The 49,024-nt window shown below is 61.5% G+C and carries 43 protein-coding genes and 2 pseudogenes; 18 read left to right on the top strand and 27 right to left on the bottom strand.

Features of this window, described 5'->3' with window-relative positions:
- Positions 1 to 234: 234 nt before the first annotated feature.
- The 11 genes and pseudogenes from Q8X48_RS29090 to Q8X48_RS29040 all read right to left on the bottom strand — a co-directional run bounded on the left by Q8X48_RS29090 (position 235) and on the right by Q8X48_RS29040 (position 11,171).
- Entirely contained in the window at positions 235 to 1,713 is a 1,479-nt protein-coding gene (locus Q8X48_RS29090) for an aldehyde dehydrogenase family protein (protein ID WP_407802592.1), read from the bottom strand.
- 294 nt (positions 1,714 to 2,007) lie between these two features.
- Positions 2,008 to 2,475: pseudogene (locus tag Q8X48_RS29085) on the bottom strand (NTP transferase domain-containing protein); the annotation flags it as partial.
- A 39-nt stretch (positions 2,476 to 2,514) separates the two neighbouring features.
- Positions 2,515 to 4,023 (bottom strand): aldehyde dehydrogenase family protein, encoded by a 1,509-nt coding sequence (locus tag Q8X48_RS29080; protein WP_407802591.1) that lies wholly within the window; start codon positions 4,021 to 4,023, stop codon positions 2,515 to 2,517.
- Complete coding sequence (locus Q8X48_RS29075; protein WP_407802590.1) at positions 4,010 to 5,077, bottom strand: aminoglycoside phosphotransferase family protein; 1,068 nt, start codon at positions 5,075 to 5,077, stop codon at positions 4,010 to 4,012. Before Q8X48_RS29075 ends, Q8X48_RS29080 begins: the two co-directional genes overlap by 14 nt.
- 5 nt (positions 5,078 to 5,082) lie before the next feature.
- The gene (locus Q8X48_RS29070; RefSeq protein WP_015095618.1) at positions 5,083 to 5,427 is read right to left on the bottom strand and encodes a cupin domain-containing protein; all 345 of its coding nucleotides are present in this window, start codon (positions 5,425 to 5,427) and stop codon (positions 5,083 to 5,085) included.
- A 193-nt stretch (positions 5,428 to 5,620) separates the two neighbouring features.
- Positions 5,621 to 5,989 (bottom strand): cupin domain-containing protein, encoded by a 369-nt coding sequence (locus Q8X48_RS29065; protein WP_015095619.1) that lies wholly within the window; start codon positions 5,987 to 5,989, stop codon positions 5,621 to 5,623.
- The gene (locus Q8X48_RS29060) at positions 5,982 to 7,265 is read right to left on the bottom strand and encodes a nucleotide disphospho-sugar-binding domain-containing protein (RefSeq protein WP_407802589.1); all 1,284 of its coding nucleotides are present in this window, start codon (positions 7,263 to 7,265) and stop codon (positions 5,982 to 5,984) included. Before Q8X48_RS29060 ends, Q8X48_RS29065 begins: the two co-directional genes overlap by 8 nt.
- Positions 7,266 to 7,297: 32 nt before the next feature.
- Positions 7,298 to 8,377 (bottom strand): ABC transporter ATP-binding protein, encoded by a 1,080-nt coding sequence (locus tag Q8X48_RS29055; protein WP_407802588.1) that lies wholly within the window; start codon positions 8,375 to 8,377, stop codon positions 7,298 to 7,300.
- Positions 8,370 to 9,176 (bottom strand): ABC transporter permease, encoded by an 807-nt coding sequence (locus Q8X48_RS29050; RefSeq protein ID WP_007976115.1) that lies wholly within the window; start codon positions 9,174 to 9,176, stop codon positions 8,370 to 8,372. The genes Q8X48_RS29055 and Q8X48_RS29050 overlap by 8 nt, the downstream gene beginning before the upstream one ends.
- Positions 9,173 to 10,033 carry an ABC transporter permease gene (locus tag Q8X48_RS29045; protein ID WP_007987087.1) on the bottom strand — a complete coding sequence of 287 codons (861 nt, stop codon included), beginning with the start codon at positions 10,031 to 10,033 and terminating at the stop codon, positions 9,173 to 9,175. Before Q8X48_RS29045 ends, Q8X48_RS29050 begins: the two co-directional genes overlap by 4 nt.
- Positions 10,034 to 10,115: 82 nt before the next feature.
- Positions 10,116 to 11,171: a polyamine ABC transporter substrate-binding protein gene (locus tag Q8X48_RS29040; RefSeq protein WP_217835557.1), complete on the bottom strand. Its 1,056-nt coding sequence runs from the start codon at positions 11,169 to 11,171 to the stop codon at positions 10,116 to 10,118.
- A gap of 198 nt (positions 11,172 to 11,369) precedes the next feature.
- On the opposite strand from Q8X48_RS29040, the gene Q8X48_RS29035 reads away from it, so the two are divergent.
- The 4 genes from Q8X48_RS29035 to Q8X48_RS29020 all read left to right on the top strand — a co-directional run bounded on the left by Q8X48_RS29035 (position 11,370) and on the right by Q8X48_RS29020 (position 15,525).
- Positions 11,370 to 12,302 (top strand): GntR family transcriptional regulator, encoded by a 933-nt coding sequence (locus Q8X48_RS29035; RefSeq protein ID WP_407802587.1) that lies wholly within the window; start codon positions 11,370 to 11,372, stop codon positions 12,300 to 12,302.
- A 99-nt stretch (positions 12,303 to 12,401) separates the two neighbouring features.
- Positions 12,402 to 13,685, top strand: a complete 1,284-nt coding sequence (locus tag Q8X48_RS29030; RefSeq protein ID WP_407802586.1) for a nucleotide disphospho-sugar-binding domain-containing protein — start codon at positions 12,402 to 12,404, stop codon at positions 13,683 to 13,685.
- 69 nt (positions 13,686 to 13,754) lie between these two features.
- On the top strand, positions 13,755 to 15,152 hold the full coding sequence (locus tag Q8X48_RS29025; RefSeq protein ID WP_407802585.1) for an NAD(P)/FAD-dependent oxidoreductase: 1,398 nt from the start codon (positions 13,755 to 13,757) through the stop codon (positions 15,150 to 15,152).
- Between the two features lie 13 nt (positions 15,153 to 15,165).
- Positions 15,166 to 15,525, top strand: a complete 360-nt coding sequence (locus Q8X48_RS29020; protein WP_015095627.1) for a cupin domain-containing protein — start codon at positions 15,166 to 15,168, stop codon at positions 15,523 to 15,525.
- Here the strand turns inward: Q8X48_RS29020 and Q8X48_RS29015 are convergent.
- Both Q8X48_RS29015 and Q8X48_RS29010 read right to left on the bottom strand, forming a co-directional pair.
- Positions 15,522 to 16,589: a GGDEF domain-containing protein gene (locus Q8X48_RS29015; RefSeq protein WP_407802584.1), complete on the bottom strand. Its 1,068-nt coding sequence runs from the start codon at positions 16,587 to 16,589 to the stop codon at positions 15,522 to 15,524. The genes Q8X48_RS29020 and Q8X48_RS29015 overlap by 4 nt on opposite strands.
- A gap of 734 nt (positions 16,590 to 17,323) precedes the next feature.
- On the bottom strand, positions 17,324 to 18,364 hold the full coding sequence (locus Q8X48_RS29010; protein ID WP_102675832.1) for an ABC transporter substrate-binding protein: 1,041 nt from the start codon (positions 18,362 to 18,364) through the stop codon (positions 17,324 to 17,326).
- On the opposite strand from Q8X48_RS29010, the gene Q8X48_RS29005 reads away from it, so the two are divergent.
- Entirely contained in the window at positions 18,363 to 18,518 is a 156-nt protein-coding gene (locus Q8X48_RS29005) for a hypothetical protein (RefSeq protein WP_157222277.1), read from the top strand. The genes Q8X48_RS29010 and Q8X48_RS29005 overlap by 2 nt on opposite strands.
- 29 nt (positions 18,519 to 18,547) lie before the next feature.
- Here the strand turns inward: Q8X48_RS29005 and argE are convergent, their stop codons facing one another.
- Genes argE through Q8X48_RS28985 form a run of 4 tightly spaced genes read right to left on the bottom strand, consistent with a single transcriptional unit; the run spans position 18,548 to position 22,157 of the window.
- Positions 18,548 to 19,708 (bottom strand): acetylornithine deacetylase, encoded by a 1,161-nt coding sequence (gene argE, locus Q8X48_RS29000; protein ID WP_407802583.1) that lies wholly within the window; start codon positions 19,706 to 19,708, stop codon positions 18,548 to 18,550.
- A complete protein-coding gene (locus Q8X48_RS28995; RefSeq protein ID WP_007976091.1) occupies positions 19,701 to 20,375 on the bottom strand; it encodes a DUF1028 domain-containing protein in 675 nt (224 codons plus the stop codon). The genes argE and Q8X48_RS28995 overlap by 8 nt, the downstream gene beginning before the upstream one ends.
- A gap of 10 nt (positions 20,376 to 20,385) precedes the next feature.
- A complete protein-coding gene (locus Q8X48_RS28990) occupies positions 20,386 to 20,796 on the bottom strand; it encodes a RidA family protein (protein ID WP_003201555.1) in 411 nt (136 codons plus the stop codon).
- Complete coding sequence (locus Q8X48_RS28985) at positions 20,796 to 22,157, bottom strand: flavin-containing monooxygenase (RefSeq protein ID WP_407802582.1); 1,362 nt, start codon at positions 22,155 to 22,157, stop codon at positions 20,796 to 20,798. The genes Q8X48_RS28990 and Q8X48_RS28985 overlap by 1 nt, the downstream gene beginning before the upstream one ends.
- Positions 22,158 to 22,431: 274 nt before the next feature.
- On the opposite strand from Q8X48_RS28985, the gene Q8X48_RS28980 reads away from it, so the two are divergent.
- From Q8X48_RS28980 to Q8X48_RS28950, 7 genes are all read left to right on the top strand, one after another.
- Entirely contained in the window at positions 22,432 to 23,808 is a 1,377-nt protein-coding gene (locus Q8X48_RS28980; RefSeq protein ID WP_407802581.1) for a pyridoxal-phosphate dependent enzyme, read from the top strand.
- A complete protein-coding gene (locus tag Q8X48_RS28975) occupies positions 23,805 to 24,983 on the top strand; it encodes a trans-sulfuration enzyme family protein (RefSeq protein ID WP_126046210.1) in 1,179 nt (392 codons plus the stop codon). Before Q8X48_RS28980 ends, Q8X48_RS28975 begins: the two co-directional genes overlap by 4 nt.
- Positions 24,984 to 25,220: 237 nt before the next feature.
- The gene (locus Q8X48_RS28970; protein WP_102702713.1) at positions 25,221 to 26,072 is read left to right on the top strand and encodes a putative selenate ABC transporter substrate-binding protein; all 852 of its coding nucleotides are present in this window, start codon (positions 25,221 to 25,223) and stop codon (positions 26,070 to 26,072) included.
- A complete protein-coding gene (locus Q8X48_RS28965) occupies positions 26,069 to 26,866 on the top strand; it encodes a phosphonate ABC transporter ATP-binding protein (protein ID WP_407802580.1) in 798 nt (265 codons plus the stop codon). The genes Q8X48_RS28970 and Q8X48_RS28965 overlap by 4 nt, the downstream gene beginning before the upstream one ends.
- On the top strand, positions 26,860 to 27,687 hold the full coding sequence (locus tag Q8X48_RS28960) for a PhnE/PtxC family ABC transporter permease (RefSeq protein ID WP_407802579.1): 828 nt from the start codon (positions 26,860 to 26,862) through the stop codon (positions 27,685 to 27,687). The genes Q8X48_RS28965 and Q8X48_RS28960 overlap by 7 nt, the downstream gene beginning before the upstream one ends.
- Positions 27,684 to 28,451 (top strand): phosphonate ABC transporter, permease protein PhnE, encoded by a 768-nt coding sequence (gene phnE / locus Q8X48_RS28955; RefSeq protein ID WP_407802802.1) that lies wholly within the window; start codon positions 27,684 to 27,686, stop codon positions 28,449 to 28,451. Before Q8X48_RS28960 ends, phnE begins: the two co-directional genes overlap by 4 nt.
- 366 nt (positions 28,452 to 28,817) lie before the next feature.
- Positions 28,818 to 32,534: a YobI family P-loop NTPase gene (locus Q8X48_RS28950; RefSeq protein ID WP_407802634.1), complete on the top strand. Its 3,717-nt coding sequence runs from the start codon at positions 28,818 to 28,820 to the stop codon at positions 32,532 to 32,534.
- Positions 32,535 to 32,919: 385 nt separating this feature from the next.
- Here the strand turns inward: Q8X48_RS28950 and Q8X48_RS28945 are convergent, their stop codons facing one another.
- A complete protein-coding gene (locus Q8X48_RS28945; RefSeq protein ID WP_407802633.1) occupies positions 32,920 to 33,396 on the bottom strand; it encodes an HvfA family oxazolone/thioamide-modified RiPP metallophore in 477 nt (158 codons plus the stop codon).
- 607 nt (positions 33,397 to 34,003) lie between these two features.
- Here Q8X48_RS28945 and Q8X48_RS28940 point away from each other — a divergent pair.
- Positions 34,004 to 34,357 carry a DUF6124 family protein gene (locus Q8X48_RS28940; RefSeq protein WP_407802632.1) on the top strand — a complete coding sequence of 118 codons (354 nt, stop codon included), beginning with the start codon at positions 34,004 to 34,006 and terminating at the stop codon, positions 34,355 to 34,357.
- 104 nt (positions 34,358 to 34,461) lie between these two features.
- Here the strand turns inward: Q8X48_RS28940 and Q8X48_RS28935 are convergent, their stop codons facing one another.
- Positions 34,462 to 35,478 carry a succinylglutamate desuccinylase/aspartoacylase domain-containing protein gene (locus Q8X48_RS28935; protein ID WP_407802631.1) on the bottom strand — a complete coding sequence of 339 codons (1,017 nt, stop codon included), beginning with the start codon at positions 35,476 to 35,478 and terminating at the stop codon, positions 34,462 to 34,464.
- A 170-nt stretch (positions 35,479 to 35,648) separates the two neighbouring features.
- Here Q8X48_RS28935 and Q8X48_RS28930 point away from each other — a divergent pair.
- A pseudogene (locus Q8X48_RS28930) lies at positions 35,649 to 36,134 on the top strand (TetR family transcriptional regulator C-terminal domain-containing protein); the annotation flags it as partial.
- On the opposite strand, the gene Q8X48_RS28925 reads toward Q8X48_RS28930, so the two are convergent.
- From Q8X48_RS28925 to Q8X48_RS28900, 6 genes are all read right to left on the bottom strand, one after another.
- Positions 36,090 to 37,094, bottom strand: coding sequence for a DMT family transporter (locus tag Q8X48_RS28925; RefSeq protein ID WP_407802630.1), 1,005 nt, complete (start codon positions 37,092 to 37,094; stop codon positions 36,090 to 36,092). The pseudogene Q8X48_RS28930 and the gene Q8X48_RS28925 sit on opposite strands and share 45 nt — an antisense overlap.
- A complete protein-coding gene (locus Q8X48_RS28920) occupies positions 37,094 to 37,792 on the bottom strand; it encodes an ABC transporter permease subunit (protein WP_015095644.1) in 699 nt (232 codons plus the stop codon). Before Q8X48_RS28920 ends, Q8X48_RS28925 begins: the two co-directional genes overlap by 1 nt.
- 18 nt (positions 37,793 to 37,810) lie before the next feature.
- Positions 37,811 to 38,524 carry an ABC transporter permease gene (locus Q8X48_RS28915; protein ID WP_008053091.1) on the bottom strand — a complete coding sequence of 238 codons (714 nt, stop codon included), beginning with the start codon at positions 38,522 to 38,524 and terminating at the stop codon, positions 37,811 to 37,813.
- 170 nt (positions 38,525 to 38,694) lie between these two features.
- On the bottom strand, positions 38,695 to 39,477 hold the full coding sequence (locus tag Q8X48_RS28910) for a transporter substrate-binding domain-containing protein (RefSeq protein ID WP_407802629.1): 783 nt from the start codon (positions 39,475 to 39,477) through the stop codon (positions 38,695 to 38,697).
- 27 nt (positions 39,478 to 39,504) lie between these two features.
- Positions 39,505 to 41,508: an aminotransferase class I/II-fold pyridoxal phosphate-dependent enzyme gene (locus Q8X48_RS28905; protein ID WP_407802628.1), complete on the bottom strand. Its 2,004-nt coding sequence runs from the start codon at positions 41,506 to 41,508 to the stop codon at positions 39,505 to 39,507.
- A 157-nt stretch (positions 41,509 to 41,665) separates the two neighbouring features.
- A complete protein-coding gene (locus Q8X48_RS28900; protein WP_407802627.1) occupies positions 41,666 to 43,066 on the bottom strand; it encodes an MFS transporter in 1,401 nt (466 codons plus the stop codon).
- Positions 43,067 to 43,408: 342 nt separating this feature from the next.
- Between Q8X48_RS28900 and Q8X48_RS28895 the strand changes: the two genes are divergently transcribed.
- On the top strand, positions 43,409 to 44,293 hold the full coding sequence (locus Q8X48_RS28895) for a LysR family transcriptional regulator (protein WP_407802626.1): 885 nt from the start codon (positions 43,409 to 43,411) through the stop codon (positions 44,291 to 44,293).
- Positions 44,294 to 44,478: 185 nt separating this feature from the next.
- Entirely contained in the window at positions 44,479 to 44,898 is a 420-nt protein-coding gene (locus Q8X48_RS28890; RefSeq protein ID WP_007977775.1) for an organic hydroperoxide resistance protein, read from the top strand.
- Between the two features lie 181 nt (positions 44,899 to 45,079).
- Here Q8X48_RS28890 and Q8X48_RS28885 read toward each other — a convergent pair whose 3' ends face one another.
- Both Q8X48_RS28885 and Q8X48_RS28880 read right to left on the bottom strand, forming a co-directional pair.
- Entirely contained in the window at positions 45,080 to 45,532 is a 453-nt protein-coding gene (locus Q8X48_RS28885; protein WP_407802625.1) for a cupin domain-containing protein, read from the bottom strand.
- 163 nt (positions 45,533 to 45,695) lie between these two features.
- Positions 45,696 to 46,190: a winged helix-turn-helix transcriptional regulator gene (locus tag Q8X48_RS28880; RefSeq protein ID WP_407802624.1), complete on the bottom strand. Its 495-nt coding sequence runs from the start codon at positions 46,188 to 46,190 to the stop codon at positions 45,696 to 45,698.
- Between the two features lie 99 nt (positions 46,191 to 46,289).
- Here Q8X48_RS28880 and Q8X48_RS28875 point away from each other — a divergent pair, with 99 nt between their 5' ends.
- Complete coding sequence (locus Q8X48_RS28875) at positions 46,290 to 46,922, top strand: isochorismatase family cysteine hydrolase (protein ID WP_407802623.1); 633 nt, start codon at positions 46,290 to 46,292, stop codon at positions 46,920 to 46,922.
- A complete protein-coding gene (locus Q8X48_RS28870; protein WP_407802622.1) occupies positions 46,922 to 48,487 on the top strand; it encodes an aldehyde dehydrogenase (NADP(+)) in 1,566 nt (521 codons plus the stop codon). Before Q8X48_RS28875 ends, Q8X48_RS28870 begins: the two co-directional genes overlap by 1 nt.
- Positions 48,488 to 49,024: the final 537 nt, after the last annotated feature.

The raw sequence follows: 49,024 nt of genomic DNA, 5'->3' as shown, positions 1-49,024 counted from the left end.
ACCTGCCAACCCCGCGTTATCGTTGACGACCATCGCGAGCGAGCTCGCTCCTACAGGGTTTGTGTTTTCGCCGGCGGCCAATGCCATCTGTAGGAGCGAGCTTGCTCGCGATAAACCCGAGAGCGCCACGGGATACCTGGCAACCCGCGTTATCGTTGACGACCATCGCGTTCAGGCTCGCTCCTACAGGGTTTTGTGGCCGATACCCCCTGCGGGGCACCTGCCAACCGGCGTTCACTTCAGGTACCACCCCCAGGGTTCGCCGTTGTAGCGGGTGATCTGCTTGGTTTCCAGGTAGTTGTTGTAGCCCCACTCACCCAGTTCGCGACCGATGCCGCTCTGCTTGTAGCCGCCCCACGGCGCTTCGACGAAGGTCGGCTGCGAGCAGTTGACCCAGACAATGCCGGCGCGAAATCCGCGAGCGACCCGTTCGCAACGCTGGATATCCCGGGACATCACCGCTGCCGCCAGGCCAAACGGCGAGTCATTGGCCAATCGAATCGCTTCGGCTTCCGTGTCGAAGGCGCGCAGGCACACCACCGGTCCGAAGATCTCCTCACGCCATACCGAGCTGTCCTCGGGGACATCAGCGAAAATCGCCGGCGTCAGGTAGTAACCCTTTTCCAGATTGCCCGGCCGCCCACCGCCCGACACCAGCCGCGCACCCTCTTGCTGACCGGCTGCAATGGCCGCCAGCACCTTGTCCAGTTGCCCCTGACTGACCAGCGGTCCGAGTTTCACCCCCTCCTCGAAACCCTGGCCGATCTGAATCTGCTCGGTTGCGGCAATCAGGCGTTCGAGCAACGCCGGGTACAACCCGCGCTCCACCAGCACCCGCGAAGTGGCTGAACAGACCTGGCCCTGATTCCAGAAGATCCCGAACAGAATCCACTCCACGGCGGCTTCAATGTCGCTGTCGGCGAAGATCACGAAAGGTGATTTGCCGCCCAGTTCCAGGCTGATGTTTTTGATATCGTTGGCAGCCGCCTGCATGATCTTGCGCCCGGTCGGTACGCTGCCGGTGAAGGCGACTTTGTCGACATACGGGTGTTTGGCCAGCGGCGCGCCCGCCTCGCGTCCCAGGCCCGTGATCACGTTCAGTACCCCGGCCGGCAACCCTGCCTTGTCGGCGATGCCCGCCAGCTCGAGTGCGGTCAATGGAGTCAGCTCCGATGGCTTGAGCACCACGGTGCAACCTGCCGCCAGCGCCGGGGCCACTTTCCACGAAGCCATCAGCATCGGGAAATTCCACGGAATGATCGCCGCGACCACACCGACCGGTTCCTTGATCACCGATGACGTGAAGCGCGCATCCGGCACATCGATCGACTGTTCACCCTGTTGATCCGACTGCTCGGCCAACCCGGCATAGAAATCGAAGCAACCGGCGGTGTCGGCGATGTCCCATAACGCTTCCGGCAATGGCTTGCCGTTGTCGCGCACTTCGATGGCGGCCAGTTCGTCCTGACGGATGCGAATGCCCTCGGCGATAAGGTGCAGTACCTCGGCCCGTTGCGCGCCCGACCAGCGTGGCCAGTCCCCCTCATCAAACGCCGAACGCGCGGCCGCCACCGCCCGGTCGACGTCCTCGAACGTGGCAGAGGCAACCCGCGCCAGCACCGATTCGTCACTCGGATCGAGCGTATCGAAAACACCGCGTTGAACCGGGGCAACCCACTCACCGCCGATGTACAACCGTTGATAGTCACCCATGGCACACTCCTTGATCCTGCGTTGCCGACGCTGCTGGTACAGCTGTTCGACGACCTGCAATTGCTCGCGGTCATTGACCCCGAGCACGTCGGTTTCCTCCACTTCCACGGCAGTCACCATCAGCCCCGCCTCGTTGGCCACCGCCACCGCATCGGTGAGGTAGTACTCGCCCTGGGCGTTGCGGTTGCCGATACGCTCCAGCAACCACAGGCAGGTATCTGCCCGCAGGCCCATGACGCCGCCATTGCAGAAGTTGATGTCCAGCTCCTGCGGGCTGGCATCCCTGGCTTCGCGGATCGCCCGCAAACGCCCCTGCTCCACCAGCAGCCGCCCATAGGGTCCCGGCCGCTGGGTGTGGAACCCCGCCACCGCCACCGCTGCGCCGTCCATCAACGCCCTGCGCAAGCGATTCAGGGTCTGCGGGGTGATCAGGGGGGAGTCGCCAAACAGCACCAACACATAGCCCTGCTGCTGGACCTGCAAGGCCGGTCGGGCGGCGAGTACCGCGTGGGCCGTGCCCCGTTGTTCGTGCTGGGTAAACACCTGTGCCGTCGGTGCGACCTGCCGCAGATATTCAGCCACCTGCTCGCCGCCCGCGCCCACCACCACCGCCCGTTGCTCGATACCGGCCGCCTCCACCGCCGCCAGCACATGGCCGAGCAGCGGCCGGTTGCCCACCGGGTGCAGCACCTTGGGCAGCGGCGACTGCATCCGCTTGCCCTGCCCGGCCGCGAGAATCACCGCCAGCGTCGACCCGCCCATGTTGTCGCTCATCACGATCCTCCTGTGTGCATCCGGGCTTCAGGCCGGATCGCGATAGAACACATCGTCGGCGTAGGGATACCACCAGTCCTGAATCTTCGGCTGGTGATCGATGATGACCATTTTCGAGCGGCGGAACGCTTCCAGCCCCTGACGCCCGAGCTCGCGCCCAAGGCCAGACATCTTCCAGCCACCGAACGGCAGCGCATCGTTGTCGATCAGCGGGTTGTTGACCCAGACCATCCCCGCTTCCAGGCGCTCGGCGGCCTCCATGGCTTCGGCCAGGTCCGTGGAAAACAGCGAGGCCCCGAGGCCGAACGGCGAGTCGTTGGCCAGCCGCACCGCCTCATCGAAATCGCTGACCCGGCAGATCGCCGCCACCGGGCCAAAGCACTCTTCCTGAAGAATCGCCATGTCACCGGTTACGCCGGTGAGGATGGTCGGCTCATAGAACCAGCCGACCGTGTGCTGGGGTGGAATCCGCCCGCCACACACCACTTTCGCGCCCTTGGCCACGGCGTCATCGACCAGGCGCATGACTTTGTTGCGGGCCGCTTCGCTGACCATCGGCCCGATCTCCGAGCGCTCCAGGCCATGGCCGATGCGCAGGGCGCGGGTGCGCTCGGCGAATTTCGCGACAAATTCGTCATGCACCTCGTCCACGACATAGAGGCGCTCGGCCGAGGTGCAGATCTGCCCGCTGAGATGGAACGCAGCCGTCACTGCACCCGCCGCCGCGACATCCAGCGGCGCATGCCTGGAGATGATCAACGGATCGCTGCCACCGGCTTCGATCACGCAAGGCTTCATCCGTTCGGCACAGGCCACCGCCACCGCCTTGCCCGCAGCCACACTACCGGTGAAGGCCACCGCGTGGGTCTGCGCCGACTGCACCAGCAGTTGCGCGGTCACCGCATCGCCCGGCACACAGGACACCAGCCCCGGCAACAACGCGCTGAAATGTTCCATGAACTTGAGGGTGCACAGGGTTGTGGCTTCCGCCGGCTTGATGAGGCAGGCATTGCCCGCCGCCAGCGACGCGGCGACCGTCCAGCACATCAGCAGGATCGGAAAATTGAACGGCATGATGTGCACGCTGACGCCATAGGGCTCGTAGCGCACATGCTGGAAGGAGCCGATCTGCGTGGTGCCGGCGACCTTGCCGGCATCGTCCCGGGCCATTTCCGCGTAGTAGCGAAAGATCGGCGCGCAATTGGCCAGCTCGCCCATGGCCTCGGGAAACGGCTTGCCCATCTCCAGGGTCATCAGGCGTGCGACTTCGCGGTTGCATGCCAGGTTCTGCTCTATGGCATTGGCCAGTTGATGCAGGCGCGCGGCGCGGCTTTTCGCGTCCACCAGGCGCCAATGTTTTTGCGCGGCGGTGGCGGCATCGATGGCGGCTTGCACATCGGCATCGCCACACACGCCGACTTGCCCGACCGGTTGCAGGGTCGCCGGATCGAGCACCTGGCGCACGCGGCCATCGCTCAGCGGCAGGAACTCGGGGTTGATGAAACGCAAGGCAGAATCGCAGTTAAACGTGGCCATGGGATGATCCTTGAACCAATCGATAAGGGGTTTGACGCAATGTCGCCAGGGTCGTGGCGGGCAGCTCTTCTCGCCAGCCCGGCACGTGCCGGTCGAGCCACTGGCGCAGGGGCGCAAAGGCCTCGGCGTCCAGCGCGCGGACAAGCAGACCCAGGGTGCGCGGCAGGTGCGCCAGGTAACCGTGCTTGCCGTCGCGGCCGGCCAGGCGCACGAAAATCCCCAGCACCTTGGCGTGACGCTGGGCGGCCAGGCGCCGGTAGTCTTCGAGAAAACGCAGCGCGTCCAGCTCCGGACGCTGCAACAGGTAATGGCTGATCAGTGCCTCCCGCAACGCCTCGGGCACATCGCGCCGGGCGTCTTCGAGCAGCGACATCAGGTCATAGGCCGCCGCCCCGGCCAGGGCGTCCTGGAAATCCAGCAAGCCGCAGGCGGCGACACCTTCGCGGCCTTGCAGCAGCATCAGGTTGTCGACGTGAAAGTCGCGCAGCACCAGGGCTTCGCGGCGCTGGGCGACGTCACCACAAGCCTCGGCGAACAGCGCCAGATACTCTTCGCGCAGCCCCTGTGCCGCCTCTTTGCCGATCAACAGCGGCACGTACCAGTCGATAAACAGCGCGCACTCGTCCGCCAGTCGCTGCGCGTCGTAAGGTGCCAGTTCCGCCGCTGGCGCTGCGCGATGCAAGGCCACCAGCGTATCGACCGCCAGGTGATACAACGCCGACTCCGAATGCCCGGCCAGCAGCAGCCGGGTGTAGGTGTCGTGACCGAAATCCTCGATCAGCGCCAGCCCCGCCTCTTCATCTACTTCCAGCAAGGCCGGCGCAGACAGGCCCAGCCCTTGCAACTGCCGAGCGATCCGAACAAACGGGCCGATGGGTTCGCTATGGGGCGGCGAATCCATCAGCAACAGGCCGGCACCGTCCAGGCGGAAATAACGCCGGGTCGAAGCATCCGCCGGCAAGGCCACCAGCGGGGCCCCGGCGAAACCGGCGCCTGCCAGAAAGGCAGCGCGCTGGTCTTCACGGGTTGGCAATGACGCCAGTGCATCTGTCATGGCAGTCACCGGATCATGTAGACCTTTTTGATGGTCTCGTGGACGGTGCACACACCCTTCCAGTCCTTGCCGAAGAAGGCGGCGGTGTCGGGCTTGATCTCGATCACTTCGCCGGACTCGTGGACATACGTGCAGCGGCCTTCGAGGAAGTGGCAGAACTCGTCGCTGGTGACATGGCAAAACCATTTGCCCGGGGTGCAGATCCAGATGCCGCATTCGGACTGACCTTCGGGGCCTTTGTGCAGCACCACGCCGGAAACGCGGGATTCACCTTCGAGCATGGTCGGGATCACGCCCCAATCCTTGACGTCGGTAATTTCCAGCGGGTTGTACAGAAACGGGGTAGTCATTCATCTTCTCCAAAAAATTCCGTTGGCCCAATGCCGATCAGATAAGGGTTGGAACACCGCGATCCTTGTGGGAGCGAGCTTGCTCGCGATGGCGGCGGGTCAGTCAACATTGATGTTGAATGTTATTGCGCCATCGCGAGCAAGCTCGCTCCCACAGATTTCGCCTTTTAACCGTTGAGGTTCAGGTTCAGGTTCAGGCCAGCATGTACACATTGCGCAGGGTTTCCCGGACGTCGCATTCACCGGTCCAGCCGGCCGGGAACAGCACCAGGGTGTTGGGTCGTACTTCGATCACTTCGCCGTTGTCGTTGCGGTAGGTCGCGTGCCCGGCGATGAAATGGCACAGCTCGTCCCGGGGAATCGACAACCGCCAGCGCCCGGGGGTGCACACCCACAACCCGGTTTCCGGGCTGTTGTTCGGGCCTTTGAACAGCAAGCGCCCGCTGGAATGCGAGACGCCTTCGATGGCGTCGCTCTGCACGCCCCAGTCCACCAGGTCGGTGCGGCTGCTGACGGCTTCGAGGTACGGCGTGATACCCGCCGTGGTGGATGAATCAGGCATCGTTGAGCACCTTGTCGAGAATCGCGGCCGCGTCTTGCGGTCCTTTGCGAGATTGCATCTGCGCGCTGGTGCGCTGCAGGCGTTGGCGCATGGCCTCGTCGTTGAGGCAGGCGTGGAGTTTTTCTGCGAGCTGCTCTTCGCTCCATTTGTAGCGGTCGAGCTTGAAACCGTGACCGCTTTCTTCAGCGCGCATGGCGTTGTCGTGGCCGTCCCAGACGTAGGACATGACGATCGCCGGTTTGCCGAAGAACAGGCACTCGGTGAAGCTGTTGTTGCCGCCGTGGTGGATCACCGCGTCGACCTGGGCGATCACCGACGGCTGCGGGAACCAGTTGGAAATCTGCACGTTGTCCGGCAGGTCGGTGTATTCGTCCAGGTGCTCGCCGACGTTGAACAACGCCCGGTAAGGCAGCTTGCCCACCGCCTCGATCAGGCGCTTGAGCAACTCGACATCGCCGGAACCGAGGCTGCCGAAGCTGGCGTACAGCAGCGGCTTGTCGTTGTGGGCACGGAACGGTGGAATCTCGTACGGCGTGTCGTGACGCACGCAGCCTTGCAGGTAATGGAAACGCTCGGCCGGCAGCGGATGGCGGCGGTCGAACTTGACCGCATCCGGGTACAGCAGCAGGTTCATGAAGGGCGAGGTTTCAAAGAAGGTCCCCAGCGGATAAGGCGCTTCACCGTGGGCCTGGAGGAACTGGTTGAAGTCCTCGTGGATCGGCCCCACCACTTCCTCGAAGCGCTGGCGAAATTGCGCGTGGCCGGCCTTGTCATCGATGCTCATGCCCGACAGGTGCGGCGGGATATCCGGGTCTTCGATCTCGTTTTCCGAGCAGGAAATGATCCGCACCCACGGCTTGCCGTATTGCTTGATCGCCGGGAACAGGATCACGTTGTCGACGCAGATCAGGTCGGGCTTGACCTTGTCCAGCACCGCCGGCAGATCCTTTTGCGCCCACTTGGCGGTTTCGACGATGGCCGCCCAGCACTCCTTGACGTAGTTGTCGATCTGCTCCAGCGGCGACTTGCGGAAATTCGGAATGTGCCCGTTGATGAAGTCGACCCAGTAGCGGGCCATCTCTTCGGCCGGCATCGGTGCCGACATGTTGACCATGTGCTCCTCGAAACCATAACCGGCGTAGACACCGCTCATGCCCGGATCGGTGAGGAACACCGCTTTATGGCCCAGGGCTTCACAGGCCTGGGCGATACCCACTGAGTTCAGCGCCGGGCCGTAGGCGGCTTCGGGGAAGAATGCGATCACTTTCTGTTTCATCGAGTGCTGCTCCTGCCTGGTCTTTTTATTGTTCAGCGTGTCAATACGCGGGCATGCCGGGCTTGCCAGCCCAGCCGGATGGTCGTGTCGATTGCAAAATGGGCGAATTCAAACTGTGAAGACGGCACGCGCACGATCAGCGGTTTGTCGCTGAGGGCTGTCTGCACATGCAGGTTGGTGTCGAGGCCGTGGTAGGCGACTTCGACGATTTTTCCGCTGACCTGATTCGGGCAATCGCTGCCCTGCTCTGTCAGCACTTGCAGGCGCTCGGGGCGTACCACCACGGCGACGGACTGACCGGAAACCAGCGGTGCGTCGGTTTCCACGCTCAACTCCAGGCCATTCACGCGCACCGAGTGCTGGCCCGAGCGCACGCCTTCGAACAGGTTGCTGACGCCGATGAAGTTGGCGACAAACCGGCTGTTGGGGTTCTCGTACAGCTCCGACGGACTGCCGCACTGGCACACCTTGCCGCCGTCGAGCACCGCCATGCGGTCGGACATCACCAGCGCTTCTTCCTGATCGTGGGTGACGATGATGAAGGTGATGCCGCTCTCGTGTTGCAGGCGCTTGAGTTCCAGCTGCATCTTTTCCCGCAGCTTTTTGTCGAGGGCGCCCAAGGGCTCGTCGAGCAGCAGCACCCGTGGACGCTTGACGAGCGCCCGGGCCAATGCCACGCGCTGACGCTGGCCGCCGGACAGCTGATCGGGCTTGCGCTCGGCCAGCTCGCCCAGTTGCGCAGTGCTCAGCACTTCATCGACCCGCCGGCGGATTTCGCTTTCCGGCAGACGCTCCATTTCCAGGCCGTAGGCGATGTTCTTGCGCACGGTCATGTTGGGAAACAGCGCATAGGACTGGAACATCAGGTTCAGCGGACGCTTGTTGGCCGGCAGCGGCGAGATGTCATTGCCGTCCAGGTAGATGCAACCACCGCTGGGGGTTTCGAAACCGGCGAGCATGCGCAGCAGCGTGGTCTTGCCGCAGCCGGACGGCCCGAGCAACGCGAAGAACTCGTTCTCGCGGATGCTCAGCGACACCTCGTTGACCGCCAGACCGTTGCCATAAGACTTGCTGACCTTGTCCAGGATCAGTACCGCAGATGAATTATTCATGGGTGCGAGGAGCCTTGTTGAGACGCTGCGAAGCCAGCAGCGCGGTGATGCTGACCAGCATCACCAGCGTCGCCAGAGCGTTGATTTCCGGGGTGACGCCGAAGCGGATCATGGCGTAGATCTGCATGGGCAACGTGGTCGAAGCCTGGCCGGAGCCGGAGTTGAAAAAGGCGATGATGAATTCGTCCACCGACAGGGTGAACGAGAGCAATCCACCGGCCAGCACGCCGGGGAAGATCACCGGCAACAGCACCCGGCGGAAGGTGGTGAACCAGCTGGCACCGAGGTCGATCGAGGCTTCGAGAATCGAATAGTCGAAGTGCTTGAGCCGCGTGCGCACCACCGCGCAGACGAAGGCGATGTTGAACACCGCATGGCTGATGATGATCGAGTGCAGGCCCAGGCCAACCTTGAGCAAGTTGAAGAAGCTCAGCAGCGCAATCGCCAGCACGATGTCGGGAATGATCATCGGCGCCATCAGCAAGGTATCGACCACCTGGCCCTTGTCATTGCCCTTGCGGCGCAACTCGATGCCCAGCGCGAGGAACGTGCCGAGCACACAGGCAATGAAGGTCGCCGACAAGGCGACGATCAAGGTGTTGAGCGCCGCCGACAGGATCGCCGTGTTGTGCGCCAGTGCCGCATACCACTTCAACGACACGCCGCCCCAGGCGGTGGGCAACCCCGACTTGTTGAACGACAACAGGATCAACACCAGGATCGGTATATAAAGGAAGGCGTACACCAGCCCCAGGTGCGAACCCAGCACGGTGGCGCTGACAGAACGTGGCTGACTCATGAGCGCGCCCCTTCTGCACGACGGGCCACCAGGGCCTGGATGAACAACAGGATCAGCATGATCGCGATCAGGAAAAAGCTCAGCGCCGCACCGAACGGCCAGTCCCGCGCCGTGAGGAATTGCGAATAGATCAGGTTGCCGACCATCTGCACCTGCTTGCCGCCCAGCAGGTCGGCGGTGATGAAGTTGCCGATGCTGAGCACGAAGACAAACACCGCACCGGCGGCGATACCCGGCACGCTCAGCGGCAGGATGATCCGGCGAAAGGTCATCCAGCCCGAGGCGCCGAGGTCTTTCGAGGCGTCCCACAGTTCGTTGTTGATCCGCGACAGCGACGAGAAAATCGCTAGGATCACAAAGGGGATGTAGTTGTAGACCAGCCCCAACACCACGGACGACTCGGTGTACAGCAGGCTGATGGGTTCGCCGCTGTAGCCGAACACTTGCAGCAGGCGGTTGATCAGGCCTTCACGGTTGAGCAGGACGATCCAGGCGTAGGTGCGGATCAGGTAATTGCTCCAGAACGGCAGCATCACCAGGAACAGGTACACCGCCTGGCGCCGCCGTGGCGCCCGGGCAATCGCATAGGCTGCCGGGTAGCCGATCAACACCGCGAACACCGTGGCCAGCCCGGCGATTTTCGCCGACTTGAGCAGGATGCCCAGGTACAGCGGATCGAACGCGCGCTGATAGTTTTCCCAGGTGAATAACCAGTCGATGCCACCGTAGGCACCGCGTTCGACGAAGCTGTAGACCAGCACCAGCAGGCACGGAATCACCAGGAACATCAGCAGCCAGCCAAAGCCGGGCGCAAGAAGCCAGGCCGACAGACGCCTGTCAGCATGCAAAGCACTCATTAACCCTATCCTCCCGCCTCAGGACAGAGGCGGCTTGCGAGCGTGGCGAGGCATGCCGGGCATGCCTCGGATCGACGTGGCGTTAGTTCTGCGCCGCCATGATTTCGGTGACGGCGCGGGTGTAGGCCTTTTGCGTGGTGCCGCCCAGGTCGCGCAATTGCTCCATTTTCAGCAGCTCGGCGGGAGCGATCGTCAGGTTGGGGTATTGCTTGAGCAGGTCCGCAGACAACCCGGCCATGGCCGCCTGGTTGGGGACTTTGTAGAGGATGTTTTCAGCGACCCAGGCGTGGTTTTCCCTGGCCAGCATGAAGTTGATGAACTTGAAGGCCTGGTCCTGGTGCTTCGAACTCTTGAGCACCACCATGGTGTCCACCCACAGGTCGGAACCTTCCTTGGGCACCACGAACTTGATCGCCGCGTTGGCCTGGGTGCCGTAGTTGCACCAGCCGTCCCAGGCGTGGGCCATCAGCGATTCGCCGGAAGCGAGCTTGGAATAGAAGGTGGTGTCGTCGAAGGACAGAATGCGTTTTTTGGTGGCGATCAACTGGTCGCGAACCGCGGCGATTTGTGCCGGGTCACTGTCGTTGACCGACCAGCCCCTGGCGAGGAAACCGGCGCCGAGCATCCAGCGGTCGGTGGCGAGCATCGTCACCTTGCCTTTGAGGGCATCGCTCGGATTGAGCAGCTCGTTCCAGCTCTGCGGCGCCGGCGTCACCTTGTCGGAGCGATAGCAGATGCCCGTGGTGCCCCAAGTGTAAGGCACGGAAAACTGGTTGCCCTGGTCATATTCCAGGTGAGTGGCTTCGGGGTAGAGGTTTTTCAGGTTGGGGACTTTGACCGGATCGATGTCCGCCAGCAGCCCCTGTTTGTGCAGGACTTCGGCGAAGGGCGAGGAGACGAACACCACGTCATAGCCTTCACCACCGGACGCCATCAGCTTGCCCATGATTTCTTCGTTGGTGGCGTGCAGCGCCTTGTCGACGTCCACACCGCTGGCAGCCTTGAACTTCTCCAGCGCATCCGGGGCCATGTAGCCGTCCCAGATGGAAATCACCATGTCTTTCGCACTTGCAGCCTGTGAAGCGATCGCCAGGGAAACGGCCAATCCCGCGCACAGAAGATCATTCAGCTTGCTCATAAATACTCACCCGACGATTGTTTATTGTTGTGTTCGAAGGCAGTACGGCAAAACGAGAAACGATTGCTTGTGTTTTTTTTTAGAAATTAGGACCAGTATCAAAAGATGTCAACGCTTTTTTACGGCCTGACGACTGGCCAGCGCATGACATAAGATGGGCAACTGAGTCCCACAGCGGATCACAACGAGAAAAGACGCTTGAGCACGACAGCCGAAAAAAAACCGCGCACCAATCACCTGGAACTGGCCCGGCGCATCCTCGAGCACACCCAGGAAAGCGGCCTGATGGCCGGCGACCCGGTGGCCGAACAGGCCCTGGCCCGCACGTTCCAGGTGTCGCGCACGCTGATTCGCGGTGCGCTGAAAGTGCTATTGGAAGAAAACCTGCTGAGCCACGAAGCCGGCAAGGGCTACCGATTGCTGGCATCGCCGGCGGGCCAGGCGTTCAACGCCGCCCTGCCCCAGGCCGAGGAAGAAGAACTGGCCGCCTCGGTGCTGCGTGACCGCATGGCCGGGCGCCTGGGCGACAGCATCAGCATCAGCGAACTGATGCGCCGCTACGACATCGGCCGGTCGGCGGCACAAAAGGCCCTACAGCAACTGAGCGAAAGCCAGGCCATCGAGCGCGGCCCCGGCCAGTCCTGGCTGTTTCGCCCGTCGCTCAATAGCCTGGCCGCCCTCGAAGAAAGCCTGAAATTTCGCCTGATCCTAGAGCCCGAAGCCTTGCTCAGCCCGAGCTTCAACGCCGACCCGCAACGCCTGGCGCTGTTGCGCAGCGCCATGCAAAGCCTGCTCGCCCGCCCCGTGGAAGACTTCGATCTGCAGCAGTTTCGCGAGCTGGACATCAGTTTCCATGAACTGCTGGCCCAGAGCTGCGGCAACCGCTTCATCAGCGACGCCCTGCTCCAGCATCAAAGCTTGCGCCGTTTGCCGAACCTGCTGCCATCGGTCAGCGTGCACCGCCTGCAGGAGGCCCTGCGCGAACACCTGCAAATCATCGCGCAGATCGAACGCGGGCAGATGGAGATCGCCGCCGACCTGCTGCGCCTGCACCTGCGCCTGAGCGCCGCGCAACGCCCGCAAACCGCTAACCGGGGCATTCCGCAAAGCCATCTGTTCGGGCGTCGTTAAGCACCACGCAAAAACATGATGATTTTTTTTTGAAAATAAGACAGCATCAAAAACACCTTCAGGAGCGGCGGGTCTGACCCGCCATGGACCGTCCTCGCCATGCAAAAACAAAAACTGATCGCCCTGTTTCCGGAAGCCAGTTTCGGCGCGGCCTTGAACTGCATTGGTATTGCCCAGTCGCTGCGTGAGCTGGGCGCCAAACCGGTGTTCATCTGCCACGAGCATTTCCAGGGGCTGTTCGCCGAGTACGGCTTCGACGAATACCCGATTCCGCAAGTGAGCCCATTGTCGGCGGCGGAACACCAGCACTACTGGGAACGCTTCATCGAGCGCAGCATTCCCTACTTCGACCAGACCCCGCTGGCGCAGATCGACAGCTACGTGGCGCCCGCCTGGGAAGCCATCATCGACACCGCCATCGAAGCGGAAAAACCCTTGCAGCAGCTGCTCGGCCGCCTCAAGCCCGACGCGATCGTGCTCGACAACGTGGTGATGTTCCCGGCCATCGCCAACGCCGGTTGCCCGTGGGTGCGGGTGGTGTCCTGCGCCGAGACCGAACTGCCGGATGCCGCCGTCCCACCGTACCTGTCCGGCTGCCTGGCCAGTGACACCGAGGCTTGCGAGCGTTACTCCGGGCAGTACCTGAAGGCTGTCGCACCGGCCCATGAACGCTTTTCGCAGTTTCTCCTGGGCAACCATACGGCGCCCTGTCCGGCGGGACAGTTCCTCACCGATTCACCCTGGCTCAACCTGCTGCTGTCGCCGACGCCTGTGCGTTATGAACGCCGGCAGCCGCTCGATCCACAGCGCTACGTCTACCTCGACGGCTGCGTACGCCGCGAAGCGCCGTACATCGTCCCGGACTTCCCACGGCACAACGACGCACCGCTGATCTACCTCAGTTTCGGCAGCCTCGGCGCCGCCGACACCGGGATGATGAAGCGCCTGATCAGCACGATCGAAACCTTGCCCTATCGCTTCCTGGTCAACGTCGGCGCCTACCGCGACATGTACACCACCGTGCCGGACAACGTGTACCTCGACAGCTGGTTTGCCCAGCCGGCCGTGCTCAAGGAATGCGATGCGTTCATCCATCACGGCGGCAACAACAGCTTCTGCGAGGCGCTGTACTTCGGTTTGCCGTCGCTGATCATTCCGTATTGCTGGGACGGTCACGACAACGCCGCCCGCGCCGAGGAAGTCGGCGTCGGCCGCTACCTGCCGCGATTTGCCGATCCCCTGGCCGCCCTGCCCGGCGCCCTCGAACAACTGTTGGCCGACCAAGCGATGAAGCAACGCCTCAAATCATTCAGCGAGCGCATGCAGGCGACCCGCGGCACCGACATTGCCGCCCGCGCGATCCTCGCGCTTCCAGACCTCTAGCCATAACAACAAAACCGTCGGGCAACCGAACGCAATCGTCGCTGCCCGACACACCGCCGGAGTTTCAGCATGAATGCCCCACCGCGTCTCGATACGCTCGACCACGTCCTGCCCCATCCCTTTTGGCAGGACACCGTCACCCCACCGCCCGCCGCACCTTCCGTAACCGGAACTGTGCAATGCGACCTGGCCGTGGTCGGCGGCGGATTCACCGGATTGTGGACGGCGCTACTGGCACGCCAGCGCAACCCCAAGCTGAGCATCGCGATCATCGAGGCCCGTCGTTGTGGCGGTGAGGCCAGCGGGCGCAATGGCGGTTTTTGTGCACCGAGCATTTCCCATGGCGTGTCCAACGCCCTCAAGCGTTGGCCGGATGAAGCACAGCAACTGATCCGCCTGGGCCGGCAGAACCTCGATGAACTGGCTGCCGATGTGGATCGCTTCGGTATGCAGGTCGAGTTCGAACGCCAGGGCAAACTCAATGTCGCCAGCCAACCCTGGCAGGTCGACGGACTGCGCGCCATGCAGCGCAACTACGCCCGTTTCGGCATTGACTGCCAGTGGCTGGAAGGCCCTCAACTGGCACAGAAGCTCGACTCACCGACCTACGTGGCAGGTCTGTTCGAACCCAACTACGCCCTGCTCAATCCAGCGAAAATGGCTGCCGAATTGCGCCGCGTATGCCTTGAGCAAGGCATTCAACTGTTCGAAAACAGCCCGGTCCTGCAACTGAGCGCGGACAAAGACAACGTGCGCCTGCGTACAGAAGGCGGCGAAGTGACCGCTGGAAAAGTCGCCCTCGCCACCAACATTGCTCCACCGCTGCTCGGCCATCTGGCGTCGAGCGTGATCCCGGTCTATGACTACTCGCTGGTCACGGAGCCACTGCGCGATGAACAACTGGCCGCCATCGGCTGGACCGGCCGTTACGGCATCGCCGATTCCGGCAATCAGTTCCACTACCTGCGCAAGACCGCCGACAACCGCATTCTCTGGGCCGGCTTTGATGCCATCTATCATTTCGGCGGGCGCCGCGACGAAGCCCTGACCCAGCGCCCGCAAAGCTTCCAGCGCCTGGCCGAACAGTTTCAACAGACCTTTCCGGCCCTGGGCGATGTGCGCTTCAGCCATGCCTGGGGCGGCATCATCGACACCTCGGCACGCACCACGATGTTCACCGGTTGCGAACATCAGGGCCGGGTCGCCTATGCCTTGGGCTTCACCGGGCAAGGGGTATCGGCCAGTCGCTTCGCCGCGCTGAACATGCTCGACCTGCTGGCCGGGGAACGCACCGAACGAACGGAGTTGCTGATGACCTCCAAGGCGCCGTTCCGCTTTCCGCCCGAGCCGTTGCGGTATGTCGGCGTGAAACTGGCCCAGCGCTCTCTGGCGCGGGAGGACCGCGACGGTCACCGCGACCTGCTGCTCAAGACCTTCGATGCCTTTGGCATCGGTTTCGATTCCTGACCCGGAGACCACCATGTCCACAGCCCTGCCCCGGCACGTCATCGACTTTGCCAGTGAGCTTGCCCCCCGTGAAACCGAAATCGACGACCCGGCCGTGGTCGACGCGCCTTATCGCAGCAAGAGTTGGCGGCACTTTGTGGCGCCCGGGAAAAACGCCGTGGCCGGCATCTGGGAGGCAGGACCGCACCGGGAGCGTTGCCAGTGCGATTACGATGAGCTGTGCCACATTCTCGAGGGCACGGTGCGCCTGACCGATGCCGAAGGCGTCGCGCGTACATTCGGCCCCGGCGATTCCTTCGTGGTCGCCAGCGGATTCCAGGGCACCTGGGAAAACCTCACTCCGGTGCGCAAGGTCTACTTCATCCTAGGTTAACCGGCCGCGACCGGTACGTCCGGCTGCTGACGTACCTGGTTGCGCCCGTTGCGCTTGGCCTGGTACAGCGCATCGTCGGCGCGGGTCAGCAGGCTCTCCGGCGTGTCGCCGGGTTGTGCATGGGCCACGCCGAACGACGCGGTGATGGTGTCCAGCACGGTATCAGTGCCCCGGGCCTTGACCCGCAGCGACTGGATTTTCAGGCGCAGGCGCTCGGCAAACGCACCCGCCGCCGCCAGATCCGGGCAGTCCTTGAGCACCACACAGAACTCCTCGCCGCCGTAACGCGCCGCGAACGCTTCGCCCGACAGCGATTCACGCAACACCCGGGCAACATGCTGGAGAACACGGTCCCCCAACGGATGGCCGTACTGATCGTTGAATTGCTTGAAGTGGTCGATATCCAGCATCACCAGCGCCAGGCCGGACGCTGCGTCATTCATCGCCTGTTCAAACTTGCGGTTGAAGGTGCTGCGGTTGAGCAATTCGGTCAGGCCATCGAGGGTCGCGGCCAGTTGGGCACGTTCCAGCTTGTCGCGCAGGCTTTTGATCTCGAGTTGCGCCGACTGCAACTGGGCGAGGAAGTGCTCCTGCTGCCCCTGCATCAGCCGGGTGCTTTGTTGCAGCTGGATCAGGATGCTCGGCAAGCGCTCACTGGCCGGCTCTTCGAGCATTTGCAGGTACTGGCCAAGGCTGGCCTGGAAGTTCTGGTTACCCTTCACGCTGCGCGAAACATCACGCTCCATGTCGTCGACCAGGTTGATCGCTTCCTGCTGCCCGGAACGGGCGTCCGCCAGTTCGTCGCGGATGATGTATTCGCGAAACAGCTTGGCCGCCGACTCCGGCGGGAAAGCGTCGAAATCGTTGACCACCCGGTCCAGGTGCCGGTTGAGTTCAGGCTCCTGGCCCTTGCTGTAGGTGTACCAGAGCGCGTAGTGCACCGGATTGGGCGGAATGTTGTGACGAACCATCAGCGGCACTGCCTGCTTGAGCAACGCCGCTGCCTCACGGGAGTCTTCTGGATACAGCGCTAGAACAGTCGCACGCGTGTCGGATTGGCTCATGGCTTCACTGTGGTTGTTTATCATTGGCGATCGGCAGGCTCGCTGAGCATAACCATACGCCCGACAAACGGCTATCCCGAATTACCCCCGTATTTCAACCCGGCCGAGGTATCGCACTGTTTTTTTGTGGGAGCGAGCCTGCTCGCGAAGGCGGCGGCCCATCCAGCATCGATGTGACTGATATACCGCTTTCGCGAGCAAGCCCGCTCCCACAGGGTTCTGTGCTTGACCTGACTAACATCACCACTGCGCGAAGGCGGCAAAGCTGGAACCCGAGGTATCGCACTGGTTTTTGTGGGAGCGGGCTTGCTCGCGAAGGCGGCGGCCCATCCAGCATCGATGTGACTGATATACCGCTTTCGCGAGCAAGCTCGCTCCCACAGGGTTCTGTGCTTGACCTGACTACCATTACCACTGCGCGAAGGCGGCAAGGCTTGAGCCTGAAGTATTGCACCAGGCTTTTTGTGGGAGCGGGCTTGCTCGCGAAGGCGGTGGCACATCCAGCATCGATGTGACTGACATACCGCTTTCGCGAGCAGGCTCGCTCCCACAGGAGGGCTGTGCTTTACCTGATTACCATCACCACTGCGCGAACCCGAGGTATTGCACTGTTTTTTGTGGGAGCGGGCTTGCCCGCGATGGCGGTGGATCAGGCAACACTGATGTCGCATGTGCCGGCCTCATCGCGGGCAAGCCCGCTCCCACAGGGTTTTGTGTCGCTACACGATTGTGTATCAGCGCGCAGCCCAGGCGTTGAAGCGCTGTTCCAGCTCTTCGCCATGGTCGACCCAGAACTCTGCGTCCACCGCCCGGGCGCCGGCCAGGTTGGCCTCGGCGGTTGGCAGTTGTTCCTGCACATCCTTGGGCAGCAATGGCAGGGTCTGGCGATGCACCGGCCCGTAGGGGATGTTTTCCGAGAAGACTTTTTGCGTCTGCGGCTGGCTGGCGAACGCGATGAAGTTTTCCGCCAGCGCCTTGTTCGGTGTGCCTTTGACCACCGCCCAGTATTCCGGGTCGTACAGGCTTTGGGGCCAGACGATGCTCAGTTTCATGCCTTCCTTTTGCGCCGAGGCGATCCGGCCGTTGTAGGCCGCGCTCATCACTACGTCGCCGGCCACCAGCCATTGCGCCGGCTGCGCGCCCGCCTCCCACCACTGGATGTTCGGCTTGATCTGGTCGAGCTTGGCAAAGGCCCGCGTCACGCCTTGTGGGGTTTTCAAGACCTTGTACACGTCGTCCGCCTTGACACCGTCGGCGAGCAAGGCGATTTCCAGGGTGTACTTGGCGCTCTTGCGCAGGCCGCGCTTGCCCGGGAAGTCGGCGACGTTCCAGAAGTCCGCCCAGGACTGCGGCGCCTTGGCCTGCTTGCTCTGGTCATAGGCCATGACCATCGACCAGACGTAAGTGGCCACCCCGCATTCGGTCAGCGCACCGGGCACGAAGTTCGCCGAATCACCGAAGCGCCCCGCATCAAGCTTCTCGAACAGCCCCTCCTCGCAGCCGCGCAACAGCTCGGGGCTTTCGACTTCCACCACGTCCCAGCTGGTGTGACCGGCCGAGACCATGGCCTTGATCTTCGACAGCTCGCCGTTGTACTCACCGGCGATGATGTTGCCCGCGCCGCTGGCATTGAACGGTTGGAAATAGGCTTTCTCCTGAGCCTGTTTGGTAGCACCACCGAAGGAAATCACGGTGAGGTCCTGGGGGGCCGCCCACACACTGGCACTCAACAACGCCAGGGCAAACGGAACACTGCAACGCAAGGATCTGGACATGGATCGCTTCCTCGAAAGTATGGGTTCGCACACTGACCAATGCCGATTCGTCACCTGTAGGAGCCGGCTTGCCGGCGATGGCGGCGGATCGGTCAAAACCGATGTCGCCTGCCAAATCGCTATCGCCGGCAAGCCGGCTCCTACAGGTGATTGAGCGGAATCAGCCCTGTTGACCCATTGTTGTTATTGCTCACTCAGATACACCGCCAGGCGATCCATCAGGCGGTCACAGGCCGCCATCTGGTCGACGCTGACAAATTCATCGGGCTTGTGCCCCTGGTCCATGCTGCCGGGACCGCAGACCACGGTCGCAATCCCGGCCTGATTGAACAGCCCGCCTTCGGTGCCAAAGGCCACGGTGCCGAAATCATCGCTGCCGCACAGCTCGGCAATCAGCCGGGCGGCGGCGCTGTCGGCGGGTGTCGCCAGGCCCGGATAGGCCGAGATTTTTTCAAAGCGGATCGCGGTATCGCTGTCCACGGCCTGCATGGCCGGCAGCAACGTCTGCTCGGCGTAGTCCCGCAGCTCATCGACGACCACCTGCGGGGCGAAGTCCGGCAAGGCGCGGATCTCGAAATCGAAACGGCAGTCCGCTGGCACGATGTTCAGCGCCGTACCGCCCTGGATCACGCCGACCTGCACGGTCGAGAACGCCGGATCGAAGCGCTTGTCGTGCAATGGCGGCCGGGCCAGGGTGGCGCCGATGTCGCCCAGCCGACCGATCAGGCGTGCGGCCTGCTCGATGGCATTGACCCCATAAGGCGCGTAAGCCGAATGACAGGCAGCACCGCGCACATGGCAACGCATCGCCAGCTTGCCCTTGTGGCCAAGCACCGGTTTGAGCTCGGTCGGCTCGCCGATCAAACACAACGCCGGGGCCGGGATGCGTTGGGGCAACACCTCCAGCAAACCGCGCACGCCGAGGCAGCCGACCTCTTCGTCATAGGAAAACGCCAAATGCACCGGGCGCTTCAAAGGGCTGGCGAGAAACACCGGCACGGCGGCCAGCACCGAGGCCAGATAGCCTTTCATGTCCGCGGTGCCGCGACCGTAAAGCTTGCCGCCCGCCTCGCTCAGACTGAACGGCTCGACCGTCCAGGCCTGGCCGTCCACCGGCACCACGTCGGTGTGACCGGACAGCACGATGCCGCCAGCCACGCTCGGGCCGACCGTGGCCAACAGATTGGCCTTGGTCCGCTCGGCGTTGTAGATCAGTTCGCACGCCACGCCCAGCCCGTGCAGGTAGTCACGCACGAACTCGATCAGCTCGAGGTTCGAGTCGCGGCTGACCGTGGCGAACCCGATCAACCGCGCGAGCATGGCGCGGCTGCGCAACTCACTCATCGCCGGGCACTCCATACGCGGGGGCCAGGGTCGGATTGAGGGCGCGGGTCAGGTAGTCCTGCAATTGCGGCTCGTAGGCCGTCCACAGTTTGCCCAGCTCGCCAATCGGGTTTTCATCGGCCCAATCCACCCGCAGGTCGACAATCGGCCAGGTCAGGTCACCGACCACCGACAACGCCGCCGAGTGCACCGCGCCCGCTTCGCCGCCGGCGTCCTGCCCGGCCTGCAAGGCGTTCATCAGGCGGGTGGCGAGGCAGCCTTCACTGTTTTCGAAAGCCGCGACCATCGCCTCGATCACCCCACTGTTGGCCAGCAGGTTGCCGGCCGCCACGCACTGATCACCGGCCACCGCGTTGTTGATGCCCAGCGCATGATTGCCGCTGAACACCGCCGTACGACCGTGGGCATCCACCACCGCCACCTGGCGATATTGGCTGTAGCCGTTGCGGGTCAACGAGTGGTCCAGTGCCTGGGGTGGCGCCGAGCCGTTGGCCAGCTCATCGAGGATCTGCGGGCCGAGGGCCGGCAGTGTGATGTTCTGGCTCGACACCGCGCCGACCCCGGCCCGCAGCCAGGGGCAGCGCGCACCGACGGCGATGCTCGAAGAACTGATGGCAATGCCCAGCTGGCCGGTCTCGGCGCAGCGACCCACGATGGAAAAAGTCATGGCGAAGTCCTTATTCAGGGATAACGGCAATCACGTCGATTTCCATCAGCCACTGCGGCTGGCCGAGGGCACTGACCACCAGCCCGGTGGAAATCGGGAACACACCCTTGAGCCACTTGCCGACCTCCTGGTACACCGGCTCGCGATAGCGCGGGTCGATCAGGTAGGTAGTGGTCTTGACGATGTGGCTCAGATCGCTGCCCGCCTCTTCCAGCAACTGCTTGACGTTGCGCATGGCCTGTTCGGCCTGGGCGCGCGGATCACCGAGGCCCACCAGTTGGCCGTTGAAATCGGTGCCGACCTGGCCACGCACATACACGGTATTACCGGCGCGCACGGCCTGGCACAGATCGTTGTCCAGCGTCTGGTTCGGGTAGGTGTCTTTGGTGTTGAACATGCGGATGCGGGTATGAGTAGGCATTAACGAACTCCCATGAGGCTGGCTTTCTGAACAGGTGCGCGGGCGGCGTCGGCTTGACGCTGGGTCGCATCCCGATAGTTGAAATAGGTGTGCTGTTTAACGATGTGATCGGCGATGTGCTTGGCGTCGTGCCAAACGCCCCAGATGAACGCGGAGCCACGACGGGACTGCCACGGCAACCCGACGAAATACACGCCGGGCTCGGCCGACACGCCGCGCTGGTGCTGCGGTTTGCCGTTGTCCTTGAAGGCATCGACCTTCAGCCAGCTGTAGTCGGTGGAGTAACCGGTGGCCCAGATGATCGTGGTCACGCCGGCCTTGAGCAGGTCCAGTTCCAGGATTGGATTTGTCACGCAATCCGGATCGGCCAGCATGGCCCGGGCTTCGGGTTCCAGCGGCAGGTCGAGGCCATTGCGTTCGATATAAGCGTCGGCCTTGTCGAGCAGCGCGAGGTAGTTTTCATCGCCACGGCGGATGTTGTCGGCGAGGTTGTCTTCAAAACTGACCACGGCGCCATTGAACGATTGAGTCAGGCCGACCAGGGTCATGCCCTGATGCGCCAGGCGGCGGAAGTCCACGGTGTGGCCGCCACGGGCACCGCTCACGGCGATGGTCACGTGTTCCTTGCCCGGTTGCATGGCCTCGGCATCCCACTCGCCCAGCACCCCCAGCCACCAGCAGAAATCGCGGTTGCGATAGGCGCGCGGCGGACGGTCGTGGGCGCCGACCGAGAGGTAGACCTGTTTGCCGGAACGTTGCAACTCATCGGCGATCTGCACGCCCGACGACCCGGCGCCCACCACCAGCACCGCGCCTTCGGCCAGTTGCTGCGGGTTGTAGTACTGGGCGGAGTGAATCTGGCTGATGCCGGCCATTGGCGGGGCAATCGGCGGGATGGCCGGACGCTGGAACGGGCCGGTGGCGACCACCACGTGCCGGGCCTCGATCACGCCGTCAGAGGTTTCAACGGTGAAACCCGGACGGTCGGCATTGCGTTGTACGCACTTGACTTCAACACCGGTGCGGATCGGCGCGTTGAACTTGCGGGCGTAGGCTTCGAAGTACTCGGCCACCTGCTCTTTGCCGGCGAAGGCGTCCGGGTCGAGGCCGTCGAATTCCAGGCCCGGGAAGCGGTCGTGCCAGGCAGGACCGTTGGCCACCAGCGAATCCCAGCGGCCGGTGCGCCAGGCTTCGGCGATACGGTTGCGCTCCAGCACGAGGTGGGGCACACCGAGTTTGCTCAGGTGTTCACTCATGGCCACGCCGGCCTGGCCGGCGCCAACAACAAGCGTATCAATTGCGGTTTTATCAACTGTCATGGCTGTGCACTTCTGAAAGGTGGTTTGATTCAGGTCGGTCATGGCTGCCGCCTCGATGCTGATCACTGTTGTTCTTCTGCTGCGGCTATCGGTATCAGGGTGTTGGCCGCATTCTGTTCGGAGCCGGGAAATAGCGAAATTATGTTTTTTGTGGTTGCTGGCGAGGAAAAAGCGTCGAGGTGACCGGCTGGCCGTGCGAGGTTGCGGTCGGCCCGATCCCGGCCTATGGTCCAAGCGATGCATTGCCCGCGACCGGCGCGAAGACCCGGCGCGGATTGCTGTCCATCCAGTGCGGATTCACGCAAGGAGTGATGACATGCCCGACTATTCCCGTCCTGCCGTACTCGAACTGATTGGCAATACCCCGCTGGTACGCGTCAGCCGGTTCGATACCGGTCCCTGCACGCTGTTTCTCAAGCTCGAATCACAGAACCCCGGCGGTTCGATCAAGGACCGCATCGGTCTGGCCATGATCGACACCGCCGAACGCGATGGCCGCCTCAGGCCCGGCGGCACCATCGTCGAAGCCACCGCCGGCAACACCGGCCTGGGCCTGGCCCTGGTCGGCCGCGCCAAGGGCTATCGCGTCGTGCTGGTGGTGCCGGACAAGATGTCCACCGAGAAGGTCTTGCACCTCAAGGCCATGGGCGCCGAGGTGCACATCACCCGCTCCGATGTCGGCAAGGGCCATCCCGAGTACTACCAGGACGTCGCCGCACGGCTGGCGGCGGAAATTCCCGATGCGTTCTTCGCCGACCAGTTCAACAACCCGGCCAACCCGCTGGCCCACGAATGCAGCACCGCGCCGGAGATCTGGGCGCAAACCCAGCATGATGTGGACGCCATCGTCGTCGGCGTCGGATCGGCCGGCACCCTCACCGGCCTGACCCGCTTCTTCAAACGCGTGCAGCCGGACCTGGAAATGGTCCTGGCCGACCCGGTCGGTTCGGTGATGGCTGAATACAGCCGCGGTGGCACCCTCCCCACCCCCGGTTCCTGGGCGGTGGAAGGCATCGGCGAAGACTTCATCCCGTCGATTGCCGACCTGTCCAGCGTGCGCCACGCCTATTCGATCAGCGATGAAGAAAGCTTCGACCATGCCCGCCAGTTGCTGCGCGCCGAAGGCATTCTCGGCGGCTCGTCCACCGGTACCCTGCTGGCGGCGGCGCTGCGTTACTGCCGCGAACAGACCACGCCGAAACGGGTGGTGAGCTTCGTCTGCGACACCGGTACGCGTTACCTGTCGAAGGTCTACAACGACCAGTGGATGAACGATCAGGGCCTGCTGCAACGCAAGCACTACGGCGACCTGCGCGACCTGATCGCGCGGCGTTTCGAGGATGGCCGGGTGATCAGCGTCGGCCCCGACGACACCCTGCTCACCGCGTTCCAGCGCATGCGCCTGGCGGACGTGTCGCAATTGCCGGTGCTGGTGAAGGGGCAGCAACTGGTCGGCGTGATCGACGAGTCCGACATCCTGCTGGGGGTGCACGAGGACGTTGCGCACTTCCGTAAAACCGTGGCCAGCGCCATGACCGACAAGCTGCAAACCCTGTCCCCCGCTGCCACCCTGGCGGAACTGGAGGCAGAGCTGGGCCGTGGGCTGGTGGCGATCATCCAGGATGCCTCGGGCTTCCACGGCCTGATCACCCGAACCGACATGCTCAACCATTTGCGGAGATCCCTGCCATGAGTCAACAGGACAAAAACGCCCCGCCTCAGGGCTTCGCCACCCGGGTGATCCATGCCGGGCAAACGCCGGACCCATCCACCGGGGCCTTGATGCCGCCGATCTACGCCAACTCCACCTACCTGCAACAGAGCCCCGGGGTGCACAAGGGCCTGGACTACGGACGCTCGCACAACCCGACGCGCTGGGCCCTGGAGCGCTGCGTGGCCGACCTCGAAGGCGGCACCCGGGGCTTTGCCTTCGCCTCGGGGCTGGCGACCATTTCCACGGTGCTCGAACTGCTCGATGCCGGATCGCACGTCGTCTCCGGCAACGACCTGTACGGCGGCACCTTCCGCCTGTTCGACAAGGTGCGCCAGCGCAGCGCCGGGCACCGCTTCAGCTTCGTCGACCTGACCGACCTGGCGGCGTTCGAGGCGTCCCTGCAGGACGACACCCGCATGGTCATGGTCGAGACCCCGAGCAATCCGTTGCTGCGCCTCACCGACCTCGCCGCCATCGCCCGCACCTGCCGCGCGCGCGGCATCATCAGCGTGGCCGACAACACCTTCGCCAGCCCGTGGATCCAGCGCCCGCTGGAACTGGGTTTCGACATCGTGCTGCACTCGACCACCAAATACCTCAACGGCCACTCCGACGTGATCGGCGGCATCGCCGTGGTCGGGCAGAACCCCGAACTGGCCGAGCGCCTGGGCTTCCTGCAAAACGCCGTCGGCGCCATCGCCGGCCCGTTCGACGCCTTCCTCACCCTGCGCGGGGTGAAGACCCTGGCCCTGCGCATGGAACGGCATTGCAGCAACGCACTGGAACTGGCGCAGTGGCTGGAGCGTCAGCCGCAAGTCTCGCGGGTCTACTACCCCGGCCTGCCCTCGCACCCGCAGCACGAACTGGCCCAGCGGCAAATGCGCGGATTCGGCGGGATGATTTCCCTCGACCTCAACAGCGACCTGGCCGGCGCCAAACGCTTCCTCGAAAACGTGCAGATCTTCGCCCTGGCCGAGAGCCTGGGCGGCGTGGAAAGCCTGATCGAACACCCGGCGATCATGACCCACGCCACCATCCCGCCCGATACCCGCGCAGAGTTGGGGATTGGTGATGGGTTGGTGCGGTTGTCGGTGGGGGTTGAGGACGTCGAGGACTTGCGCGCGGACCTGGCGCAGGCGTTGGCGCGGATGTAAGTAATCCCTGTAGGAGCGAGCTCGCTCGCGATGGTCGTTAACGATGCCGCGTGTTTACTGACTAAACGCAGCGCTCTTGAGTCCATCGCGAGCAGGCTCGCTCCTACACAAGGCTGGTCAAGCACGCAGGACTCCCTATAATCGCGCCGTTTTCGTCTACCCTCACGAAGCGTCGTGCAGCAATCAGCTTGTGCGGGGCGCATCGACATTTTTCCGCTATTGAACCGGAGAACTTCCATGCTCAAACGTACCCTGGCTATGGCCGTCGGCCTGACCCTGTCCCTTTCCACCCTGCTGGCACAGGCTGCCGAGACCCTCAAGGTCAGCGCCATTCCCGACGAAGCCCCCACCGAATTGCTGCGCAAGTTCAAGCCACTGGGCGAATACCTGGAGAAGCAACTGGGCATGAAGGTCGAGTTCGTACCGGTGTCCGACTACCCGGCGGTGGTCGAGGCGCTGGCCACCGACCGTATCGACATGGCCTGGCTGGGCGGTTTCACCTTCGTGCAGGCACGTTTGAAAACCGGCAATGCCATTCCCTTGGTACAGCGTGAGCAGGATGCCCAGTTCACCAGCAAATTCATCACCGCCGACCCAGCGGTCAAATCCCTGGCCGACCTCAAGGGCAAATCGTTCGCCTTCGGCTCGGTCTCGTCGACGTCCGGCAGCTTGATGCCGCGTTACTTCATGCTGCAGGACGGCATCAAGCCGGAAACCTATTTCAGCCGCGTCGGTTACTCCGGCGCCCACGACGCCACGGTCGCCTGGGTTCAGGCGGGCAAAGTGGATGCCGGCGTACTCAACGCCAGCGTCTGGGAAAAACTGGTCAAGGCCGGCAAGGTCGACACCGACAAGGTCAAGGTCTTCGCCACCACGCCGGCCTACTTCGACTACAACTGGACCGTGCGCGGCACCCTCGACCCCGCCCTGGCCGAGAAAATCAAGGCCGCCTTCCTCGCACTCGACCCGGCCAACCCGGAGCAAAAGGCGATCCTCGACCTGCAGGCCGCCAGCCGCTTCATCGAGACCAAGCCTGAGAACTACAAGGGCATCGAGGAAGCCGCGCGCGCTGCCGACCTGCTGAAATGACCTTGCATCTGAACCGGGTCAGCCTCACCCACGACACGGGCGTGCGGGCGCTGCATGAGGTCGACCTGCACATCGGCGCCGGTGAGCAGGTGGCGATCATCGGCCCGTCCGGCGCCGGCAAGTCGAGCCTGCTGAACCTGCTGGCCACCGCCCTGCGCCCCGGCAGCGGCACGGTCGAGGTGCTCGGCGAGCACGCCTGGCAGCTCGGCGCCCGACAGCGCCAGCGCCTGCGCGCGCGCATCGGCCTGGTGCATCAGGCGCCGCCGCTGCCACCGCGCCAGCGCGTGGTCACGGCGGTGCTGGCCGGCAAACTGGGGCAGTGGGGTTTTGCCAAAAGCCTGCTGAGCCTGCTGCATCCGGTGGATGTGCCCGGCGCACGCGCAGCCCTGGTCAAACTCGACCTGGGCGACAAGCTGTTCGCCCAGTGCCAGCAATTGTCCGGTGGCCAACTGCAGCGCGTGGGCATTGCCCGCGTGCTGTACCAGGCCCCCGACGTGCTGCTGGCCGATGAGCCGGTGTCGGCGATGGACCCGGTGCTGGCCGGGCACACCCTGTCGATCCTCTGCCGCCACGCCCGGGAACACAAGGTGACCCTGGTCGCCAGCCTGCATGCGGTGGAGCTGGCGTTGAGCAACTTCTCGCGCATCATCGGCTTGCGCGACGGCCAGATCCTCTTCGATCTTCCCTCTGCCGACATCGACCACGACTTGCTCGACCGGCTCTACGCCAACGAGCAACTGCAATCCCCGCCCGCTCCGGTGGCGCCCTTGAGCCTGCAGATTCCCCGATGCTGACGCGCGATACACGAGACCCGGCCACCCTGCCCCGCCTGCTGCTCAGTCTGCTGGCGTTGGCCCTGCTGTGGCCCGGCCTCCACTTCAGCGAACTGGACCTGGGTGTGCTGCTCAAGGCCGACAGCCAGAGTGAAATGGGCCGTTTCGTTTCGGCCTTCTGGCCACCGGCCCATGGCGAAGAGTTCCTCCAGCTGCTGTGGCAAGCCACCTTGCAGACCCTGGCCATCGCCACCGCCGGCATGGCCCTGGCCTTGCTGCTGGCCGTGCCCGCCAGCCTGCTCGCCAGCCGAGCCCTGTCGCTGTCGGCGGCTTCGCGCAGCGGCCGCCCGAGCGCCCTGGGCCGGTTGCTGCGTTGGCCGGTACGCGGGGTGCTGATCTTCCTGCGCAGCGTGCCGGAAATCGTCTGGGCCCTGCTGTTCGTGCGCGCCGTCGGCCTTGGCCCGACCGCCGGGGTGCTGGCCATTGCCATCACCTACAGCGGCATGCTGGGCAAGGTCTACGCGGAAATCTTCGAGTCGGTCGACCAGCGCCCCGCCCACTCACTGCTGCAAGCCGGCAGTGGCCGGTTGGCAGCGTTCTGCTACGGCATCCTGCCCAATGTCGCGGCGGAGCTGTTGTCGTACACCGTGTACCGCTGGGAATGCGCGATCCGCGCGTCCGTGGTGATGGGCTTCGTCGGCGCCGGCGGACTGGGCCAGCAGATCGACCTGTCGCTGCGCATGTTCGCCGGCGGTGAAGTGGCGAGCATGCTGCTGACCTTCTTCGTCCTGGTGCTGTTCGCCGACCAGATCAGCCGCCTGCTGCGCTGGAGGTTCGCATGAACCGCCTGATCAACCTGCTGCTGATCCTCTGCATCGCCGCCGCGGTCGTCGCCTCGTTCCGCTACCTGGGCATCGACCTCGGCGAACTGACAGGCAGCGGCAACCTGAAGCAGATGGGCGCCTACGTGCTGCGCTTTCTCAGCCCGGACCTGAGCGCCGGCCACCTGCAAGCCATCGGCCGTGGCGCCGTGGAAACCATGGCGATGTCCGCCCTCGGCACCTTGCTCGCGGCGGTGTTTGGCCTGCTGCTGGCGCTGCCGGCGGCCGGACGCTTCGGCTGGCTGCTGCAGAGCGCGTCGCGACTTGTACTCAATGGCCTGCGCGCCATTCCCGAACTGGTGTGGGCCGCGCTGATGGTACTGGCCGCCGGCCTAGGCCCCAACGCCGGCACCCTGGCACTGGCCATGCACACCACCGGCGTACTCGGCCGCCTGTTCGCCGAAGCACTGGAAAACACCCCGCCGCAACCTGCCGAAGCCATTCGCTTGCAGGGCGGCAATGTCGTCTGGGCCTTCTGCTATGGCACTCTGCCTAACCTGTTTCCGCAGTTGCTGGCGTACATTTTGTACCGCTGGGAGAACAACATTCGGATGGCCAGCGTGCTGGTGTTTGTTGGGGCTGGGGGGTTGGGGCAGATGCTTTATGTGAGTCTTAGCTTGTTTCAGGAGGCTCAGGCGAGCACGGTGATTTTGGCGATGTTGGTGCTGGTGTTTGCTGTTGATGGGTTGAGTAGTTGGAGTCGGCAGCGGTGGGTTAAGGCTTGATGGGGGTTGGATGGGTTTGGTCAGCTGATTGCGTTCGAGCTGAGCAGGTATTTGTATGGAGTTGACTACCGAGTTTTATGGTTATGACTGGTAGAAAACGCCCCCAAAGCTGACGGTGGCGACGGGCAGATATCGGTCAATAGTGCTCAATGAATTGTGCCTACAAAAGTGGGGGCGACCCAGGTACTCGTGAGTGCAGGTACGTATGGAATATATGGGCAGCGAGCCAGCACACATCATTATTTCTCACGAAGAAAACGCGAGTCAGCTGTGCGATCTGCGAGCATAATGCCATCAGTTGTAAATTGAGGTCCTCCTGCTTTCGTCGGCGGAAGGGATGTAAGTTATTGCTCAAGGATGACTGAATTGAAGCTGCTCAAGTCGCTGTTCGAAAAGATTCGTGAGACGAAAAAAATCAGACGTGCCCAGTGGCTTCTCTCTCGCGATGAGGCGACTTCAGAGAGCTTTCTTGATCTTACACCGGTTGATAACGCCGACATTGATGGGCTTTATAGGAAGGCTTTGGATTTCGCTATGCGCAATCCATCGATTCGGAACGTTGCGCTGACAGGGCCTTACGGGTCGGGAAAAACCAGCGTGATCAAGACCTACGAAAAGAATTCGCCTTTTCGTTTTCTGAACGTCTCATTAGCAACCTTTAGCGATCCGAACATCAGCAGCGAACTGGATTCAGCTCCGACCTCAGAGGAGGTCACTGTTAAAGTCGAACGAAGTATTCTCCAGCAGATGCTCTATGGTGCCGATTCACGGACCTTGCCATATTCAAGATTTAAGCGGATTACCAAGCCAAGCTGGTTGACCCTCAACGCTCTGGGCTTCGCTTTCTGGATCGTCGTATGTGGATATATCTATCGCGAGCGGGAAAATATCTTGAGCGTGGCCACATTGGATGATGTAAAACCTCTGTGGTTTTTTACATGCTTGTACGCTTTCTCGTATTTTGCACAGCTTGTTTCTCGTTCTTTGAAAGCTTCACATTCGCTTTCGGTCAAAAAACTCTCGTTGCAAAATGGTGAAGTCGAGTTAGACGGCACACCAGAAAGTTCAATCTTGAATAAACATCTGGATGAGATCATTTACTTTTTCGAGGAGAATAACTACGACGTTGTAGTCTTTGAGGATCTTGATCGCTTCGGGAGCCCTGAAATATTTATAAAATTACGAGAAATCAATAAAATCATCAACGACCGACCCAAGCAAAAAAGGATGTTGGATAGCCTAAGAGCACCTCAGCCGCTTAAATTTATTTATGCTATTAAGGATGATGTGTTCTTCAATAAAGACAGAGCAAAATTTTTCGATTTTATTACGCCAATTATCCCAATCATAAATAATTCAAATTCGCGAGAAATGTTCGCGAGATGTATAGTTTCCAATGGCAAAAATATTGAAATTGATAATCGTTTTTTGAGCGAAGTTTCGCTATATCTGGATGACTACCGACTGATTAAAAACATCAGTAACGAATTTTTAGTTTATCAGGGAAAAGTAGGTGGCGTGCCGAACCTCAACAAATTGCTGGCGATTATTATATATAAAAATACCTACCCGAAGGACTTTGAAGCTTTGCACCATGGCAAAGGTGCTTTGTACAGTATTGTTGGGCTGCGAACTGACCTGATCGCAAGGGCGTCGGTTGATGCAGATATTAAAATTGATGCTCTTAGGACATCGATTTTAGAGTCAGAGGCCGAATTTTGTTCGGCGCAGGCAGATCTTGTTCGGATTTTCTGGGGACAACTCTGCGGAGGTAATGCGGACTATCATATTAATGGGATCTACGCAGGCTCAGAGATATTGACACTGGATAAATTGTTGGACTGGGATAATTTTAAAAAATTATTTAACGAAAACCCAGTTCGCATTAATGGCATGCTTATTCAAAATAGTTATTTTTACGCTCATCCGAACCAACAAATCGCGCTCGGGCTTTCCTTTCGTGAACTTGAGAGCAAGGCGATACCTGGATCAAAGTTTGAAGTTAGGAACGAGAGAATTAAGAATAAGAGCGCGCTGCGACGTAATCAGCTAAATGCCGAGATTTCGGATATCAAGGAAGAAAAGGCAGAGTTCGCCAGGCAGCCTCTGCGACAATTGCTGATGAACGCAAACGAGGAAATTGACAGTGCAATTGCGGGTTCGGACATCAGCGATTCGCGACTTTTAAAATACTTGGTCAAAAACGGTTTCTTGGACGAAACCTATCATTTGTATATCTCAATATTCCATGAGGGGCGAATGTCACGCAATGATTGGAATTTTATCCAAATGATCCGTGACTTCCGGCCTGTAGATCCAGATGCGCAAATCGATAATCCTCGCGAGGTCGTCGCGGAGATGCGGGATGAGGATTTCGGTGCAGAGTATGTACTTAACGTCACTCTTATGGATTATCTTTTGTCTACAGGTGTAGTTAATTTTTCCAAGATCCGCAGTGCAATTGAGTTTGTCGCCAGACATTTTTCCGGTGCTGAAGAGTTTTTCCGGGCGTATTGGCTATCCGGACGGGCGGTCGACGCCTTCATGAAAGCAGTATCAGAGCACTGGAGCGGTTATGGTGTTGCATCGATAGGGAGCGATCAATCTCCTCGGCACATTGCTAACCTTTTGGCGTATGTAGACCCTTCATATATAGCGCAGAAAATGAACATGGATGGCGCGTTGACGCGTTACTTATCAACTCATAGCGCTTCAGTGTTTGCCGAGAATGTTTCTTTCGCGAATGGTTACCAAGCGCTTAAGTTTATGTCTGTAAAACTGGAAAACCTCCAAGAAATAGGAGAGCTTGATGAATTGGCAGCTTACGCCTGCCAAAACTCCCTATATTTACTGAGTGAAAACAATATAGAATTTGCATTATCAAACCTTTCTCACAACACCAATTTAACTGATAGCACATCGATTGATCATCGCCTGAGCAATTATACCGCTATTAGTTTGGCGACTGATCAGACGGTTAATAATTATGTCTGGAAAAATATAAATTCATACCTTGAGGATGTTGCTCTGATTATGGAGAACAATCTTGAAGAGTCTAAGGAAGCGATACTTAAGGTCGTCAATCACCCAGAGATAAATCAGGATTTAGCAATTCAGTATGCGCTGCGACAGAGCTGCATATTTGAAAGCTTCACTGACATACCCGAATTTATGTGGGGAGAGCTATTATTCAATAAAAAAATTATTGTTGAATGGAAAAATATTCTTGAGTATCACCGACACGAAGGTACCGACCTTACTCGCCTAAGTGCATTTTTGAATGACGACGAGGTTGTCAATGAGCTGACTGGCGCTCTAATGCCGATGGCCGATGGCGATGATGAGGATGGAAAGGCACTTTCTCGGTTCGTCATCAACAATACTGATATAGATCTCTCAAACTTTGAAAAACTTTGCGGGTGTTCTCGTTATGCTTACCTCGGATTCTCTACAGATTTGCCCCTGGACAGAAAACTGATATTGGCTCGTATAGGAAAGATCTCTCTGAATGAAAATTCGTTCGCTGAAACTTCTGATTCACCATTGCTAAAGGCGACATTGATCAAAACACATTTTGCCAGCTACACCAAACAAGCAGACAAGTACCCAATCGATCTTGATGTCAAGTTAGAACTGCTTGCTTTGTCGTCAGAGAACAACAAGGCACAAATTGTAAAGTGGATGACCTTGGAAGAGCTGCAGGCTAGCGCGAACGCGACAAATAAAGTTGCGCGCTTTTTGTCCGCAGAAGGCTTGAATATTGATGGCTATAACCGAGAAGTTGTAGTGCACTGCTTGGCAAACGGTTCCCTGCCGAGGGTGGCAGTGGATTTACTGTACAATTTTATTGACATCCTTACGAATATAGAAATTACCGGTGCGTTAAGCGCAGCGCAAGAACCGTACTGCCAATTTGTTAAGGCCAACACACGCCAGAAGTTATTTAATACTGAAAGAAACATGGAGTTCGTGCTGAAGCTAGTACGCCGTAAAATTATTTCTTCTATTAGCGATGAAGGCTCATTCATTCGCGTAAACGCTTACCGTAAAGGGATAACGAAATTCCTTTTGGGCGATAGTTGAGTCGCCCCAGACTCGTAGACACATTCGAGCGTCTGCTTTTAGCCGATTGTGTTGAAAAAGGCGGTCCTTCCAGACTGCCCGCATACTGACTGCTGAAAACGCCTTTTTTGCGCGCAACTATGCGAAATCTGAGCTCGGGATCCTCTGCTCAAAGTAAAGATTTTAACCTGAAGCGCGTACTTTTCTGCCGTGGAAACCATGGCCGACTTTTTCAACAGAATCAGCCGTTCTCTGCCGGTCATGGTTACAAAGCCTGCGGGTTAAATCCTAGGCAATCGGTGGTCAAGTGCAGTGCAATTCCGCGCCTAACGATCAAACCACTACTACCCACACAAAAAAACCTTCCTGCGCCTCAACGCAGGAAGGTTTTTTTGTTAGCGGCTGATCACTCTTTAGCCTGGCTCAACTTGGTAAACAGCTCGGTCGGCACTTTCTTGCCATTGGAGGTGTACTGGTTGGTGCGGAACTTGTACACCTCACCCTCGGACAGGAAACCGTCGCCGTTGGTGTCCATCGCCTTGAATTCCTCTGTGCCCTTGGGCGCCACGGCCAGCAGTTCCTTGAGCGACACGCGGCCGTCGTGGTCGGCGTCGGTGCGGGCGAAGGACGCATCGCCGCACTTGCCTTCACCGCACTTGCCTTCGGCCTGGGTCTTTTGGGCGCTGGCTTCGCTGGCACCGCATTTGCCTTCGCCGCACTTGCCCTCGCCACACTTGCCTTCGCTGGTCTTCTCGGCGGAGGCCAGTTGATAGCCCTGCGGCAAGGCTTCGGCGGAAAACGCCGAGGACGCGAAGTTGATACCGCCGACCAGTGCAACAGCGATCAGGCCAATACGGGTTTTGTTCGACTGGATACGAGACATGTTGATACTCCGGATCAATGACGTGGCTGGACCACTATGGGTCGTACCACAAGGGTTGATGAACCTGGTGGCGAGCTGCGTTGTGCTTCTCGCTTTGACAGGTCTATTTGGCCCCAGTGGTGTATCCGGGCTGTATCCGTGATGAGTGGGTTTTGTAGGGTTGTAGTCGGATTTCGTGCGCTGATACACAGCGATACACGAAAGCCGGTATTCAGTGATCGGGGATGTTTTTTGCTTGCGCGGGGTGCGCTCGACATTGCCCAAAAGCGCTTGTTTAAAAAGGTTGTAGGGTATTTCCGGTGAGCTACAAGACCTTGCGTCGTTGCCTACGGGTACGCCAGAATCCGCCGGCTTGTGCGCCCTGCCCCTGGTCTCTATCGTTTCCGCGCCACTGCCCATCAGTGGTCGGGTTTAGCAGCCCGCGATAACTTGGCTGTGCGTGCATCTGTCATGCAGGTATTTCATTACCTGTACTTGATGGTGGCTGTACGTGGGGCGCCCTCGGGCGCGCCGGATTGCTGAGTTTCCCGGTCTGCTAACCTGCGTACAGCTGCCACCCCTCTTCGTTTAGCAGCAAGAGGATTGGCACCCATCAGGAACTCAGCCTATGTTCAAGGTCACCCCCAACCCGCCGGACACCGATCCGACATCCCCCTGCGAATCCGACTCAAACAAGCTCAACGAGGCCGCCGAATCCGCCTTCCACGTCCCCACCACCGCCGACATCAAAGCCGCACCGCGCACGCCTTGTTCCCTGTTTACCGTCGACCCCGAGGCCGATACCGAAACGCTGATGGTGTATCTGGTCGAGACGCTGGCCTCGGTCGATGTGATGGTGCATCAGTTGGTGGATCATCTGGAGGGTGGGTCGCGCAATGCCCTGCTGGGGATTTCCAATAGTGTGATGCTGGCGGAGATTACGGCGAATCGGGTGTTGGATCAGATTGATCCGCGTGAATAAACCCGGTCAATTGTGGGAGCTGGCTTGCCAGCGATGGCGGCGGCACATTCACCATCGCATCGCCGGCAAGCCGGCTCCCACAGGGGTTGTGTGGTTGATGTTGGCTAGTTCGGGTCGAGCAAGCCGCCGCTCCAGTGACGCGACAGCCGGCTGCCGGTGAATTTCGCTACGCCCATGCCCTGGGCGATCAGTCGGTCGCGATAGCGCGTGACCAGGCGCCCTGCTTGTTCGGCATGCAGGACCACTTCGGAAGTCGGGTCGCCCGGGGTTCTGAGGATCCGGGCAAAGCGTTGCCCTTCTTCGACGAAATCTCCCAGCTCTTTTTCGAAGATCAGTACGCCGGGTTGCGGGGCGATGAGGGTTTCCATGTGGCCCATTTCCACGGCTTCGACGGGCCAGTCTGCAGGCGCCACGGACTCGTCGATGACGCCGTAACCGCACAGCCAGTGGTACAGCCCTTCGGCATCGGACTCGGCGAAGCGGTCGTTGACATCGCCCTGCCCGCGCAGCTCCAGGGTCGCGGCCATGCGCCCTGCTGTGACGCCGTCGCGTATCCACGGGGCGATGATGGTTTCTTCGAAGGAACCATCGCCGCCGTCATCCCAGATGATCGCCACGTCCATCTTCATCGCCGCCGCCAGTTCGCGGCCGCGGGGCCAGAAACGGCGGTGTACGTAGAGGTACGGCAGGGCCTCGTCGTCGGTGTGCAGGTCGAGCACCACGTCGGCCGGGGCGGCCAGTTGCACCAGTTTTTTTTGCCATTGCTGGACGCAGGTCGAAGGTCGCGCCATGGCCGCCGACTGGTCGAACGCGCGATTGAAGTTGTGCCCGGTCGCGTCGTGGTAACGCCCGAGAATCCGGCCCTGGCGAAACTGGCCGATGCCCAGGGGATTGGCTTGTGGCACCACGGTGACCTGGCCCTTGAGCCGGCCCTGGGCTTCGGCGATCTGTAGTCGTTGCATCAGTACATGCAGGACCAGCATCCCGGCGATTTCATCGACATGCACCCCGGCCTGCAGGTGCACGTTCGGCCCGCTGCCGTCGCCGGCATAGCGCCAGGCACCGACCCGCACGGCATCGCCGTTGTTGTTGCTGACACTGAACGAAATATCCTGCGGCATTGGTTTTCCCTCCTGTCATGACCGTTGAAAACGCTGTATCGCGGCTGTCGAGGCTGGTGATTGAACAGGTGTTCAACTAAGCTCGACAGCGTGGAAGCTCATCCAGGGACAGCCTTGTGACAACCGACGCCCCGAAAAACCGTCGCGCCGAACCCGAAGACCGCCGCGAAATGCTGGTGGCGGCCACCCTGCGCTGCCTGGGCCGCGACGGTCACGCCGGGATCTCCGTGCGGCGCATCGCCACCGAAGCCGGGGTGTCCGTGGGTTTGCTCAACCATCACTTCGGCAGCATCGAGGCATTGATCGCCGACACCTACCAGCGGCTCGCGAGCGAGCTGACCACTGCCCTGCTCCAGGAAATCGAACAGGCCCAGACACCTGCGCAGAAGATCGATGCTTTCCTGGAAGGCTCGTTTTCGCCCAGGGTCATGGACCCGAAACTGCTCGGGGTGTGGGTGGTGTTCTGGAGCCTGATCCGTCACTCCGAACACGTCAGCCAGTCCCACGAAAAAAGCTACCGCGCCTACCTCGATCTGATCCGCCAGTTGCTCGACGGCCTGGCGGCCAGCGAAGGCTTCGTGATTCACGACACGCGCCTGGCCGCCATCGGCCTATCGGCGATGCTCGACGGTCTCTGGCTCGAGTGGTGCCTGAACCCCGAGACCTTCAGCGCCGCCAACGGACTGCATATCTGCCGTTGCTGGATAAAGGGGCTGCGTCACGGAGCATTCAGCACCGACGACGTCTTGTGAGGCGTGCCGGCCGAAGATCATCGCCAGGGTGCCGCTGACGGCGATCAACCCGGCGCCGATCATCAGTGAGGTGTCCATCAGCGTGCCCCAGACCAGGCTCGACAGGGCAAACGCCCAGATCAAGCCGGTGTATTCGAACGGCGCGAGCAAGGTCGCGGTGGCGCGGCGGAAACTGGCGAACAACAGGAACTGGCCGATGCCGCCCACCAGCCCGGCGCCGAGCATGCCCAGCCAGGCCGGTGTCGGCGAGGGTGTGTAGGTCCACGGCAGGGCCACCGCCATGCAAATCACAAACACCACGTTGGTGATCAGCATCTGTTCCAGCACGGAGGTCTGGTCATCCACCTGACGCAGCTGGATGTAGGTGAACGCCCAGCACATCGCCGCCAGCAGGGTCAGGACGATCGGCAACGGCTCGGTCATGTGGTCGGGGCGACAGGCAATGACCACCCCGACGAACCCGACGATCAGGCTGAACCACTGCCAGCCGCTGGCGCGCTCCTTGAGAATCACCGCCGCCAGCACCGTGACCATGATCGGCGCGGAAAAATACAGGGTGGTCATCTCGGCCAGGGTCAGGTCCCGGGCCGCCGTGTAGTACAGCACCCAGGCCACTATCGACAGCAAGCCGCGCACCACCAGCAGGCGCCGGCTCGGTGAGTGCCAGGCGCGCTGGATAACCCGCGAACGCCCCGCCAGCAGCACGGCCACGACCACCACGGCGGCGCGCCAGAACAGAATGGTGACCACCGAATAATCGGCCACCAGCCACTTGATGACCGCATCCTGCAACGACAGGAACGCGTAGCCCAGGGTGCACAGGCCAATGCCCTGCAGCGAGCGATCGACTTTCGAAGAACTCATCAGGCCGACCTGCGCACAGGCGTTCCGCGCCGCTCGGCGAAGGCAAACAGCGCTTCGATCAGGAAGGTCAGGCAGACGTAGACACCGGCCACCAGCAACAGGGGTTCGTACACTTGCAGGGTCTGCGCGCGGACCACGTTGGCGGCGCCGAGCAGGTCGATCACGGCGATGGTCGAGGCCAGTGCCGTGGACTTGAGCAGCATCACGGTCTCCCCCGCCAGGGTCGGCAACAGCAGGCGCAGGGCCCGGGGCAAGCGCACCCGCAGCAACGACTGGCGCGCGGTCATGCCAAAGGCCGACGCGGCCTCCATCTCACCCTTGGGCACCGCCAGCAGGCCACCGCGAATCACTTCGCCGACGTAGGCCCCCATCGACACCACCAGGGCGAACACGATGTACCAGTAGCCATCGCGCAGGTACGGCCAGAGGAAGCTGCCGCGAATCAGCGGGAACTGAGCAAACAGGCTACCCAGCCCGTAGTAGTAGATGTAGATCTGGATCAGCAACGGCGTGCCGCGTGTGACGCTGGTGTAGAACAGGCTGACCTTGGCGATCACCTTGTTTTTCGAGATCCGCGCCAGCGCCACCAGCACCGCCAGCAGGTAACCGAACACACTGGAGACCAACAGAATGATGAGGGTGGTTTGCAGCCCCCGGCCCAACAGCGCCCCGTATTCAACTATCCACGCTGGAATCATTTCATTCTCTCTGCCGGTTCAGTCAACAAGAGGCATCCAGCGACGAATGCGTCGCTCCAACCGTCCCGAAAGATAGTTCGACGCCAAGGTCACCGCGTAGTACAGCGCGGCAGCCGTGAGGTAGAACAACAGATAGTGGCGCGTCGAACCCGCGCCTTGCTTGGCGGTGTACAGCAGCTCGTTGGTGCCGACCACGCTAATCAGCGCGCTGTCCTTGATCAGGTTGATCCACAGGTTGGCCATCCCGGCCATGGCGTAAGGCGCCATGATCGGCAGCGTGACCCGGCGGAACAGACCGAAACCGTTGAGGCCGAACGCCTTGGCCGCTTCGATCTGGCCGAAGGGAATCGCCTGGATCGCCGCGCGGAAAATCTCCGAGGCGTAGGCACCCTGCACCAGCCCCAGCACGACAATGGCCGCCAGCGGGCCGCTGACGTTCACCACGCCGTAGCCGAGTTCGGTCATCAGCGAGTTGAGGAGCATGGAGCCGACGTAGTACAGCAACAGAATCAGCAGCAGCTCCGGAACCGCGCGGAACAAGGTGGTGTAGCCGCGCATCAGCGCTGCAATCGGCTTCGGCGCGCCGAGCTTGAGGCACGCCACCACCAGCCCGATGGCCAGCCCGAGCACAAAGGCCCCGGCGGAAATCTGCAGGGTCATCCAGAGCCCCTTCAACAGCGCACTGCCCCATCCCTGTTCGGTGAAATTGATCAGATCGAACATTGCCGGCATTTCAGTCTCCAGTATGCGGTCATGAACACACCGCCGGATCCTGTGGGAGCGAGCTTGCTCGCGATGAGGCCATGCCAGTCAATATCAATGCTGACTGAACCACCGCTATCGCGAGCAAGCTCGCTCCCACAGGGATCTGCTTTTCCTCAGGACTTGCGTTTCGCCAGTCGTCAGAACGCCGGCTTCACGCTGGTGCCGAAGTAGCTCTGGGACAGCTCGTCGTAGTCCTTGCTCGCCAGCAACTCCTGGATGGCCTTGTCGAGTTTGGCCTTGAGTTCGGTGTCGTCCTTGCGCAGGCCGGCGCCTACGCCTTTGCCGAAGATCGGGTCATAGGGCACGGTGCCGAGGTAGGCCAGGTCCTTGGCATCCGGGGTCTTGACGAACGAAGCCATGGCGGTGCCGTCGGCCATCATCAGGTCGATGCGCCCGGCAATCAGGTCGGCGTTGGCCGAGTCCTGGGTGTCGTAGTACTTAACCTCGGCGATTTTTTCGTAGTAGGTCTTCAGGTAGTTGGCGCTAACGGTCGAGTTCTGCACGCCGATGATCTTGCCCTTGAGGTCATCCGGGTACTTCTTCACTGACGTCTCTTTCGGGCCGACGACGGCAATCGCCGAATCGTAGTAGGCCTTGCTGAAGGCGATCTGTTTTTCCCGTTCTTCGGTCACCGACATCGAGGAAAAAATCACGTCGATCTTCTTCGCCAGCAGCGACGGAATGATGCCGTCCCACGCCACTTCCTTGATCTCGCAATCGGCTTTCATTTCGCTGCACAGCTTGTGGATCAGGTCGACTTCAAAGCCCTTCCACTCACCGTTGGCCTGCTTTTCGGTGTACGGCGGATAGGGTTCGGCTGCCACCGCGAAGCGGATGGGCTGTGCCTGAGCAGCGCTCATGCCGGCCAGCATTACGCAGGCTGCACCGGTCAACCAGTTTGCAAAACGTCGATTTCCCATGTTGTTTTCCCGTCTTTTTATGATGAGTTAGCGAGTCTGATGAGCGTTGACGAATTGCCGGCAACGCTCGCTGCGTGGGTGTACGAACACTTCGTCCGGCGAACCGGTTTCCTCGATCAGCCCTTGATGCAGGAAGGCGACTTTGGAAGAGACATCGCGTGCGAACGCCATTTCATGAGTCACCAGGATCATGGTCCGGCCTTCTTCGGCGAGAGAGCGGATCACCCGCAGCACTTCCCCGACCAGTTCTGGGTCGAGTGCCGAGGTGGGTTCATCGAACAGCATGACCTTGGGCCGCATGGCCAGGGCCCGGGCGATGGCCACCCGTTGTTGCTGTCCCCCGGAGAGAAACGCCGGGTACTCGTTGCGCTTGGCCGCAAGCCCGACGCGTTCGAGCAGGGCTTCGGCCCGTTCGGTGGCCTCCGCACGGCTTTCACGCAGGACCTGGGTCGGCGCTTCGATGAGGTTTTCCAGCACCGTGCGATGGGGCCAGAGGTTGAAGTTCTGGAACACCATGCCCAGGCTCGACCTGATGCGCACCAGCTGTTTGGCGTCCGACACCAGCGGTGCGCCGGGACGATTCTGGTTGAGGTGAATGCTTTCGCCATCGACCAGGATGCGGCCCTGGTCGGGCACTTCGAGCATGTTGATGCAGCGCAGCAAGGTACTTTTGCCCGAGCCGCTGGCACCGATCAGGGAGATCACTTCGCCTTCGCGGGCGGTCAGGGATACGCCCTTGAGCACTTCGATATTGCCGAAGCGTTTGTGCAGGCGATCGACCTCGATCATGGTCCTGGCCGCAGTCGGTTCGACGGTTGCGGTACTGGTCACGGTGCCGATCACCGGCCTCGGCGCTTCGCCGTTGAGCACCTGGACAAAGCCGCGAATGCGCTGGCAGGCCTGGGCCAGTCGCTCTTCACTGAGGGTGAACGAAAGCCGTACAAAACCTTGGGCCGGCTCACCGAATGCCGCGGCATCCAGTACCGAGACACCGGCTTCACGCAGCAGGCGCCAGGCGAATTCCAGCGAGGTCAGGCCGGTGCCGCGAACGTCCACCAACACGAACATGCCCGCGTCCGGGTTGAGCACGCTGATGCCCGGGCAATCGGCCAGGCCGGACACCACCAGATCGCGGCGCCGACGGTAGATCTCGCGCATGCCGTGGGTGACTTCTTCATGGGACTGCACGGCCTTGAGCGCCGCTTCCATGACGAAACCGGGCAAGCCGTACAGCATGCTGAGCACCAGGGTTTCGACATGGTTGACCAGGGCTTCGTTGGCCACGACCCAGCCGATGCGCCAACCGGTCATGGCATGGGATTTCGACAGGCTGCCGATCACCACGCAGCGCTCGGCCATGCCCGGCAACGCCGCCAGGCTGAGGTGTTCGCGCTCGTAGGCGAGGCTCTCGTAGACCTCGTCCACCACCACCCACAGGTCATGGGCGATGGCGAGATCGGCGATGGCTTGCAGCTCTTCGCGACCCAGCACCACGCCGGTGGGGTTGTTCGGGTTGGAGAAGAAAATCGCCCGGGTACGCGGGGTGATGGCCTTGGCCAACACGGCGGCATCAAGGCGAAACCCCGAATCCGCCGCACAGGGCACCCGCACCAGCGTGGCGCCGGACGCCTTGAGCGTGGCTTCGTAGGTGACGTACATCGGATCGAAGGCAATCACTTCGTCGCCGGCGCCGAGCAGGCACATCGAGGTGGCGAACAAGGCGTTCTGCGCACCGGCCGTGAGAATGATGTTCGACGCCTGCAATTCGCGGTCGATCAACCGGCTGTAGCGGCCGGCGATGGCTTCACGCAGCGCCTGGCGGCCGGCGATTTCGGTGTAGTGGGTATCCCCTTCGCGCAAGGCGTGGATGGCGGCATCGGTGATGAAATCAGGGGTGGGGAAATCCGGGTCGCCGACGCTGAGGATGATCACGTCCTCGCCGTTGCGCTGTGCCGCGTTGGCCGCGTAGTGAATATCCCAGGCGGCAACGCCTTGGCCACTGATCCGCTCTACAAAGGGTGAAAACCGCATGCCAGTGCCTCGTTCGAATTGAAGAAACGCAAGCCCGCAACCAGCCGGGGGAAGGTGGCCCTCAACATAGTCCAGACTGAACACTCGTTCAACAGAAAACTCGCAAGGCTTCGCGTTCAGCGCAAACAGGTCGTTTTCACGACAGTCGCGCCGTTTTTCAACACGACGCGATCAGGCGACGTGAAAGGATTTTGCTGACCGCGCCAATCGCCAGGGCGATGCAGATCAGCCCCGCCGCAACCGCAAACGTCAAGCGCATCCCCTGGGCGATGGCCTCGGGTGGCGCCTGCAAAACATCGTGGCTGGCGGTGCCGAAGGCGAACACGGCGCCCATGACGCCAGCGCCGGTGATCAAGCCGAGATTGCGCGACAGCCCGAGCAGACCGGAGACCACGCCGCGCTCTTGCGGCGTGATGTCCGCCAGCACGGCGGTATTGTTGGCCGCCTGGAACAGCGCATAACCGGCGGTCATGAGCGTCAGGGGCACGATGTAGCCGGGCGCACCTAAGTTCGTCGGCACGGCGGGCAGGAGGCAAGCGCCGGTCAGCATGGCCAGCAATCCGAGCGTGCCGGATCGATGTGCGCCCAATCTGTCGACCCATCGACCCGCCGGGACCCCGACCAGTGCGGCGACCAGCGGCCCCGTCGACATCACCAGGCCAACGCCCGCTGCGTTCAGCGCCAGTGCGCCGGTGAGATAAAACGGCCCCACCACCAGGGTGGCCATGACCACGGTGGTCACCAGCAGGCTCATGGCGAAACCTGCGCTCAGCTGCCAATTGCGGAACATCGTCAGTCGAACCAGCGGCGAGTCGGCGGTGCGCTCGACGAACACAAACACCCCCGCCCCCACCACGGCCACCAGCAGCAGTGCCAGGTTCAGCGGTGCAAAACTGCCACGCCCGAGAGTCATCGCCAGCGCATAGGCCAGCAGCGTCAGGACCAGTACCAGGGTACCGAGGACATCGAAACCCGCTCGATCCGCCCTTTTCTCAGGGCCATCTTTCGGTAGAAAACGAAGCGCGAGGCCCATCGCCAAAACGCCCAAGGGCACATTGAGCAGAAAAATCGCCTGCCACCCTAAATTGGCAATCAAGAAACCACCGAGGGTCGGGCCGAGCGAGGTGCCGATCGCCGACATCGTGCCGAGCAGGCCCATCGCACTGCCCAGCTTTGCCTTGGGCACCGCCCCGCTCACCAGGGCCAGGGTCAACGCCATCATGATGGCCGCGCCGATGCCCTGCAGGGCCCGGGCGGCAATCAGCCACCCGAGAGCGGATGAGACGGCGCACAGGACTGAAGCGGCGGTAAACACACCCATCCCGATCAACAACAAACGCCGACGACCAATGATGTCGCCAAGTCTTCCGACGCTGACGATCAGCGCCGTGATCGCCAGCAGGTAAGCGAGCACCACCCATTGCACTTGCTGGAAAGAGGCCGAGAACGCGGCGGCCAGTGTCGGTAAACCTACGTTGGCAATGCTCGTGCCCAGGGATGACAGCAGCATGGACAGCGACAGGCAGGCCAGCGCGCCCCGAATCGATATGGACTTCATTTTCTCGCGACTCCGCAAATTGGTTGTCCTGAGCCTAAGCCCGGCCATAACATGGCGGAAGACGCAGCGTTTACACTGAATACATGCACCAGACGCCACTTGCCCACAAACCAGTGTGGGAGCGGGCCTGTGGTGAGGGGGGGCTTGTGGTGAGGGACCTGTGGCGAGGGGGCTTGCCCCCGTTGGGTTGCGAAGCAGCCCCAAAATCTCTGATGCACCAAAGATCTTTGTGAGTGCTACGCACTCAAACGGGGGCAAGCCCCCTCGCCACAGGTCACTCACTACAGGCCCCTCACCACAAGCCCCTCTCACCACAGGCCTGCTCCCACAGGAGTTGATTCCATGCCAGACCTCAATCTGCTGATCACCCTGAATGTGTTGCTCGAAGAAGGCAGCGTGGCCCGCGCCGCGCAGCGTTTGCGCCTGAGCCCGTCGGCCATGAGCCGGGCGCTGGCGCGGCTGCGCGAAACCACGGGCGATCCGTTGCTGGTGCGGGCCGGACGCGGACTGGTTCCCACGCCCCGGGCGCTGGAGTTGCGTGAGCGCGTCGGCGTGCTCGTACAGGACGCCGAAGCCGTCCTGCGCCCCGCCGACGCACTTGACCTCGACCAACTGGCACGCACCTTCACCCTGCGCACCAGCGACGGCTTCGTGGAAAATTTCGGCGCGCCACTGATCGCCCGTATCAGCCGCGAGGCGCCCGGTGTCCGCCTGAATTTCGTGCAGAAGCTGAACAAGGACAGCACCCTGCTGCGCGACGGTTCGGTGGATCTGGAAACCGGCGTGATCGGCGAATCCACCAGCCCGGAAGTGCGGACCCGGATGCTGTTTCGCGACCGCTTCATTGGCGTGGTGCGCGAGGGCCATCCACTGGCGCACGGTGAAGTCACACCGGTGCGATATGCCGAGGCCCGGCACATCCTGGTTTCACGCCGGGGCCACGAAAAAGGCGTGATGGACGACGCCTTGAATGAGTTGGGGCTGAAGCGGGAGATCATCACCATTGTCGCCGGCTTTTCGTCCGCGATTGCATTGGCGCGGGCTTCAGACCTGGTCGCCAGCGTACCGCAGCGGCACGTCGGCAACCTGTGCCAGGGCATGCATTGCTTTGCGTTGCCCTTCCCCACGCCGCCGATCACGGTGTCGATGCTGTGGCACCCGCGCATGGACGCCGACCCGGCCCATCGCTGGCTGCGCGGTTGCGTGTGGGAGGTTTGCAGTCAATAAACTCCGGCGCCGCGCGCATTCAAGCGGTTTGTATCGAACTGTATGTCCCCCCGACCACCTTACACAGCGATACACATCCGCCAGGTTCAGGACATATGGGCAGTACATGGAAATGAAACAGTGGGGCGCATCGCAAAGCGCAGGCTTTCCGAGCATTCCAGCGACCCACTGACAGGAAAAACACCATGATCAATGCAATCGATACCGTGCTGTACACTGGCAAGACCCACACCACCGGCGGCCGCGACGGTCAGGCGCGCAGCACCGATGGACGCCTGGACATCAAGCTTTCGCCTCCCGGCGGTTCGGGCGCCGGCACCAATCCTGAGCAACTGCTGGCGGCCGGTTGGTCGGCCTGTTTCATCGGGGCGATGGGCAAGGCGTGCGTCGCGCTGAAGGTGGCATTGCCGAGCGATGTTGCGGTGGATGCCGAAATCGATCTGGGCAAGTCCGAAAACGCTTTCTTCCTTCAAGCCCGCCTGAATGTCAGCCTGCCGGGCCTGGACCCGGCCATCGCACGCAGCGTGGTGGAACTGGCGCATCAGACTTGCCCGTACTCCAAAGCGACTCGCGGCAATATTGACGTCGAAATCAATCTGGTTTGACCGACGCGGAAAAGCCTGGCCTGACGTCTCAATACCGGTCAGGCCAGGCTTTCTGAACACCGCAATCGTTGTTGTTGTGGGAGCGAGCTTGCTCGCGATGGTCGTTAACGATAACGCGTGTTTACTGGTTAAACGTAGCGCTCTCGAGACCATCGCGAGCAAGCTCGCTCCCACAGTTCATCTACTCCTTGAGGATCAGCAGCGGCTGGCCTTTCTTGACGATATAGGTTGCCAGTTCCGAGGCCTTGTCCTGGCCCACGTTCTTCGCCACATGCGCGACGCCTTCGGGGATGTACAACGAATCACCGGCCTTGAGCGTCACCGGTGCCCGCCCTTCCAGCTGATACTCGAAGGTACCGCTGATCACGTGCGCCACTTCCACGCCAGGGTGAGCGTGTTTGGGTGATGTCACGCCCGGGTCGAAGTCCACGAGCACCTGAGTGACTTCGCGATCGGCGGCGCCGAGGTCTTCGCGTACCAGATCGGTGCGATGCAGGCCCTGCTGCCAGCTTTTCATCGCCGGAGCCGGCTGTGTTTCCTGGGCTTGAGAGAGACTCGCGAAGGCAGCGAGCCCTGCAGCGGTCAGAACCAGACCCAGCTTGCCGATGGTATGACGGGGGTTGATGCGCAACATTGCCTTTCCTCCAGTTGAACCCTGGCCAGCCGCGCCGAAAATGACACGGTGCCGGTGGTTGCATTAGAAGGCCGCCGTGTATCGCCCGAGTGTCTGGAAACCCCGGTTTTGTATGCCCGGGTAACGGCGGACGTTGCCGATACCTGCGGATACAAACCCGCCGCTAGGCCTTGAACGCTTCGCGCCGGGCGCTGCGTTCGGCGACATAGGCGGCACTCGGTTCACTGATCAGGTCGGCGCGGCGCAGGGGCTGCCCGCAATGGGCGCACAGCGGACCGAGGCCGGCGGGCTCGCCGCAACTGCGGTGGGTATAGACCACCGCCAAACCTTCTCCGGGTGATTTGCACCAGGTTTCGCCCCAGGCCCGCAGCGCCAGCACCACCGAATGGAACGCATCGCCCTTTTCCGTGAGGTGGTATTCGTAGCGTTTGGGCCGTTCGCTGTAGGCACGTCGCTCCAGGAGCCCGTCGGCCTCCATGCTCTTCAAGCGCGCCGCGACCATTTGCGGCGTACCGCCGGTCTGCGCCTGGATTTCATCGAAGCGATGACTGCCCATGAACAACTCACGCAGCACCAGCACCGTCCAGCGGTCACCCACGACGGCTTCGGCCCGGGAAATCGGGCACAGGGTTTCAGAAACGGTTGCTTTCACCGACATGCGGTATTGCCTCTTGCCTAGCTACTATGATTATCATATCTACGTGAATTGCTGGCAACTACACTTCATCTTCCACGGATTATCTTGCGGAGCACCGCCATGTCCAACGCCACCTACCCTCTTGATCGGACGGCCTACCTGCTGGTCGACCCCTACAACGATTTTCTGTCGGAAGGTGGAAAGATCTACCCCTTGATCGAGCCCATTGCCACGCGAGTCGGCCTGCTCGACAACCTGCGCACGCTCGATCGCACCGTTCGCGGGCTCAACATTCCGGTGGTCATCGTACCGCACCACCGCTGGGAAAAAGGCGACTACGAAAACTGGGATCACCCAAGCCCCACCCAGTGCAAGATCATGCACATGCACCACTTCGCCCGCGGGGAATGGGGCGGCGAATGGCACCCCGACTTCGCGCCGCAGGACGGCGACATCATCGTTCAGGAACATTGGGGTTCCAGCGGCTTTGCCAATACCGACCTTGATTTTCGCCTCAAGCAAAAGGGTATCACCCACGTGATCATCGTCGGCCTGCTGGCCAATACCTGCATCGAGGCAACCGCCCGTTACGCTCAGGAACTCGGCTATCACGTCACCCTGGTGCGCGACGCGACCGCAGCCTTCATACCGGAGATGATGCATTCGGCCCATGAGCTGAACGGCCCGACCTTCGCTCACGCCATCCTGACCACCGATGAACTGGTTGCCGCACTGGCACAGGCAGGTGCGTGATGCAGTTGACCGGCAACCTGCTGATCGGCACCCGTGATGTCGGCGCCAGCGAAGGCACCCTGAAGGCGCTCAATCCCGCGACCAACCAGCCGATTGAACCGGCGTTCGCGCTGGGTAGCGTGGCCGATGTCGACCGGGCGGCGACCCTGGCCGATGAAGCGTTCGATGTGTACAGCCATACCTCGCTCGCCGTGCGGGCGGCGTTTCTCGAACGCATCGCAGACAACCTCGACCGCGTTCGCACGGTGCTGGCGGCACGGGCCGCCCTGGAAACCGGCGTGCCCGAGGCGCAACTGGAAGGCGAGGCAATCAAGGCCGCCACCCAGTTCCGTCAGTTCGCCGATGTGGTGCGCAAGGGGCGTTTCCTGCAACTGGCCATCGACCCGGCGCAACCCGAGCGTCAGCCACGCCCGCGCATGGATCATCGCCTGCAAAAAATCGCCATCGGCCCGGTGGCGATTTTCGGTGCGAGCAACTTCCCCATCGCCTATTCGGTGGCCGGTGGCGATACCGCATCGGCGCTGGCGGCGGGCTCGACCGTCATTCTCAAGGCGCATAACGCGCATCCCGGCGCCTCGGAAATCCAGGCCCGGGCGATCCGCCAGGCGGTGCAAGACTGCGGATTGCCCGAAGGTGTGTTCTCCATGGTGCGTGGCAGCGGCAATGCCATCGGCGAAGCGCTGGTCGATCATCCGCTGATCAAGGCCGTGACCTTCACCGGTTCCGAACAGGGTGGCATGGCGCTGTATCGGCGTGCGCAATTGCGCCCCGAGCCGATTCCGGTCTTCGCCGAGATGACCAGCGTCAACCCGACCTTCATCCTGCCCCGGGCACTCGCCGAACGCGGCGCGGCGATTGGCGATGGCTTTGTCGAGCGCATGCTGGTCAACGTCGGGCAAGCCTGCCTCAAGCCGGCGATCCTGCTGGCCGTCGAAGGCGCAGGGTTTGCAGCACTGCGCCACGCAATGAGCCAACGCGTGAGCGCAGCACCGGCGCGCACGATGCTGACACCGGGCATCCATGCAGCCTATCTGAACGGGCTTCGCACCCTGGAAAACGCCGGCGCCCGCCTCGTCGCCGTGGGCTCCACATCCACCGCTGAAGTCGATGGCCGTTCGGCGCTGTTCGAAGTCGATGGCGAACATTTTCTCGCCGAGCCGGCGCTTTCCCAGGAGGTATTCGGCCCGTCCGCGCTGCTGGTGAAGGTCCGGGATGAAGCAGAGCTGTTACGCGTAGCGCGCTCATTCAAGGGGCAACTCAGCGCGACCCTGCACCTTGAACAGGACGACCTGCCACTGGCCCGTCGCCTGCTGCCAACCCTGGAACGACGCACCGGGCGCATCGTGGTCAACGCCTTCGCCCATCCGCAGGAAGTGTGTTTTGCCACCGTGCATGGCGGGCCGTTTCCGGCCACCTCGGACAGTCGCTTTACCTCGGTGGGCATGACCGCCATCGAGCGCTTCCTGCGCCCGCTGGCTTACCAGGGGTTTCCGGATGCCTTGCTGCCGGAGGCATTGCGCGAGGGCAATCCCTTGGGGCTGCCGCGTCTTGTGGACGGTCATTGAACGAAAATGCATCTCCGGCCACCGCTGACTGCAGGATCGAGACGGCTCCCACATTGGTGTTGTTGGGCCAAACACAGTTCTTTTGCCCACTGAAAATCCCTGTGGGAGCTTGCCCGCGAAGGCGTCGGCACAGCCAACATCATCGGTGGCTGAACTACCGCTTTCGCGGGCAAGCCCGCTCCCACAGTAGATTCGGTAGTCCACAAATACTGCGTACACCCACTAACCCTGTAGGAGCGAGCTCGCTCGCGAAGAGGCCGGCACAGCCAACATCATCGGTGGCTAAACTACCGCTTTCGCGGGCAAGCCCGCTCCCACAGTAGATTCGGTAGTCCCCAAATACTGCGTACACCCACTAACCCTGTGGGAGCGAGCTCGCTCGCGAAGAGGCCGGCACAGCCAACATCATTGGTGGCTGAACTACCGCTTTCGCGGGCAAGCCCGCTCCCACAGTAGATTCGGTAGTCCACAAATACTGCGTACACCCACTAACCCTGTAGGAGCGAGCTCGCTCGCGAAGAGGCCGGCACAGCCAAC

Origin of the sequence: Pseudomonas sp. QLc11A (genome assembly GCF_052112305.1) — a bacterium.
Classification (GTDB): domain Bacteria; phylum Pseudomonadota; class Gammaproteobacteria; order Pseudomonadales; family Pseudomonadaceae; genus Aquipseudomonas; species Aquipseudomonas laurylsulfatiphila.
The sequence above is the reverse complement of the archived record's forward strand: the minus strand, read 5'-3'. Positions and strand labels throughout refer to the sequence as shown.

What these genes read in the sequence shown, in the direction of transcription:
- Q8X48_RS29090 (WP_407802592.1), bottom strand. Translation starts at nt 1,713, where the DNA reads ATGGGTGACTATCAACGGTTGTACATCGGCGGTGAGTGGGTTGCCCCG.
- Q8X48_RS29080 (WP_407802591.1), bottom strand. Translation starts at nt 4,023, where the DNA reads ATGGCCACGTTTAACTGCGATTCTGCCTTGCGTTTCATCAACCCCGAG.
- Q8X48_RS29075 (WP_407802590.1), bottom strand. Translation starts at nt 5,077, where the DNA reads ATGACAGATGCACTGGCGTCATTGCCAACCCGTGAAGACCAGCGCGCT.
- Q8X48_RS29070 (WP_015095618.1), bottom strand. Translation starts at nt 5,427, where the DNA reads ATGACTACCCCGTTTCTGTACAACCCGCTGGAAATTACCGACGTCAAG.
- Q8X48_RS29065 (WP_015095619.1), bottom strand. Translation starts at nt 5,989, where the DNA reads ATGCCTGATTCATCCACCACGGCGGGTATCACGCCGTACCTCGAAGCC.
- Q8X48_RS29060 (WP_407802589.1), bottom strand. Translation starts at nt 7,265, where the DNA reads ATGAAACAGAAAGTGATCGCATTCTTCCCCGAAGCCGCCTACGGCCCG.
- Q8X48_RS29055 (WP_407802588.1), bottom strand. Translation starts at nt 8,377, where the DNA reads ATGAATAATTCATCTGCGGTACTGATCCTGGACAAGGTCAGCAAGTCT.
- Q8X48_RS29050 (WP_007976115.1), bottom strand. Translation starts at nt 9,176, where the DNA reads ATGAGTCAGCCACGTTCTGTCAGCGCCACCGTGCTGGGTTCGCACCTG.
- Q8X48_RS29045 (WP_007987087.1), bottom strand. Translation starts at nt 10,033, where the DNA reads ATGAGTGCTTTGCATGCTGACAGGCGTCTGTCGGCCTGGCTTCTTGCG.
- Q8X48_RS29040 (WP_217835557.1), bottom strand. Translation starts at nt 11,171, where the DNA reads ATGAGCAAGCTGAATGATCTTCTGTGCGCGGGATTGGCCGTTTCCCTG.
- Q8X48_RS29030 (WP_407802586.1), top strand. Translation starts at nt 12,402, where the DNA reads ATGCAAAAACAAAAACTGATCGCCCTGTTTCCGGAAGCCAGTTTCGGC.
- Q8X48_RS29025 (WP_407802585.1), top strand. Translation starts at nt 13,755, where the DNA reads ATGAATGCCCCACCGCGTCTCGATACGCTCGACCACGTCCTGCCCCAT.
- Q8X48_RS29020 (WP_015095627.1), top strand. Translation starts at nt 15,166, where the DNA reads ATGTCCACAGCCCTGCCCCGGCACGTCATCGACTTTGCCAGTGAGCTT.
- Q8X48_RS29015 (WP_407802584.1), bottom strand. Translation starts at nt 16,589, where the DNA reads ATGAGCCAATCCGACACGCGTGCGACTGTTCTAGCGCTGTATCCAGAA.
- Q8X48_RS29005 (WP_157222277.1), top strand. Translation starts at nt 18,363, where the DNA reads ATGGATCGCTTCCTCGAAAGTATGGGTTCGCACACTGACCAATGCCGA.
- Q8X48_RS29010 (WP_102675832.1), bottom strand. Translation starts at nt 18,364, where the DNA reads ATGTCCAGATCCTTGCGTTGCAGTGTTCCGTTTGCCCTGGCGTTGTTG.
- argE (WP_407802583.1), bottom strand. Translation starts at nt 19,708, where the DNA reads ATGAGTGAGTTGCGCAGCCGCGCCATGCTCGCGCGGTTGATCGGGTTC.
- Q8X48_RS28995 (WP_007976091.1), bottom strand. Translation starts at nt 20,375, where the DNA reads ATGACTTTTTCCATCGTGGGTCGCTGCGCCGAGACCGGCCAGCTGGGC.
- Q8X48_RS28990 (WP_003201555.1), bottom strand. Translation starts at nt 20,796, where the DNA reads ATGCCTACTCATACCCGCATCCGCATGTTCAACACCAAAGACACCTAC.
- Q8X48_RS28985 (WP_407802582.1), bottom strand. Translation starts at nt 22,157, where the DNA reads ATGACCGACCTGAATCAAACCACCTTTCAGAAGTGCACAGCCATGACA.
- Q8X48_RS28980 (WP_407802581.1), top strand. Translation starts at nt 22,432, where the DNA reads ATGCCCGACTATTCCCGTCCTGCCGTACTCGAACTGATTGGCAATACC.
- Q8X48_RS28975 (WP_126046210.1), top strand. Translation starts at nt 23,805, where the DNA reads ATGAGTCAACAGGACAAAAACGCCCCGCCTCAGGGCTTCGCCACCCGG.
- Q8X48_RS28970 (WP_102702713.1), top strand. Translation starts at nt 25,221, where the DNA reads ATGCTCAAACGTACCCTGGCTATGGCCGTCGGCCTGACCCTGTCCCTT.
- Q8X48_RS28965 (WP_407802580.1), top strand. Translation starts at nt 26,069, where the DNA reads ATGACCTTGCATCTGAACCGGGTCAGCCTCACCCACGACACGGGCGTG.
- Q8X48_RS28960 (WP_407802579.1), top strand. Translation starts at nt 26,860, where the DNA reads ATGCTGACGCGCGATACACGAGACCCGGCCACCCTGCCCCGCCTGCTG.
- phnE (WP_407802802.1), top strand. Translation starts at nt 27,684, where the DNA reads ATGAACCGCCTGATCAACCTGCTGCTGATCCTCTGCATCGCCGCCGCG.
- Q8X48_RS28945 (WP_407802633.1), bottom strand. Translation starts at nt 33,396, where the DNA reads ATGTCTCGTATCCAGTCGAACAAAACCCGTATTGGCCTGATCGCTGTT.
- Q8X48_RS28940 (WP_407802632.1), top strand. Translation starts at nt 34,004, where the DNA reads ATGTTCAAGGTCACCCCCAACCCGCCGGACACCGATCCGACATCCCCC.
- Q8X48_RS28935 (WP_407802631.1), bottom strand. Translation starts at nt 35,478, where the DNA reads ATGCCGCAGGATATTTCGTTCAGTGTCAGCAACAACAACGGCGATGCC.
- Q8X48_RS28925 (WP_407802630.1), bottom strand. Translation starts at nt 37,094, where the DNA reads ATGAGTTCTTCGAAAGTCGATCGCTCGCTGCAGGGCATTGGCCTGTGC.
- Q8X48_RS28920 (WP_015095644.1), bottom strand. Translation starts at nt 37,792, where the DNA reads ATGATTCCAGCGTGGATAGTTGAATACGGGGCGCTGTTGGGCCGGGGG.
- Q8X48_RS28915 (WP_008053091.1), bottom strand. Translation starts at nt 38,524, where the DNA reads ATGCCGGCAATGTTCGATCTGATCAATTTCACCGAACAGGGATGGGGC.
- Q8X48_RS28910 (WP_407802629.1), bottom strand. Translation starts at nt 39,477, where the DNA reads ATGGGAAATCGACGTTTTGCAAACTGGTTGACCGGTGCAGCCTGCGTA.
- Q8X48_RS28905 (WP_407802628.1), bottom strand. Translation starts at nt 41,508, where the DNA reads ATGCGGTTTTCACCCTTTGTAGAGCGGATCAGTGGCCAAGGCGTTGCC.
- Q8X48_RS28900 (WP_407802627.1), bottom strand. Translation starts at nt 43,066, where the DNA reads ATGAAGTCCATATCGATTCGGGGCGCGCTGGCCTGCCTGTCGCTGTCC.
- Q8X48_RS28895 (WP_407802626.1), top strand. Translation starts at nt 43,409, where the DNA reads ATGCCAGACCTCAATCTGCTGATCACCCTGAATGTGTTGCTCGAAGAA.
- Q8X48_RS28890 (WP_007977775.1), top strand. Translation starts at nt 44,479, where the DNA reads ATGATCAATGCAATCGATACCGTGCTGTACACTGGCAAGACCCACACC.
- Q8X48_RS28885 (WP_407802625.1), bottom strand. Translation starts at nt 45,532, where the DNA reads ATGTTGCGCATCAACCCCCGTCATACCATCGGCAAGCTGGGTCTGGTT.
- Q8X48_RS28880 (WP_407802624.1), bottom strand. Translation starts at nt 46,190, where the DNA reads ATGTCGGTGAAAGCAACCGTTTCTGAAACCCTGTGCCCGATTTCCCGG.
- Q8X48_RS28875 (WP_407802623.1), top strand. Translation starts at nt 46,290, where the DNA reads ATGTCCAACGCCACCTACCCTCTTGATCGGACGGCCTACCTGCTGGTC.
- Q8X48_RS28870 (WP_407802622.1), top strand. Translation starts at nt 46,922, where the DNA reads ATGCAGTTGACCGGCAACCTGCTGATCGGCACCCGTGATGTCGGCGCC.